At 61.1% G+C, this 57,671-nt stretch carries 51 protein-coding genes and 2 tRNA genes (2 of these 53 running past the window's edge); 22 read left to right on the forward strand and 31 right to left on the reverse strand.

Annotated features, from left to right (window positions below; genetic code table 11):
* Positions 1-496 carry the final stretch of an urease subunit alpha gene (gene ureC, locus V3W27_RS20800; protein WP_330207423.1) on the forward strand. 1,205 nt of this gene lie to the left of the window's left edge, so only the last 496 of its 1,701 coding nucleotides appear in the window; the start codon falls outside the window, past its left edge; it ends in the stop codon at positions 494-496.
* A gap of 146 nt (positions 497-642) precedes the next feature.
* Positions 643-1,770 carry a sensor histidine kinase gene (locus tag V3W27_RS20805; RefSeq protein WP_330207424.1) on the forward strand — a complete coding sequence of 376 codons (1,128 nt, stop codon included), beginning with the start codon at positions 643-645 and terminating at the stop codon, positions 1,768-1,770.
* Between the two features lie 124 nt (positions 1,771-1,894).
* Here V3W27_RS20805 and V3W27_RS20810 read toward each other — a convergent pair whose 3' ends face one another.
* Together V3W27_RS20810 and V3W27_RS20815 are read right to left on the reverse strand one after the other, a co-directional pair.
* Positions 1,895-2,200, reverse strand: a complete 306-nt coding sequence (locus V3W27_RS20810) for a chaperone modulator CbpM (RefSeq protein WP_027613554.1) — start codon at positions 2,198-2,200, stop codon at positions 1,895-1,897.
* A gap of 23 nt (positions 2,201-2,223) precedes the next feature.
* Positions 2,224-3,171, reverse strand: coding sequence for a DnaJ C-terminal domain-containing protein (locus V3W27_RS20815; RefSeq protein ID WP_027613553.1), 948 nt, complete (start codon positions 3,169-3,171; stop codon positions 2,224-2,226).
* Positions 3,172-3,462: 291 nt separating this feature from the next.
* Here V3W27_RS20815 and V3W27_RS20820 point away from each other — a divergent pair, with 291 nt between their 5' ends.
* Complete coding sequence (locus tag V3W27_RS20820; RefSeq protein WP_047600627.1) at positions 3,463-4,737, forward strand: Hsp70 family protein; 1,275 nt, start codon at positions 3,463-3,465, stop codon at positions 4,735-4,737.
* A 114-nt stretch (positions 4,738-4,851) separates the two neighbouring features.
* Here V3W27_RS20820 and V3W27_RS20825 read toward each other — a convergent pair whose 3' ends face one another.
* From V3W27_RS20825 to V3W27_RS20835, 3 genes are all read right to left on the reverse strand, one after another.
* Positions 4,852-5,865, reverse strand: a complete 1,014-nt coding sequence (locus V3W27_RS20825; protein WP_027613551.1) for an AI-2E family transporter — start codon at positions 5,863-5,865, stop codon at positions 4,852-4,854.
* A 197-nt stretch (positions 5,866-6,062) separates the two neighbouring features.
* Positions 6,063-6,368, reverse strand: coding sequence for a PsiF family protein (locus V3W27_RS20830; RefSeq protein WP_007966973.1), 306 nt, complete (start codon positions 6,366-6,368; stop codon positions 6,063-6,065).
* A 63-nt stretch (positions 6,369-6,431) separates the two neighbouring features.
* Positions 6,432-7,226 (reverse strand): AraC family transcriptional regulator, encoded by a 795-nt coding sequence (locus V3W27_RS20835; RefSeq protein ID WP_115988319.1) that lies wholly within the window; start codon positions 7,224-7,226, stop codon positions 6,432-6,434.
* A 97-nt stretch (positions 7,227-7,323) separates the two neighbouring features.
* On the opposite strand from V3W27_RS20835, the gene V3W27_RS20840 reads away from it, so the two are divergent.
* Entirely contained in the window at positions 7,324-8,211 is an 888-nt protein-coding gene (locus tag V3W27_RS20840; protein WP_247268706.1) for a DMT family transporter, read from the forward strand.
* A gap of 118 nt (positions 8,212-8,329) precedes the next feature.
* On the opposite strand, the gene V3W27_RS20845 is transcribed toward V3W27_RS20840, so the two are convergent.
* The 3 genes from V3W27_RS20845 to V3W27_RS20855 all read right to left on the reverse strand — a co-directional run bounded on the left by V3W27_RS20845 (position 8,330) and on the right by V3W27_RS20855 (position 10,253).
* Positions 8,330-9,220: an esterase/lipase family protein gene (locus V3W27_RS20845; RefSeq protein WP_247268705.1), complete on the reverse strand. Its 891-nt coding sequence runs from the start codon at positions 9,218-9,220 to the stop codon at positions 8,330-8,332.
* Positions 9,221-9,311: 91 nt separating this feature from the next.
* Positions 9,312-9,617, reverse strand: a complete 306-nt coding sequence (locus tag V3W27_RS20850; RefSeq protein ID WP_027613547.1) for a DMT family transporter — start codon at positions 9,615-9,617, stop codon at positions 9,312-9,314.
* Positions 9,618-10,253, reverse strand: coding sequence for an FMN-dependent NADH-azoreductase (locus V3W27_RS20855; protein WP_330207425.1), 636 nt, complete (start codon positions 10,251-10,253; stop codon positions 9,618-9,620). It abuts the gene before it with no gap.
* 120 nt (positions 10,254-10,373) lie between these two features.
* Here V3W27_RS20855 and V3W27_RS20860 point away from each other — a divergent pair, with 120 nt between their 5' ends.
* Both V3W27_RS20860 and V3W27_RS20865 read left to right on the forward strand, forming a co-directional pair.
* Positions 10,374-11,291 carry a LysR substrate-binding domain-containing protein gene (locus tag V3W27_RS20860; RefSeq protein WP_150369544.1) on the forward strand — a complete coding sequence of 306 codons (918 nt, stop codon included), beginning with the start codon at positions 10,374-10,376 and terminating at the stop codon, positions 11,289-11,291.
* 90 nt (positions 11,292-11,381) lie between these two features.
* On the forward strand, positions 11,382-11,915 hold the full coding sequence (locus V3W27_RS20865) for a ferritin-like domain-containing protein (RefSeq protein ID WP_027613544.1): 534 nt from the start codon (positions 11,382-11,384) through the stop codon (positions 11,913-11,915).
* A gap of 100 nt (positions 11,916-12,015) precedes the next feature.
* Here V3W27_RS20865 and V3W27_RS20870 read toward each other — a convergent pair whose 3' ends face one another.
* Positions 12,016-14,091, reverse strand: a complete 2,076-nt coding sequence (locus tag V3W27_RS20870; protein WP_097089886.1) for an AsmA family protein — start codon at positions 14,089-14,091, stop codon at positions 12,016-12,018.
* Between the two features lie 386 nt (positions 14,092-14,477).
* Here V3W27_RS20870 and V3W27_RS20875 point away from each other — a divergent pair, with 386 nt between their 5' ends.
* The 7 genes from V3W27_RS20875 to V3W27_RS20905 all read left to right on the forward strand — a co-directional run bounded on the left by V3W27_RS20875 (position 14,478) and on the right by V3W27_RS20905 (position 19,812).
* Entirely contained in the window at positions 14,478-14,984 is a 507-nt protein-coding gene (locus V3W27_RS20875; protein ID WP_247268700.1) for a hypothetical protein, read from the forward strand.
* Positions 14,985-15,157: 173 nt separating this feature from the next.
* A complete protein-coding gene (locus tag V3W27_RS20880; RefSeq protein ID WP_027613541.1) occupies positions 15,158-15,790 on the forward strand; it encodes a TetR family transcriptional regulator in 633 nt (210 codons plus the stop codon).
* Between the two features lie 297 nt (positions 15,791-16,087).
* Complete coding sequence (gene ureE, locus V3W27_RS20885; RefSeq protein ID WP_285375207.1) at positions 16,088-16,588, forward strand: urease accessory protein UreE; 501 nt, start codon at positions 16,088-16,090, stop codon at positions 16,586-16,588.
* Complete coding sequence (locus V3W27_RS20890) at positions 16,585-17,259, forward strand: urease accessory protein UreF (protein ID WP_330207426.1); 675 nt, start codon at positions 16,585-16,587, stop codon at positions 17,257-17,259. The genes ureE and V3W27_RS20890 overlap by 4 nt, the downstream gene beginning before the upstream one ends.
* Positions 17,260-17,282: 23 nt before the next feature.
* Positions 17,283-17,897, forward strand: a complete 615-nt coding sequence (ureG, locus tag V3W27_RS20895) for an urease accessory protein UreG (protein WP_103368037.1) — start codon at positions 17,283-17,285, stop codon at positions 17,895-17,897.
* Between the two features lie 27 nt (positions 17,898-17,924).
* Entirely contained in the window at positions 17,925-18,497 is a 573-nt protein-coding gene (locus V3W27_RS20900) for a HupE/UreJ family protein (protein ID WP_247268699.1), read from the forward strand.
* A gap of 181 nt (positions 18,498-18,678) precedes the next feature.
* Positions 18,679-19,812 carry an AGE family epimerase/isomerase gene (locus tag V3W27_RS20905; protein WP_330207427.1) on the forward strand — a complete coding sequence of 378 codons (1,134 nt, stop codon included), beginning with the start codon at positions 18,679-18,681 and terminating at the stop codon, positions 19,810-19,812.
* Positions 19,813-19,934: 122 nt separating this feature from the next.
* Here the strand turns inward: V3W27_RS20905 and V3W27_RS20910 are convergent, their stop codons facing one another.
* From V3W27_RS20910 to amaB, 9 genes are all read right to left on the reverse strand, one after another.
* On the reverse strand, positions 19,935-20,840 hold the full coding sequence (locus tag V3W27_RS20910; protein ID WP_330207428.1) for a cation diffusion facilitator family transporter: 906 nt from the start codon (positions 20,838-20,840) through the stop codon (positions 19,935-19,937).
* 199 nt (positions 20,841-21,039) lie between these two features.
* Positions 21,040-21,804, reverse strand: a complete 765-nt coding sequence (locus V3W27_RS20915; protein ID WP_027613536.1) for an SDR family oxidoreductase — start codon at positions 21,802-21,804, stop codon at positions 21,040-21,042.
* An 849-nt stretch (positions 21,805-22,653) separates the two neighbouring features.
* Complete coding sequence (locus tag V3W27_RS20920) at positions 22,654-23,370, reverse strand: ABC transporter ATP-binding protein (protein WP_047600666.1); 717 nt, start codon at positions 23,368-23,370, stop codon at positions 22,654-22,656.
* Positions 23,367-24,239 (reverse strand): ABC transporter ATP-binding protein, encoded by an 873-nt coding sequence (locus tag V3W27_RS20925; RefSeq protein WP_027613534.1) that lies wholly within the window; start codon positions 24,237-24,239, stop codon positions 23,367-23,369. The genes V3W27_RS20920 and V3W27_RS20925 overlap by 4 nt, the downstream gene beginning before the upstream one ends.
* Positions 24,236-25,537 (reverse strand): high-affinity branched-chain amino acid ABC transporter permease LivM, encoded by a 1,302-nt coding sequence (gene livM, locus V3W27_RS20930; protein ID WP_330207429.1) that lies wholly within the window; start codon positions 25,535-25,537, stop codon positions 24,236-24,238. The genes V3W27_RS20925 and livM overlap by 4 nt, the downstream gene beginning before the upstream one ends.
* 3 nt (positions 25,538-25,540) lie before the next feature.
* Positions 25,541-26,455 carry an ABC transporter permease subunit gene (locus tag V3W27_RS20935; RefSeq protein ID WP_027613532.1) on the reverse strand — a complete coding sequence of 305 codons (915 nt, stop codon included), beginning with the start codon at positions 26,453-26,455 and terminating at the stop codon, positions 25,541-25,543.
* A gap of 238 nt (positions 26,456-26,693) precedes the next feature.
* Positions 26,694-27,827 carry an ABC transporter substrate-binding protein gene (locus tag V3W27_RS20940; RefSeq protein WP_330207430.1) on the reverse strand — a complete coding sequence of 378 codons (1,134 nt, stop codon included), beginning with the start codon at positions 27,825-27,827 and terminating at the stop codon, positions 26,694-26,696.
* A 368-nt stretch (positions 27,828-28,195) separates the two neighbouring features.
* On the reverse strand, positions 28,196-29,479 hold the full coding sequence (gene amaA, locus V3W27_RS20945; protein WP_330207431.1) for an L-pipecolate oxidase: 1,284 nt from the start codon (positions 29,477-29,479) through the stop codon (positions 28,196-28,198).
* Between the two features lie 154 nt (positions 29,480-29,633).
* Positions 29,634-31,124 carry an L-piperidine-6-carboxylate dehydrogenase gene (gene amaB / locus V3W27_RS20950; RefSeq protein WP_330207432.1) on the reverse strand — a complete coding sequence of 497 codons (1,491 nt, stop codon included), beginning with the start codon at positions 31,122-31,124 and terminating at the stop codon, positions 29,634-29,636.
* Positions 31,125-31,289: 165 nt separating this feature from the next.
* Between amaB and V3W27_RS20955 the strand changes: the two genes are divergently transcribed.
* From V3W27_RS20955 to nadE, 3 genes are all read left to right on the forward strand, one after another.
* Positions 31,290-32,201, forward strand: coding sequence for a LysR family transcriptional regulator (locus V3W27_RS20955; protein WP_098966954.1), 912 nt, complete (start codon positions 31,290-31,292; stop codon positions 32,199-32,201).
* A gap of 214 nt (positions 32,202-32,415) precedes the next feature.
* Positions 32,416-33,639 carry a nicotinate phosphoribosyltransferase gene (gene pncB, locus V3W27_RS20960; RefSeq protein ID WP_003221154.1) on the forward strand — a complete coding sequence of 408 codons (1,224 nt, stop codon included), beginning with the start codon at positions 32,416-32,418 and terminating at the stop codon, positions 33,637-33,639.
* A 4-nt stretch (positions 33,640-33,643) separates the two neighbouring features.
* On the forward strand, positions 33,644-34,471 hold the full coding sequence (gene nadE, locus V3W27_RS20965; protein ID WP_098966951.1) for an ammonia-dependent NAD(+) synthetase: 828 nt from the start codon (positions 33,644-33,646) through the stop codon (positions 34,469-34,471).
* A 172-nt stretch (positions 34,472-34,643) separates the two neighbouring features.
* On the opposite strand, the gene azu is transcribed toward nadE, so the two are convergent.
* Positions 34,644-35,090: an azurin gene (gene azu, locus V3W27_RS20970; protein ID WP_098966950.1), complete on the reverse strand. Its 447-nt coding sequence runs from the start codon at positions 35,088-35,090 to the stop codon at positions 34,644-34,646.
* Between the two features lie 340 nt (positions 35,091-35,430).
* Here azu and V3W27_RS20975 point away from each other — a divergent pair, with 340 nt between their 5' ends.
* Both V3W27_RS20975 and V3W27_RS20980 read left to right on the forward strand, forming a co-directional pair.
* A complete protein-coding gene (locus V3W27_RS20975) occupies positions 35,431-36,018 on the forward strand; it encodes a TIGR00730 family Rossman fold protein (RefSeq protein ID WP_150369536.1) in 588 nt (195 codons plus the stop codon).
* Positions 36,019-36,086: 68 nt separating this feature from the next.
* A complete protein-coding gene (locus V3W27_RS20980; protein ID WP_007967464.1) occupies positions 36,087-36,272 on the forward strand; it encodes a hypothetical protein in 186 nt (61 codons plus the stop codon).
* A gap of 212 nt (positions 36,273-36,484) precedes the next feature.
* On the opposite strand, the gene V3W27_RS20985 is transcribed toward V3W27_RS20980, so the two are convergent.
* From V3W27_RS20985 to rnr, 11 genes are all read right to left on the reverse strand, one after another.
* Positions 36,485-37,375, reverse strand: a complete 891-nt coding sequence (locus tag V3W27_RS20985) for a transglutaminase family protein (protein ID WP_098966948.1) — start codon at positions 37,373-37,375, stop codon at positions 36,485-36,487.
* Complete coding sequence (locus tag V3W27_RS20990) at positions 37,375-39,861, reverse strand: circularly permuted type 2 ATP-grasp protein (RefSeq protein WP_330207433.1); 2,487 nt, start codon at positions 39,859-39,861, stop codon at positions 37,375-37,377. Before V3W27_RS20990 ends, V3W27_RS20985 begins: the two co-directional genes overlap by 1 nt.
* A gap of 88 nt (positions 39,862-39,949) precedes the next feature.
* Positions 39,950-43,225 carry a transglutaminase family protein gene (locus tag V3W27_RS20995; protein WP_330207434.1) on the reverse strand — a complete coding sequence of 1,092 codons (3,276 nt, stop codon included), beginning with the start codon at positions 43,223-43,225 and terminating at the stop codon, positions 39,950-39,952.
* A 337-nt stretch (positions 43,226-43,562) separates the two neighbouring features.
* The gene (locus V3W27_RS21000) at positions 43,563-45,866 is read right to left on the reverse strand and encodes a YgiQ family radical SAM protein (RefSeq protein ID WP_330207435.1); all 2,304 of its coding nucleotides are present in this window, start codon (positions 45,864-45,866) and stop codon (positions 43,563-43,565) included.
* 192 nt (positions 45,867-46,058) lie between these two features.
* On the reverse strand, positions 46,059-47,456 hold the full coding sequence (gene dnaB, locus V3W27_RS21005; RefSeq protein ID WP_003221138.1) for a replicative DNA helicase: 1,398 nt from the start codon (positions 47,454-47,456) through the stop codon (positions 46,059-46,061).
* A 120-nt stretch (positions 47,457-47,576) separates the two neighbouring features.
* Positions 47,577-48,023: a 50S ribosomal protein L9 gene (gene rplI / locus V3W27_RS21010; RefSeq protein ID WP_003221136.1), complete on the reverse strand. Its 447-nt coding sequence runs from the start codon at positions 48,021-48,023 to the stop codon at positions 47,577-47,579.
* Between the two features lie 19 nt (positions 48,024-48,042).
* On the reverse strand, positions 48,043-48,936 hold the full coding sequence (locus V3W27_RS21015) for a hypothetical protein (protein WP_247268689.1): 894 nt from the start codon (positions 48,934-48,936) through the stop codon (positions 48,043-48,045).
* Between the two features lie 36 nt (positions 48,937-48,972).
* Entirely contained in the window at positions 48,973-49,203 is a 231-nt protein-coding gene (gene rpsR / locus V3W27_RS21020) for a 30S ribosomal protein S18 (protein ID WP_002551829.1), read from the reverse strand.
* A 28-nt stretch (positions 49,204-49,231) separates the two neighbouring features.
* A complete protein-coding gene (gene rpsF, locus V3W27_RS21025; RefSeq protein WP_003221133.1) occupies positions 49,232-49,654 on the reverse strand; it encodes a 30S ribosomal protein S6 in 423 nt (140 codons plus the stop codon).
* A 307-nt stretch (positions 49,655-49,961) separates the two neighbouring features.
* Positions 49,962-50,729, reverse strand: coding sequence for a 23S rRNA (guanosine(2251)-2'-O)-methyltransferase RlmB (gene rlmB, locus V3W27_RS21030; RefSeq protein WP_007967448.1), 768 nt, complete (start codon positions 50,727-50,729; stop codon positions 49,962-49,964).
* Positions 50,726-53,359 (reverse strand): ribonuclease R, encoded by a 2,634-nt coding sequence (gene rnr / locus V3W27_RS21035; protein WP_202369990.1) that lies wholly within the window; start codon positions 53,357-53,359, stop codon positions 50,726-50,728. The genes rlmB and rnr overlap by 4 nt, the downstream gene beginning before the upstream one ends.
* Before the next feature lie 225 nt (positions 53,360-53,584).
* Here rnr and V3W27_RS21040 point away from each other — a divergent pair.
* From V3W27_RS21040 to V3W27_RS21055, 4 genes are all read left to right on the forward strand, one after another.
* Positions 53,585-53,671 (forward strand) — tRNA-Leu (locus V3W27_RS21040).
* 180 nt (positions 53,672-53,851) lie between these two features.
* Positions 53,852-53,938 (forward strand) — tRNA-Leu (locus tag V3W27_RS21045).
* Positions 53,939-54,266: 328 nt separating this feature from the next.
* On the forward strand, positions 54,267-55,277 hold the full coding sequence (locus tag V3W27_RS21050) for an iron ABC transporter substrate-binding protein (protein ID WP_003221127.1): 1,011 nt from the start codon (positions 54,267-54,269) through the stop codon (positions 55,275-55,277).
* Complete coding sequence (locus V3W27_RS21055) at positions 55,277-56,842, forward strand: ABC transporter permease (protein WP_330207436.1); 1,566 nt, start codon at positions 55,277-55,279, stop codon at positions 56,840-56,842. Before V3W27_RS21050 ends, V3W27_RS21055 begins: the two co-directional genes overlap by 1 nt.
* A gap of 109 nt (positions 56,843-56,951) precedes the next feature.
* Here the strand turns inward: V3W27_RS21055 and V3W27_RS21060 are convergent, their stop codons facing one another.
* On the reverse strand, positions 56,952-57,671 hold the end of the coding sequence (locus tag V3W27_RS21060) for a methyl-accepting chemotaxis protein (RefSeq protein ID WP_330207437.1). It continues 1,215 nt past the right edge of the window; only the last 720 of its 1,935 coding nucleotides appear in the window; the start codon falls outside the window, past its right edge — the gene reads right to left on this strand; its stop codon occupies positions 56,952-56,954.

A 57,671-nucleotide genomic window follows, 5' to 3' on the forward strand; every position in this document is an offset into this window, starting at 1 on the left:
CATCGCCAAATACACGATCAACCCGGCGATCACCCATGGCATCAGTCATGAAGTGGGTTCGATCGAAGTCGGCAAATGGGCCGACCTGGTGCTCTGGCGTCCGGCGTTTTTCGGTGTGAAACCGACGCTGATCCTCAAGGGCGGCGCCATCGCCGCCAGTCTGATGGGCGACGCCAACGCGTCGATTCCAACCCCGCAACCGGTGCACTACCGCCCGATGTTCGCCAGTTACGGCGGCTCGCTGCACGCCACCAGCCTGACGTTCATCAGTCAGGCCGCGCAGGAGGCCGGGTTGCCCGAGACATTGGGCCTGAAGAAGAAAATCGGCGTGGTCAAAGGCTGCCGCGACGTGCAGAAAACCGACCTGATCCACAACGATTACCTGCCGAACATCGACGTTGACCCGCAGACCTATCAGGTCAAGGCCGACGGCGTGCTGCTGTGGTGTGAACCGGCCGAGACCCTGCCGATGGCCCAGCGTTACTTCCTGTTCTGACGCACGGCAAAAGGCCCCGGTTCGTGTCTTGCGCACGATACCGGGGCCTTTTTCATGTCGCTGGAAAAGCACTGTGCAAACGGTCGTGTATTTCCCGCCAAAGGGGCTAATATTCGATTCGCTCCGCCTTTTTTCAGGAACTGCCCATGCGTCTTTCCGAGTTCATCGTGGCCAATATCGACCCTATCGTCGATGAGTGGGAACAGTTCGCCGCGACCATCACGCCGGCCGCCGACTATCTGGATTCCACTGCGCTGCGCGATCACGCCAGCGAGATTCTGCGGGCCGCCGCCCGCGACATGAACAAGCCGCAAAGCCCCGCCGAACAGGCTGCCAAAGCCAAGGGCGAAGGCCCGGAAAAGACCCCGAGCCTGGACGAGGCCGGCGCCAGCCATGGCGAACTGCGCCACACCGTCGGTTTTGACCTGGTGCAGATGACCAGTGAATTCCGCCATTTGCGTGCCTGCGTGATCCGCCTGTGGGTCAACAGCCTTGACTCGCCGGACATCGCCTACTTCCAGGACATGATCCGCTTCAACGAAGCCATCGACGAGGCACTGGCCGAATCCACCGCGGCCTACGCCGAGCAGGTCAATCGCTCGCGGGACATTTTCCTCGCCATCCTCGGCCATGACCTGCGTGCGCCGCTGCAGGCGGTGAGCATGTCCACCGAACTGCTGCTGCGCAAATCCAGCCTTGAAGGCGATGCCCTGGCCTGCGCCCAGCACATCAAGCGTGGCGCGCGGCACATGGCGACGATGGTCAGCGATCTGCTGGAACTGGTGCGCAGTCGTCTGGGCCGTAGCTTGCCGATCGAGCCTGCACCGATGGATCTGGCCGTTGCGGCGCGAGCGGCGATCGCCGAAGCCTGCGCCGGTCAACCGCAATCCGATCCCAGGCTCACCGTGCACGGTGACACCAGCGGCGTGTGGGACGCCGGACGGATCGACCAGTTACTGCAAAACCTGATCGGCAATGCCTTGCAGCACGGTGCCAACCAGCGCGACGTGACCGTCGATCTGCGTGGCGAGAGCGACCACGTGTGCCTGTCGGTGCACAACTACGGCACACCGATTTCCGAAGAGGCGATCGGTACGATTTTCGACCCGCTGGTGCGCAGCGCCGACGAAGAACTCGGACAGCCGTCAACCAGCCTCGGGTTGGGCTTGTTTATCGTCAAGGAAGTGGTGACCGCCCATGGCGGGACGATCGATGTCAGCTCGAGCGAGGCTGACGGGACGTTGTTCAGTGTGGTGTTGCCGAGAAAGGTTTAAGCAGGCCAACCGCGTAATCGTTCTTCGCGAGCAAGCCCGCTCCCACATTTAGATCGCGATCTCCTGTGGGAGCGGGCTTGCTCGCGAAGGGGCCGGCAAAGACACTCCAGAACCAACGGTAAAACTACTCGACCACCAAACGCCCCAACCGCTGGCGCAGCATGCGATTCTCGGCTCGCAGTTCCTTCACTTCATCCAGCAGATCAAGTGCCAGCGCGACGCCCTCCCACTCAAGCTCCAGCTCGCGCCGCAACTTCGCGGCGCGCTTGGCCAGGCTCAACTCGTAGTCGGTGAACCGCCATTCCCGGGGCTGCGCGCCCTGAGGTTCGAGGATGCCGTGTTCGACGATTTCGATCACGTAGACGTCCGACAGATCGGCCGCCTCACAGAATTCTGCCATGTCCAGTTGAACGATCAGGGGGCTGCTCATGATGGGCTACTCCGTCGTCGGATTCAGAAGTTCTCTCGTGGGTTGAACGCAGCTTTCTTCGCCAGTTCCTGCCACAGCGCCTTGACCTCGTCGTCCGAGGTTTTCGGCATCACGGCCTTGAGCTGCACGAACAGGTAACCGCGCTCACCAGCCTTGTTCTTCAAGCCATGCCCCTTGGCGCGCATGCGCTGACCGTTCTGACTGCCGGCCGGAACCTTGAGGTTGATCTTGCCGGTCAGGGTCGGCACCGCCACTTCAGCGCCCAACGCCAGCTCCCACGGTGCCAATGGCAAGGTGATGATCAGGTTTTCGCCTTCGACATCGAATTTCGGGTGCGGCGCAAAGCGAATGGTCAGGTACAGATCGCCATTGGCCCCGCCACCGATGCCCGGTGCGCCCTGGCCTTTGAGGCGGATGCGCTCGCCGTCGGTGACGCCCGCCGGGATCTTCACGTTCAGGCTCTTGCTGGTATTGCTGACGTGCTGACCGTTGGCGTTGTATTGCGGGACCTGAAAGCTGACCTTCTTCGACTCGTCCGACAAAGTCTCCTCAAGGAAGACCGGCAGTTCCATTTCCACGTCTTGCCCTCGGCGCCCTGCACTGCGTTGTTGCCGACCGTCGCCACCGAAACCGGCGCCGCGATTGCCGAAGATCGAACTGAAGAAGTCCGAAAAGTCGCCGGTGTCGCCACCGCCGCCGCCAAAACCGCCACGGCTCTGCCAGCCCGGCGGTCCCTGGAACGGCTGACCGTGCTGGCCATAACGGCGCAGCTCGTCATATTCGGCGCGTTTGTCGGCGCTTTTCAGCGCTTCATAGGCTTCCGAGGCGTCCTTGAACTTGGCCTCGGCGTCTTTTTCCTTGCTGACATCGGGGTGGTATTTGCGCGCCAGCTTGCGATAGGCAGCCTTGATCGCCTTGTCGTCCGCTGTCGGCTCCACGCCGAGTATCTTGTAATAGTCTTTGAAGTCCATCGAAGGAATCACCATCCGTTATCGATTTCGCGCCGAGGCCAGCATGCGCTCATTCGCGCGTGCCGGGTTGACCGATCTCAACTTTGTGACCGGGTGGCGCAGCAGAAGTTTATCGGCAGTGGACGACGGTTCTTGCGACCGCCGGTATGTCTGCCGGCCCATGCCAGCAAGTTTGGGGCGAAGCTGCGACTTTCAAGAAGCTTAGTCGTGAAATAGCAGATGACCGGCCTTCGAATCTGCCGCGCACTGACATACACTGCGCGGCCGTTTTTTGACCGGAACCCGAAAGACATGAACAACGCCTCTCCAGCCCGTGCCTGCGGTATCGACTTCGGCACCTCCAACTCCACCGTCGGCTGGCTGCGCCCCGGCATGGAAACGATGATCGCGCTGGAAGACGACAAGATCACCCTGCCGTCGGTGGTGTTCTTCAACATCGAAGAGCGCCGTCCGGTTTACGGTCGTCTGGCCCTGCACGAATACCTGGAAGGCTACGAAGGCCGGCTGATGCGCTCGCTCAAGAGCCTGCTCGGTTCCAAACTGATCAAGCACGACACCAGCGTCCTCGGCACGGCGATGCCGTTCAAGGATCTGCTGGGGCTGTTCATCGGCCAGCTCAAGAGCCGTGCCGAAACGGCCGCCGGTCGCGAGTTCGAACAGGTGGTGCTGGGGCGTCCGGTGTTTTTCGTCGATGACGACCCGCTGGCTGACCAGGAAGCCGAAGACACCCTGGTCGAAGTGGCACGCAAGCTTGGTTTCAAGGACGTGTCGTTCCAGTACGAACCGATTGCCGCCGCCTTCGACTACGAGTCGACCATCGAAAAAGAAGAGCTGGTGCTGATCGTCGACATCGGCGGTGGTACCTCGGACTTCTCGCTGGTGCGCCTGTCGCCCGAGCGTCGCGGCATGGACAACCGCCACGATGACATCCTCGCCACCGGCGGCGTGCACATCGGCGGGACCGACTTCGACAAACAGCTGAGCCTGCAAGGCCTGATGCCGCTGTTCGGCTACGGCAGCCGGATGAAGAGCGGCGCCTACATGCCGACCAGTCACCACATGAACCTGGCGACCTGGCACACCATCAACTCGGTGTACTCGCAGAAATCCACCCTGGCGCTGGGCAGCATGCGCTACGACATTGAAGACACCGGCGGTATCGACCGTCTGTTCAAGCTGATCGAACAGCGCGCCGGGCACTGGCTGGCGATGGAAGTCGAAGAAACCAAGATCCAGTTGACCCACGCCGACAGCCGCCACGTACCGCTGGACCGTATTGAGCCGGGCCTGAGCGTGGAACTGAGCCGCGCGCTGTTCGAATCCTCCATCGACGCGCTGCTTGAGCGCGTACGCGGCAGCGTCACGCAGCTGTTGAACGATGCCAACGTGTCGGTGGCGCAGGTCGATACGGTGTTCTTCACCGGCGGTTCTAGCGGCATTCCGGCATTGCGCAACAGCGTTTCGGCGATGCTGCCGAATGCGCGACATGTGGAAGGCAATATCTTTGGCAGCATTGGCAGCGGTCTGGCGATTGAGGCGATGAAGCGCTACGGTTCGATGGTCTGATCCAGAGTCAGCGGCGCGCCCTTCGCGAGCAAGCCCGCTCCCACAGGATCACACTGAACCTGTGGGAGCGGGCTTGCTCGCGAAAGGGCCCTTTCAAACGCTACAAGGCTTGAATCAAACCATCCCGCCCAGCTTCAACTCACTCTTCAGGTACGCGTAATAAATCGGCCCCGCCACCACTCCCGGCAGGCCGAACGCGGCTTCGAACACCAGCATCGCCAGCAGCAACTCCCACGACTTGGCACTGATCTGCCCGCCGACGATGCGCGCGTTGAGGAAGTATTCGAGCTTGTGGATAAAGATCAGATAGCCCAGCGCCGCCACCGCCACCCAGATCGACAGCGACAGGCCGACGATGGTGATCAGCGTGTTCGACATCAGGTTGCCGATCACCGGCAGCAGGCCGAGCAGAAAGGTCAGGACGATCAGGGTCTTGGTCAGCGGCAGCTTGATACCGAACAGCGGCAAGACCACCACGAGGAAAATCGCGGTGAAGAAAGTGTTCAGCAGGGAAATCTTGATCTGCGCGAAGACGATGTTGCGAAAGGCTTGAACCACCAGGTGCAGACGGTCGAACAGGGCGGCGGCCAGCGGTTTGCGCTTGGTCAGATCCGGTACTCGCTGCAGGGCAATGATCGCGCCGAGGACCATGCCGATCAGCAGGGTGACGAACATGTGCGCCGCGTCCTTGCCCACCAGTTGCAGCTCGGACAGGTGCTTGCTCGCCCATTCGCCGATGGCCACGCGAAATTCCGCAGCGCTGGCCGGCAGGTAGGCATCGAGAAACGGCGGCAGTTGCCCGCGCGCGCGATCGACCACGCCCATGAATTTGTCGAGCGAGGCGCCCGGGTTTTCCGCTTCGTGCAGCAGGAAACTGATGGCGCCGGCAAAGATCAGCGCCAGCACACTGACCACCAGGGTGCCCAGCAGCGCCACCGCCAGCCAGCGCGCACGCCGACCTTCGATCAACCGTTGCAGTTGCGGGGTGAGCATGTTGACCAGCTCGAACACCAGCAAACCGGCCAGCAGGCTGGGCAACAAGCGCAGCGGCAACGCCAGCAGCAAGCCGCCGCAGATGATGATGCAACTGACCCAAAACACAACATGACGCTCAGAAAACGTTGGCATACAGCCTCAAAACGAACGGCGTAAAAGGATTGGCAGTCTGCCAGCGATCCGGGGAGAGCACTAGGGATATGCAGGGGCTATTGTCGCGCTCAATAGCCCCTTCGCGAGCAAGCTCGCTCCCACAAGGGGTACGCATTTCAATGTCGGGCGAGCCTGCTCGCGAAGAGGCCGGCCCGCTCACCGCAAATCCTTGCTGATTATTTTTTCTTCAGACAATCACTCATGAAGGTCTTGCGCGCATCGCCGGTCAGCGCCTTGGTTTTCGCGTCGGCGTTGCAGGTTTTCATTTTTTCCTGCTGCGGGGTCAGCACTTTGCCGTCATTGGCGGCCGGTGCAGCCTTGAGGCAGGTGCTCATGAAAGTCTTGCGCTCGTCGCCCTTGAGGCTCTTGGCGGTAGCGTCGGCATTGCAGGTAGTCATTTTGTTCTGTTGCGCCGTGGCGGCGAAACCCTGGGAACACAGGAGCAGACCGATCATCAACAAAGGGACACGCAACATCTTCATGGAGTTTTCTCCTTGTCGCCGCATCGATGGATGCGGCCTCCGCTGAAGTGTAGCCAAATCTTGTTACACCTTCCTGCCTTCCAGGTGGCTACGTCGGTATTGTTCCGGCGTACAGCCGGCCTGACGGGCAAACATGGCAATGAACGCCGAGCCGCTGCTGTAGCCGAGATCGAAAGCGACTTCCTGCACGCTGCGGGTACCTTCAAGCGCCTCGATGGCCGCGAGATAACGCAGGCGCTGACGCCATTCGCCGAAACTCATTCCCAGTTCACGCACGAACTGCCGGGCCAGCGTGCGTTCACTGACGTGTACCTGCGCTGCCCAGTGCGCCAGTGGCTGGTTGTTCCCCGGATCGGCCTGCAAGGCGTCGAGGATCGCCAGCAACCCGGGATTGCTTGCATACGGCAGATAACATTCATGCACCGGCGCCTGTTGCAATTGATCGACCAACACCTGGGCCAGACGCTGGTCGGCATCCAGTTCGGGGATTTTCACGTCGCGGGCGGCGAAGTCCTTGAGAATCGCCTTGAGAATGTCGCTGATTGCCAGCGTGCAGGCGCGCGGCGGCAGATCGGCGCAAACCTTCGGATCGAGGCACACCGCGCGGTAGTTGACCGGTTGATGGCTGTAGAAACTGTGCTCGACCTGCGGCGGCACCCACACCGCGTAGTGCGGCGGCGACATGAAACGGTTGCCGTCGACGTCCATGTGCAGCACGCCGTGGGCCGCGTACTCCAGCGTGCCCCACGGATGGCGGTGCGGCGCCGCGTATTCATGGGTGTTGAAATCGGCGTAGCGGAAGTACACCGCCGACGGCAGTTCGCTGAAATCCAGCAGATCGATATGTTTACTGTTCATGCTGTCCGGTTGCAGAGGCAGGTTGTCCGGTTCGCAGTATAGGCCTGCATCCAGACAGGGGATAATCAGCGCTCATCAACGTACTGGTTTTAACCCCATGCAATACGCGTTTCCGCTGCTGGCGATTTTCATCTGGGCCGGCAATACCGTGATCAACAAACTGGCGGTCGGGGCGATCTTCCCCGCCGAGATCGGTTTCTATCGCTGGCTGCTGGCCGGCCTGCTGTTCACCCCGTTCATGCTCAAAGCGGTGATCGCGCACTGGCCGCAGATCCGCCCGAATCTGGGCAAGATCTTCATCCTCGGCGTGCTGGGTATGGCGGTCTATCAAAGCCTCGCCTACTTCGCCGCGACCCTGACCACGGCGACCAACATGGGAATTATTCTGTCGTTGATGCCGCTGATGTCGCTGGCCATGGCCATCATCAGCCTCGGCCAGCGTCTGACCGCCGGGGCATTGTTCGGCGCAGTGCTGTCGTTCGCCGGGGTGCTGGTGGTGGTGTCGTCAGGCAGCCTCGGTGCACTGCTGCAACACGGAGTTAACCTGGGTGACGCGATGATGCTGATCGCCACCCTGGCCTACGCGATCTACAGCACCTTGCTGAAAAAATGGCAGCTGCGTTTGCCGCCGCTGGTGTTGTTGTACCTGCAAGTGCTGGTGGCGATTGTGGTGCTGTTTCCGCTGTACGCCGCCTCGCCGAAAACCGGCTTCACCGCGCAGAACATTCCGCTGGTGCTGTACGCGTGCCTGCTGGCCTCGATGCTCGCGCCGCTGGCGTGGATGCAGGCGGTACAGCGCCTGGGACCGAGCCGCACGACCTTGTTCTTTAACCTGCTGCCGCTGATTACCGCGCTGATTGCGGCGGTGGTGTTGAAGGAAGAGCTGGCGATGTATCACCTGGTGGGTGGGGTGTTGACGTTGGGCGGGGTGATTCTTTCCGAGCGTTGGACCACCGTGCTAGGCCGCAGAATCAGCGTTGCCTGATCTGGCCCTTTCGCGAGCAAGCCCGCTCCCACATTCGACCGGGTTCCAACAGGTGGAATGCGAACCACTGTGGGAGCGGGCTTGCTCGCGAAGAACGATAACGCGGTGTAACTGACATTCACACGCCGGCGGCCTTTAGCCGCGCCGCATGCTCGACAAACAACCGCACCGGATCCGCGCCCTTCCCCACCAGCCCCAGCGACTGATTGACGATGTCGAAGTGATCCAGCGGATAGTCGTCGCCAATCACCGTGCCGAGGTGCGAGCTGTAACGCCCGACCATCCCGTCACACTGCCCCGGCTCACGCACGAAGGTTTTCGCGAACAAGCGGCAACTGCGGTTGGTGCCGTCGAACAGGTTGCCACCGCGATCAGTTTTGCCCGGTTGCAACGTCCCCGACCACGAGTAATAACGCACGCCATTGACCTCTTCCGGCCCGTGACCGCCCCATGTCTCGGGCAGGCCCTGTGGATAACGCTGATTGAACAGCGCCACGCCTTCGCTGGTCAGCGATTGATGCGAAGCGTGGATGTCCACCGGCAGTTTCGGCCCGTGGTAACCGGTTTCCAGCAACGCCATCAGCCAGCCGACAAAACGCAACAGCACCTCCAGCACGCGGCCCTTGGCGCTGTTCGCTGGGTAGTGTTTCTGCAGATAGTCGGCCAGTTCAGAACCGTGATTGGGCCCGGCCACGGAGGTTACCGAGGCGACCAGATCCGGCCGTTTCGCGGCGGCATAACGTGCGGTCAACGAGCCTTGGCTGTGGCCGAACAGATTGACCCTGGCGGCGCCGGTCTCGCGCAGAATTTCGTCGATGCGCGCCAGCAACTGCTCGCCACGCACCTCGGTGGAATTGAGCGGCGATACCTGCACCGCAATCACCGTCGCCCCGCCACGGCGCAACGCCTTGATGATCCCGTACCAGTACGGATACAGCAGCAGCCGGATGAACCCGAGCATGCCCGGCACCAGCACCAGTGGATAACGTGTCGCCGAACCTTGTGACATGGGCAAACATCCTTGTGGTCGCTGAGTGGATGCCAGACGTGCAAAACGCCCGCCAAGCCTCCTCCCTGATGATGACAACTGCACCATCAGCCTACTTCAGGCCCACCACCCCCGCCACAATCAGCCCCACCGACAGCAGTTTGACCAGGGTCAGGCTCTCGCCGAGCAGGGCAAAACCGAGAAACACCGTGCCCAGCGAGCCGATCGCCGTCCAGATCGGATAGGCGATACTCACCGGCAACTCGCGCATCGCCAACGTCAGGAAGTAAATCCCGCCAATCGCCGCCGCCACCGTGATCAGCGACGGCCACAAGCGGGTGAAGCCTTCGGCGTACTTCATGCCCATGGCGAAAGTCACCTCGAAGCCGGCGGCGATCAGCAGGCACAGCCAGGCCACTTAGAACGTCCGGGCGAGGTCGAGCAAACGCTGCTCGGCCTCGGCCACTGATACCGCGAAGGTGCGCTCGGCCGATTCCTCGCCCTCGGCCGCGACCACGTTGACGTCGTTGATGCCGATAAAGCCCAGCGCGGTGCGCAACCACGGATCGGCATGGTTCAACGCTTCCAGTTCGCCACCGGGGCCGAAGCCGAAACCGCCACGGCTGGTGACAATCAGCGCTTTCTTGCCTTGCAGCAACGGCGTGTACTGGGCCACGCCGTTGTCCAGGGTGTGGTCGAACGTCAGGCCCAACCGTACGATTTGATCGACCCAGGCCTTGAGGCCGCTGGGCACGCTGAAGTTGTACATCGGCGTGGAAATCAGCAGCAAGTCATGCTCGAACAACTCGCCGACCAGTTGATCGCTGAGCGCCAGATCGGCCTGCATCGACAACGGACGCGCTTCGGGTTCAGGGTGAAACGCGGCGGCGACAAAGGCTTCGTTGACTGGAGGGATCAGCGCCCGTCCGACTTCCCGGCGGGTGACCTGAGCCTGTGGATGGCGCACCTGCCAGGCGCTGAGAAAACTTTCTGCCAAACGCCGTGAGTGCGAACGACCGCGCGGGCTGGCATGGATCGCAAGAATCTTGCTCATCTGAAACTCCTTGGGATTAGACTTGAGTGGCTAAGTGGCGCCAGATTGGCGCCGACCCGCCGCTGTCTCAAATGAGCAAAAGTCATTCGGGATGAATCTGTTTCATCCATGGAGTATTGAATGTTCGCCTCGTTGCCGCTGACCGCCCTGCGCGCCTTCGAATCCGCTTCGCGGCTGTTGAGCTTCAAGGCCGCTGCTGAAGAGCTGTCAGTCACACCGACGGCGATTTCCCATCAGATCCGAGCGCTGGAAGACTGGCTCGGCGTGGCGCTGTTCGAGCGTTTGCCGCGTCAGGTGCGCCTGACCGAAGGGGGCGAGCGACTGTTTCGCAGCCTGCACGGCGCGCTGCTGGAAGTCGCGCAAAGCGTCGACACCCTGCGTCCGCAACGCAGCGGCAGCAACCTGACACTGTCGACCACCGCCGCGTTTGCCGCGCTGTGGCTGGTGCCGCGCCTCGGAAGGTTTTATGCGCAACACCCGAACATCAACGTGCGCCTCGATACCCACTGCGAAGTCATCGACCTGCATCAGGACGCCAGCGTCGATCTGGTGCTGCGCTATAGCCTCGACGATTACCCCAACCTTTACGGCTTGTGCCTGTTCGATGAGACCTTCGGCGTGTATGGCTCGCCGGAACAGGTGGCGCTGGCCGCCCGGCGCACGCCGGCGCTGATCAGCGTGCGCTGGCACAACTCGAAGCTGTATGCCCATGGCTGGGAAGCGTGGTGCGCTGGCTCCGGCGAGTCGTGGCTGAACCAGCATCCGGCGATCCGTGAATACGATGAGGAGCATTACGCTCTGCAAGCGGCGATTGCCGGGCAAGGTCTGGTGCTGGCGAGCAATATTCTGGTCTCGCAGAGCGTCGCCAGTGGGTTGCTGGTGCCGTACAAGGGGCAGGTGCAAGTCGATGGTGCCGGGTACAGCGCGCTGTGTGTGCCGGGACGGGAGCGGCATCCGCCGGTGCGGGCGTTTTTTGCCTGGTTGCGCGAAGAAGCGCAGTTGTCCGGGCTGGTACCAAGGTCGCCGGAAATCTCATAAAACTTTTTGCGTCGCTCAGGACTCACAACTTGGGTAACCGATCACGCCTGTAGAGCGTGGCGCCATTGGATTAGCCTCCTGGAGATCAACATGAGCGACGACCTGCACTTGTCAGATGTCAAAACCCTGCGCGAACGTGCGCGACAACACGTCGAGAACGGCGCGGTAACCGAGAGCTACAGCGCCGACCGTGACGAGGTGCTGCGCTTGCTCAACGAGTCGCTGGCCACCGAGCTGGTCTGCGTGCTGCGTTACAAGCGTCATTACTTCATGGCCAACGGCGTCAAAGCCCACGTGGCCGCGGAAGAATTCCTCGAACACGCGACCCAGGAAGCGCAACATGCCGACCGTCTGGCCGAGCGCATCGTGCAACTGGGTGGCGAACCGGAGTTCAATCCGGACCTGCTGTCGAAAATGTCCCATGCCCAATACGTGGCCGGGAACACCTTGAAGGAAATGGTCTACGAAGACCTGGTGGCCGAACGGATCGCCATCGACAGCTACCGCGAGATCATCCAGTACATCGGCGAAAAAGACCCGACCACCCGGCGCATCTTCGAAGACATCCTCGCGCAGGAAGAAGAGCATGCCGATGACATGGCCGATATCCTGAAGGACCTGTAAGCCCTTCTAAACCGCCTTCGCGAGCAAGCCCGCTCCCACAGTTTTTTCACTAAACCTGTGGGAGCGGGCTTGCTCGCGAAGGGGCCCTGTCAGTCACCGATCATTTTGTTGGCTTGACGGTCACTGGCGCCTTGCCCGCCTTCATCTGCTCAAGCAGAGGCGCGCACTGGTTCGGCTCCCCGCCACTCGGCGCCACCAGCGCCAACAACCCCGCAGCCGGTGCGGCAATCACGCCCAGTGCCACCATCCCCGCGCCACGCAACATCAACGGCACGGCCTTGACCCCGGCGTCCGGCTTGATGAACTTGCCGCGCACGTACAACGGTGAACGCAGCGAAATCAGACGCCAGCCCTTGGACTCCGGTGTCACCGTCAGGTCCAATTGCTCGGTGGCCATGTTCGCGGTGCCGTCGATGTAGATGATCGCGTTCTCGGTATCGAACACAAACAGCCGTGTGGTCGCCAGGCCAGTCTTGATGTCGAAGTCCGCCGCCGCGCAGTTGATCTTCACTTCCTTGTCGCCAAAAATCTTGCCGACCACGTAGTTACCGACGTTGAGACCGGCCAGCTCCATCAGTTCACGGCTGATCGCGCCGTCGTTGATCAGCATCTTCAACTGGCCATTGGCGCCGCCGAGCAGCTTGGCCACCGAGTTGCCGCGACCGCTGATATCAGCATCACCGTTGAGCTCACCGAAGCTGGTTTTCATCGGTTCGAAAGTCGGGAACAACTGCTTGAGCTTGAAGCCGCGCGCAGTCAGTTTGGCCCGGCCTTCCAGCGGTTCGGTGCGACCATTGAGGCGGATCTGCGCGTCCAGATTGCCGCCGGCCACGCCGAAGCGCAGCGGTTCGAGGCTGAGTTCGCCGTCGTTGAGTTTCAGGTGGGTATAGAGGTCGGTGAACGGCAGCTTTTCACTGTGGACGATGCGCTTGCCGGTGAACTCGACGTCGGCATCCATCGCGCGCCAGCGGTCGGTCTTGAATTCTTCCACCGGCAGCACTTTGTCGGTCGGCTGCTTGCTCTCGCCGCCGCGGGCCTTTTGCTTGTCATTCGAGTCGGCGCCGATCAGCGGCGCGAGGTCGGCGAACAGCAATTGATTGGACAGCAACGCGCCGCTGAGCTTGGGCCGTGGCTGGCTGGCGACGTAGGTCAGATCGCCGTGAATGTCACTGCCGCCGATCTTGCCGTTGAACTGTTCATAAGTGAATTTCGCACCGGCGGCATCATGCAGCTTGGCAATCAGATGGCCGTCGGTGGAGTACGGCGGCGTGTCCGGCAGGGTCACGCCGGTCAGTGGATAGAGGTTGCCGAGGCTGGCGCCGGCCAGTTTCAGACGCAGATCGAGGGCGCCGAGGTTGAGCGGGTCGGTCAAGGTGCCAGCGAGTTCGATGCTGGTGGCGCCGATCTTCGCCTGAGCCTGCAGCGGGAATGGCTTGTTCGCGTCCTGCAACGCCAGCAGCCCGCCGATCTTGCCCTGGCCGGTGAGGTTCTGGCCGTGGTATTGGCCTTTGACCTTCAGCGCGAACGCATAGTCCTGCGGCGCGGCGCCCTTGTCCTGCGCGGTTTTCGCGGCTTTGGCGCCGACGATATCGCTGAACGGAATCGGTTTGCCCAGCGGATCGATCAACACGTCGAGATTAGTCTTGAGTGTCTGGTCATCCAGGGTGACGTGGCCCTTGTCGAAACCAATCGCACCGATGTCCACCACCCAGTTCGACGGTTCGGCATTCGGGTCTTTCGGGTCGAACTTGAAGGTCCAGTTGGCGCGGCCATCGGCCAGGCGTTGCAGTTGCGCGTTGGGTTCGGTCAGGTCGATGCGCGGGATCGTCACCCGTTGCGCCAGCAGTGCCAGCGGCGAGATGCGTAGTTCCACACGTTTGAGCGTAACCATCTGCGGCTGCTTCGACCAATCCGGGTTGCCCAGCGTCAGGTCCTCAGCCACCACGTGCGGCCACGGCACCCAGGCCCGCCAGCCGCCCTCGTCCGGCTCGCGCTGCCAGATCACCGCGAGGTTGCCATTGATGGCGAACGGACGATGCAATTCTTCCGAGACTTTGGCGTTGAGCGGCGGTTTGATCCGGTTCCAGTCGAAGAACACGATGATCAGAACCAGTACCGCCAGCAGCAGTACGAGAGTGGCGAAGGTCCAACTGAAGATTTTTCCGGTGCGCGTCATGCACAAAACTCCTGATGACGACCGCACGCCGATTTCGCGACGCACAGCTGAAACGGCGGGCCAAAGCGGCCCTCATGAATTCTACGACTGGCAAACAGTGCGCAGGTTTAATCGGAATATAGATTGCGCGGCAAAAAATCGCCCCGAATGCTGACCGATTGGTCGAACAGCGTTACCGCTGCCCGCACATTTGCGAGGCGCGAGTGAGTCGAAAATACCCACTGCGGTGCAAAACCACCGCCCGCAAACGCCCGAGCTAGAGCGCCTCGGCAGAACAATCAATTCTGTTGATTATTACCATTGCGTTTATGAACTTTTATATCGACTTATCGAGAGTAGCATTGGCTTCGTACCCACTTTATCGCCCTCCCAAGGAGCAACCCATCATGAAACGCCAATTACTGCTCAGCCTTACCCTGTCGATGCTAGCCAGCACTGCTTTCGCCCTGCCCGCTGCCGATCAGGCTACCCCACAAGTGAAAGCCAGCCACTCTGTGTTCAGCCAGACAGTGGCTGCTGACGGCGGCGACCGCACGCCACAAGGTCAGACTCTGGCTGAAAACGGTCGTCATCGTCTGGAAGAAAAAGGCCTGGTACAAGATGGCTACGACAAGACTCCACAAGGTCAAGCTGTAGCAGAAGGCGGCCGTGATCGTCTGGAAGAGAAAGGTCTGGTGCAAGACGGCTATGACAAGACTCCACAAGGTCAGACCCTGGCTTCCGATGGCGGCGACCGCACTCCACAAGGGCAAACCCTCGCTGAAGGTGGCGGCGACCGTACTCCACAAGGCCAGACCCTGGCTGAAGACGGTTTCGACAAAACCCCACTGGGCCAAGCCGTTGCCGAAGGCGGTGGTGACCGTGTGATCGAACGCAACAGCGCTTTGAGCTAAGCCCATGGCGGCCTGGAAAAAAAGCCCAATCACCGGATTGGGCTTTTGACTTTTTCAGTACCGACAATCTGCGAAACCTTTTTTCCTGCTGACTTTTCCCCCTGCCGTTCGACGCCAGCAAAGCCGATTTGCTAGAGTGCGGCGCTTGTCCCGCTCAAGAAAACGCCTTTGCGATGCTGCCCCGCGCCGAACAGAAACAACAGACCCGCAACGCCCTGATGGACGCTGCCCGCCATTTGATGGAAAGCGGCCGAGGTTTCGGCAGCCTGAGCCTGCGCGAAGTGACCAAGACCGCCGGCATTGTGCCCACCGGTTTCTATCGGCATTTTGCCGACATGGACGAGTTGGGTCTGGTGCTGGTCAGTGAAGTCGGTCAGACCTTCCGCGAAACCATCCGACTGGTGCGCCACAACGAATTCGTCATGGGCGGCATCATCGATGCGTCGGTGCGGATTTTCCTCGACGTGGTCAGCGCCAACCGTTCGCAGTTCCTGTTTCTCGCTCGTGAGCAATACGGCGGCTCGCAGCCGGTGCGTCAGGCGATCGGTCGTCTGCGCGAGAACATCAGCGCCGACCTTGCGGCCGATCTGACGCTGATGCCCAAGCTGCAACATCTGGATGCAGCCGGGCTGAGCGTGATCGCCGACCTGATCGTCAAATCGGTATTCGCCACTCTGCCGGACATCATTGACCCGCCCGCCGAGGCCCTGCCGGAGCATCTGACGCCGCAGGCGAAGATCACCCAGCAATTGCGCTTCATCTTTATCGGCCTCAAGCACTGGCAAGGGTTGGGCAGTACCGAGTAATTCCCTTTCCCAAAACCTCACAAATCCCCTGTAGGAGTGAGCCTGCTCGCGATAGCGTCCGTTCAGTCAGCCGAGAATTGACTGGAAGACCGCTATCGCGAGCAGGCTCACTCCTACATTGCTTTGTGTGACAGCCACAAATTGGTGCATGTAAAAATCTTCACGCACCAAAACCTTCCAAAATTCTGCAACATCTTGAAACATCCTCTACGCTCCGACAGGGATTTCCTACATCTCGTCCGGTTGGCAAGCCCCTTGCTCTAGCCCTCCTACAAGTCCACTGCTGGAAGCTTTCCGATGCTGGTGATTCATCGCAGAATCGACCCTCAACCTGTCTGGTCCGCCGAGTTGCACCTGACCTTCGAAGCGCGGAGCAAAAGCCGTCTGCGCTGTTTCAGTGCCGATGGCGAAGACGTCGGGTTGTTTCTGGAGCGCGGTCAGGCACCGTTATATGACGGCGAATGCCTGCAGGCCGAGGACGGCCGCATCGTTCGCGTCTGCGCCCGCCCCGAGCAACTGCTGCACGTCACCTGCGCCAATGCCTTCGAACTGACCCGCGCCGCCTATCATCTGGGCAATCGCCACGTCGCCTTGCAAGTCGGCGATGGCTGGCTGCGTCTGCTCGACGATTACGTGCTCAAGGCCATGCTCGAACAGCTCGGCGCGAAGGTCGAAGCGATTGAAGCGCCGTTCCAGCCGGAACACGGGGCCTACGGCGGCGGCCATCATCATTCGCGACACGGCGACGAAGACTTCAACTACGCGCCCAAACTCCATCAGTTCGGCGTACGTCTGTGAACCCGGCCTGGGCGCTGTTGCGCCTGGCCAGTCCGCAACTGCCGATTGGCGGCTACAGCTATTCGCAAGGCCTGGAAATGGCGGTGGATAACGGCCGCGTGAACAACCCGGACAGCGCCCGCCGCTGGATCAGCGATCAACTACTGCTCAACCTCGCCCGTTTCGAGGCGCCACTGCTGCTTGCTCATTGTCAGGCCGCGGCCGAGGAAAACTGGCCCGAGTTGCTGCGCCTCTGCGAAACCCACCGCGCCAGCCGCGAGACCCGTGAGTTACATCTGGAGAGCCGGCAGATGGGTTACTCGCTGCAGCAATTGCTCAACGGTTTGCCGGAACTCGACGCGCCGGCCCGCCGCTTTCTTGAGCAATGCGCAGAACCGCACTTGGCCCTCGGCTGGGCACTCGCCGCGCGCGCCTGGGGCATCAGCCCGCAAGACGCCCTCGCCGCGTGGTTATGGAGCTGGCTGGAAAACCAGCTCGCGGTACTGATGAAAACCCTGCCGCTGGGCCAGCAAGCCGCCCAGCGCCTGACCAGCGAACTGTTGCCGTTGCTGCAACAGGCGCAGCAGGACGCCACCCGCATCAATCCCGAACACATTGGCAGCGCCGCGTTCGGCCTGTCCCTGGCGTGCATGGCGCATGAGCGCCAGTACAGCCGTCTGTTTCGCTCTTAGGGCCTGTCATCTTGGAGAAGCACATGAACACACAACCCCTGCGCGTCGGCATCGGCGGCCCGGTCGGTTCCGGCAAGACTGCATTGACCCTGGCCCTGTGCCTGGCGCTGCGCGACCGCTACAACCTGGCCGTCGTCACCAACGACATCTACACCCGCGAAGACGCCGACTTTCTGGTGCGCAACCAAGCGCTGGCGCCGGAGCGGATCATCGGCGTGGAAACCGGTGGCTGCCCGCACACGGCAATCCGCGAAGACGCTTCGATCAACCTCGAAGCCGTCGATCAACTGAACCGGCGCTTTCCGGGGCTGGACCTGATTCTGGTGGAATCCGGTGGCGACAACCTGTCGGCAACCTTCAGCCCGGAGCTGTCAGACCTGACCATCTACGTGATCGACGTCTCCGCCGGCGACAAGCTGCCGCGCAAGGGCGGCCCGGGGATCTGCAAGTCCGATCTGCTGGTGATCAACAAGATCGACCTGGCGCCGCTGGTCGGTGCTTCGCTGGAGATGATGGATAGCGACACCCAGCGCATGCGCAACGGCAAGCCATTCGTCTTCAGCAACCAGAAAACCGGCCAGGGCCTGGAAGAGATCATCGCTTTCATCGAACGCCAGGGCCTGCTGAACGCCGCCTGACTTATTGACCAACAAGGAAGCTTATCCATGACACTCAAACGCATTCTCGGCGCTGTGGCGCTGCTGCTGACCCCGGCCCTGGCCTTCGCCCACCCGGGCCACGGCGACAGCGGTCTGGTCGCCGGCATCAGCCACCCGATCGGTGGCCTCGACCATTTGCTGGCGATGGTCGCGGTCGGCCTATGGGCCGCGCAGCAACAAGGCGCGGCACGCTGGGCGCTACCGTGCACGTTTGTCGGCACCATGCTGATCGGCGGCATGCTCGGCTTTGAAGGGCTGGAGCTGCCGGCGCTGGAAAGCGGGATCGCCGCTTCGGTGCTGGCGCTGGGTCTGGCAGTGGCACTGACGGTGCGTCCACCGCTGGTGATGGCGGTGGCGGCAACGGCGTTGTTTGCGCTGTTCCATGGCGTGGCGCATGGCCTGGAGCTGCCGGACATGAGCAGCCCTTGGGCGTATGCCGCCGGTTTTGTCGCGGCGACGGCGGCGCTGCATGCGGCGGGTTATGGCCTGGTGCGCGTGTTGCCTCAGGCTGCTGCGCCATTGGTACGAGTGGCAGGGGCTGCTTCGGCGGTGACAGGCGCCTGGTTGCTGGCCGGCTGATCTCTATCGCCTGAACCGGCCTCTTCGCGAGCAAGCCCGCTCCCACCCTGGATTTGCGGTGTACACAAAACCTGTGGGAGCGGGCTTGCTCGCGAAAGCGGTCTGACAGACACCGCGTCTCTAAAGGACGCCGCTCTGCTACCATGTCGCGCAATCGCCCCAGCCGTGACGACGTCCGCCAATGCCCCATGCTTGCCGCTCCACCTTCCTGCCCGAATTGACCGCCCTGTTCAGCAACGTGCAACAGCACTTTCTGAACGTGATCGTGCCGCTTTGGCAAGGCCCGGGCTGGAACGCCGACATGGCGCTGCCCTACGAGGCACTCGACGCGGCGCATCAACCTTTGCCACCGCAACGCTATCGGGCGATGGCCTGCGCACGGCAGCTGTACCTGTTTTCCAGCCTGATCGGGGTTGTGGATAACGCCGAGGTGCGCGCCGCGGCGCTGTTCCGCTCGCTGCAACGGCATTTCCACGATGCCGAGCACGGTGGCTGGTTCTACAGCATCGACGCGCAAGGCAAGCCGCTGGATCAGCGCAAAGACCTCTACACCCACGCTTTCATCCTGTTCGCCTGCGCCCATTACTGGGCCAAGTCCCGGGAGCCGCTGGTGGAATCCACGCTGAACGCCGCACTGGAAATCATCGGTCGGCGCTTCGCCACCGGTGATGGCCTGTACGAAGCCTGTCTGGACCGCGACTGGATCACCCTGCAAACCGGGCCACTGCAAAACCCGCTGATGCACCTGGCCGAAGCGTTCCTCGCCACCTTGGCGGTGCGTGAAGACGCGGCGACGCAGAAAGCGCTGGTGGAGTTATGCACAGCCATGCACACGCAGTTCGTCGATCCGCAGCACGGAGTGTTGATGGAAAAACCACTGGGGGCTGTGGATAACTGGTACGAGCCAGGGCATCAGTTCGAATGGTATTTCCTGCTCGAGTCTTCAGCCCTGCTGCGTGGTTCGAAACTGCATGCAGCGCTGGACCGGGCATTCGCTTTCACCGAGCAATTCGGCGTTGAACAACCTTCAGGTGCGGTGCGCGCGATGCTCGATCTGCAACTGGACGGTCGCCCGAAAGATTCGACTCAGCGCATCTGGGCGCAGGCGGAATACCTGCGCGCCCTGACCTTGCGCCCGGACAGCGAAGCCACCGTGCTGCGCCAGTTGCAGGCGCTGCAGCAGCGTTTTCTGCACGCGGGCGGGTGGCATGAATGCCGAGATGAGCTGGGAGAGGTCAGCCGCAAGGACATGCCTTCAACGACGCCTTATCACTTGGCGACGTGCTACAGCGGGCTGGCTGAATACCTGCGTTGATTGAAAGATAGCTTTCGCGAGCAAGCCCGCTCCCACATGGGAATTTCGGCGAACACATAATCTGTGAACAGCCTGGATCCCTGTGGGAGCGGGCTTGCTCGCGAATAGCCGTTACACGGTCTCTAGGCAATCCACTTCTTGTCACCGGTAAAGCTGATCGTCAACCAGCGTGCCGCATCCGGCTCGCCGAGCTGCGCCGAAATTTCCTCACGTAACGCATCCAGTTGCCCCACGCTTTGCAGCCGGTAATCCGCCGGCAACACCACATGAATCTCGATAAACCGCGCCCGCCCGTGCTTCTGCACGTAGGTCACGTAATCATCGAAACCATGCTCGACCTTCGCCGCTTCCATGACCTGACGCACCTGATCATCCAGGGTGTCCGGGGCAATACCCAGTACATCACGCAGTGCCGGGCCGAGGATCTTGAGCGCCGGTGGCAACATGGTCAGCGCCAGCACGATCAGGATCAGCGGGTCGACAAACTTCGCCCACTCGTCAAAGCCCTGGGCCTTGAGCAGCAACGCGGCGAGAAAACTGATCAACAGGCCGACCGAAAGCATCGCGTCCACCAGCCAGCTGATGTTGTCGAACTGGATCAGGCTGGACTTGAGCTTGCGATTGCGCCGACGCACGTAGAAGAAGTAGGCGAACTCGACGACGGTGAACACCGCCGCATAAATGATCACCAAGCCCAGCTCGATCTCGCGGCCGCCGTTGATGATGCCGAACACACCGTTGAGAAACGCATAGATCGCGATCAACAGCAGGAAGCTGCCTTCGATCAGCAGCACCATCGGCTCCAGATGCCAGAAACCGAACTGGAAGCGGTGATTGCTTTCTTTGGCGATCAGCCTGGCTGTGATCAGCATCAGCACTTTGATGAACGTTGCGATCAGCGAGAAAAAACCATCGAAAAGGATGGATTGCGAACCTGAAACAAAACCGGTGACGATCCCGGCAATCGACACCGCGAACATCAGGATGGTCGATTGTTTGAGCAGTGACTGCTCACATCGGTTACTCACTTTAACTCCTCGAAAACCTTAAAAACCGCAGGGTGCGGTGGGGTTATTGGGGGATGAGTTTACCTTATCGCCGGTTATGCCCGGTTTTGTGGCGAGGGAGCTTGCTCCCGCTGGGGTGCGGAGCGCCCCCCGCTCTTCAGTTCAAAAAAGCGGGCCTGCTGCGCAGTCCAGCGGGAGCAAGCTCCCTCGCCACAGGGTCTTACGCCTTGTTACGCTCGATCGCAAACCCCGCCCAGGTCTGGCTCACCGGCATCAGCTCCAGGCTGTTGATGTTGATGTGCGCCGGGGCGTTGAGCACCCAGAAGATGGTCTCGGCGATGTCCTGCGGCTGGATCGGCTCGGCACCGGCGTAAGTGGCGTTGTAGCGTTCCTGGTCACCGGCAAAGCGCACCAGCGAGAACTCGCTTTCGCACAGACCCGGCTCGATGTTGCTGACACGCACGCCGGTGCCCTGCAGGTCGCAACGCAGGTTCAGCGAGAATTGCTTAACGAACGCCTTGGTGGCGCCATACACGTGGCTGCCCGGGTACGGGTAGTTGCCGGCGATGGAGCCGAGGTTGACGATGCCGGCGCCACGGCCGTGAGCGATCAAACGCGGCAGCAGCAGACGAGTGCTGTACATCAGGCCCTTGACGTTGGTGTCGACCATGGTGTCCCAGTCGTCGAGGTCGCATTTGGGTGCCGGATCGACGCCCAGCGCCAGCCCGGCGTTGTTGATCAGTCCACGCAGCTTGGCGAACGACGGCGGCAGATTGGCAATTGCCTCTTCCATCGCCTTGCGGTCACGCACGTCGAGCACCAGGCCATGCACTTCAGTCTGCTTCGACAACTCGGCGCACAGCGCGTCGAGACGTTCTGCACGACGGCCGGTCAACACCAGTTTCCAGCCAGCCTCGGCGAAACGACGGGCACAGGCTTCACCAAAACCGGAGGTTGCGCCGGTAATAAACAGGGTGTTGGACATCGTGTTCTCCTTGCGTCGGCCGCCAGCGCAGCCATTGGAATAGAAAATCAGCAGCCAGCATGCCCGGCCCGGCATTTACGAGCAACACCCCGACTGGGACATCTTCCGATCAAAATTTGATCAATCGCCGCTACACCTTATATGGCTTGGCCTGTAGCCATGTGCACGCACGTTATCCACAGTCCCTTCCACAGTTTCCGGGGGCAAGTGGAAACGCGCAAAGCCGCGCCATACAAGGCTTTGCGCGGGAAACAGAAAGTTTTTTGCTTGACCCTGAAGCCGCTGTTGTGCCGGAGATGGCATTTTGCACGACCGACCGGTCAACGCAGTGATTGCGCGAGGCCAGTAATTACGGCCCTCAGCGGAGTCTTTCCAGAGTTTAGTCACAGACTTATCCACAGGCTGCTCACACGTAATTGTCTCTACAGAACAGCCTAGAAAAAGGTTGACAACAGCGTCTTCAGCTCCAGCAAAAACGCCTGATCAAAAATCAATCACCAGCCCGCAGACCACGTTTCACAAGGGCTGCAGCCAGCTACTCCCACGTTATTCACAGCCAGCTCCACAGCAAACGGGGACAAGTCAAAACTGTGGAAAAACAGCCATTTGCAGCGTCTATATGTCGCGCTTTGGCAGCTATGGGAATTTGTTTTCCACAATTCTGAAGTCTGGCGCAGATCAACTGTGGGAGCGGGCTTGCTCGCGAAGAGGATGTGTCATAAAACACGGCGTTATCTGACACACCCTCTTCGCGGGCAAGCCCGCTCCCACAAGGGATTTGTGCTGGACTTGGGATGTAAAAAGCCCCGAGACTTTCGTCGCGGGGCTTTGTGGACAACTCAAGCAGAATCAGTGCCCGCCCAGATAAGCGTTACGCACCTCCTCATTCACCAACAACTCCTTACCGGTACCGGTCAGACGAATCTCGCCGTTGACCATCACGTACGCCCGATCCGACAGCTTCAACGCATGGTTGGCGTTCTGCTCGACGAGGAAAATGGTCATGCCGGTTTTCGCCAGTTCCCGCAGGGTGGCGAAGATCTGTTTCACCACGATCGGCGCCAAGCCCAGGCTCGGTTCATCAAGCAATAACAGCTTCGGCCGACTCATCAAGGCGCGGGCAATGGCGAGCATTTGCTGCTCGCCGCCGGACATGGTCATTGCCCGCTGAGTGCGGCGCTCTTCGAGCCGCGGGAACAGCTCGAACATGCGCTGCATATCCTCCTTGGCATATTTGTCGCCGATCGGGATGGTGCCCATCAGCAGGTTCTCCTCGACGGTCATGTCGGGGAACACCCGCCGTCCTTCCGGCGACTGCGCGATGCCGTTGGAGGCGATGTAGTGCGAGGACTTGTGGGTGATGTCGACGCCTTGATAGAGGATCTGCCCACCCGCCGCGCGCGGCTGGCCGAAGATCGACATCAGCAGCGTCGATTTACCCGCGCCGTTGGAGCCGATCAGGCTGACGGTCTCGCCTTCGTTGATCTGCAGCGACACGCCCTTGAGGGCCTGGATCGGGCCGTAGAACACGTCCAGGTCTTTCAGTTCGAGGATCGGTTTGCTCATACCAGCTCCTCTTCGTCGGCGCCCAGGTAGGCGGCAATCACTTTCGGATCGTTGCGAATGGCTTCAGGCCCGCCTTCGGCGATGACCACGCCGTGATCCAGCACCACGATGTGGTCGGAAATGCTCATGACCATGCCCATGTCGTGTTCGATCAGCACCACGGTCAGATCGTGCTCGTCGCGCAGCAGCCGGATCATCGCGCTCAGTGCTTCGGTTTCCTGAGGGTTGAGGCCGGCGGCCGGTTCGTCGAGGCAGATGATCTGCGGCCGCGTGCACATGGCCCGGGCGATTTCCAGACGGCGTTGCTGGCCGTAGGACAGTTCACCGGCCAGACGGTTGGCGCAGTCCACCAGATCCACCACTTCCAGCCAGTAGAACGCGCAGTCCAGCGCATCACTTTCGGCCTTGCGGTAGCCCTTGGTGTTGAGGATGCCGGCGAGCATGTTGCGGTTGACCCACATGTGCTGCGCCACCAGCAGGTTCTCCAGCACCGACATTTCCTTGAACAGGCGAATGTTCTGGAAGGTCCGGGCCAGGCCGGCGCGGTTCACCAAGTGGGTGCCGCCGAACATCTTGTAGTACAGGCGACTGAGGAAGCTTTTCGGCGACACGAAGTCGGTCGGTTTGAACGACTCGCCCAGCAACTGGATGACGTTGGTCTGCTTGCCGCGCACGTTGAGTTCGATCTTGCCGCCGGAGGCCTTGTAGAACCCGGTCAGACAGTTGAACACCGTGGTCTTGCCGGCACCGTTCGGCCCGATCAGGGCGAAGATCGAGTTGCGTTTGACCTTGAGGCTGACATCGCTCAGGGCCTTGATGCCACCGAAGTGCATCATCAGTTTTTCCACAGAGAGTACGACTTCACTCATGGCGCAGTCCTCTCATAGTGAATGGCACCTTTGCGTGGAGTGACCCCGGTACGGCTGATGCGAATCAGCCCGCGTGGTCGCCAGATCATCATCAACACCATCAGGATGCCGAACAGCAGCACGCGGTATTCAGCGAAGCCGCGCAGCAGCTCCGGGGCAACCGTCAGCACGAACGCTGCAATCACCACGCCGATGGTCGAGCCCATGCCGCCGAGCACGACGATGGCGAGGATCAGCGCCGATTCGAAGAAGGTGAACGAGGTCGGGTTGACGAAGCCTTGATAGGTGGCGAAAAACACCCCGGCCAGACCCGCGGTCGATGCACCGATGGTGAACGCCGACAGTTTGACCAGCACATGGTTGAGGCCCATCGAGCGGCAGGCGATTTCATCTTCGCGCAGGGCTTCCCAAGCGCGACCCACCGGCATTTTCACCAGACGATGCTTGATGTACAGCACGGCCAGTACCACCAGGAACAACACCGTGTAGATGAAGTAATACTTCACGTCCGGATTGTAGGCGATGCCGAAGAACTCATGGAACGGCACCCCGCCATCCTTGGCCCGCTTGCCGAATTCCAGACCGAAGAACGTCGGCAGTGGCGCCGGCATGCCGTTCGGCCCGCCGGTCAGCGACAGCCAATTGTTGAGGATCAGGCGAATGATTTCACCGAAGCCCAGGGTCACGATCGCCAGATAGTCGCCGTGCAGACGCAGCACCGGAAAACCGAGGATGCAGCCGGCCAAACCGGCAGTGATTGCCGCCAGTGGCAATACGGTCCAGAAGCCCAGCCCGAGATATTGATAACCGAGCGCGAGACCGTAGGCGCCGATGGCGTAGAACGCCACGTAACCGAGATCGAGCAGACCGGCCAGCCCGACCACAATGTTCAGCCCCAGGCCCAGCAGCACGTAGATCAGCCCGAGGATGACCACGCCCAGCAGGTACGAGTTGGAGACAAACGGCACAATCACCGCCAGCACAATCAACAGCGGAATGATCCAGCGCAGGCGTGATTTGTGATCGGCAGGCAGCACATGCACACCGGAGCCGGTGCTCTCGAATCCGTCGAGAATCTTCAGGCCCTTGGGCGTCTGCAGAAACAGACTCAAGGCAAAGCGGCCGATCATGACAATGCCGATGATCCACGCAACGCGGGTTGGTTCGAGGTTGAAGCTGTAGCCTTCGAGCACGACGCCGACAATCGGGCCGAACACGATCAGGGCAATCAGGCCGGCCAGAATCGCCTCAACCAGGCTTTTTTTCATATCGATATTTTTTTGAGTGGTTGAAGACATCGCTTACACCTTCGACACAAGAGGACGGCCCAACAGGCCCTGAGGCCGGAAGACCAGAACAAGTACGAGCAGCGAGAAGCTGAACACGTCTTTGTAGTCGGAGTTGACCAGGCCCGAGAACAGCGACTCGGAGATCCCGAGAATGATCCCGCCGAGCATCGCGCCGGGCAGTGAGCCGATCCCGCCAAGCACGGCGGCGGTAAACGCCTTGATGCCGATGACGAAGCCGGCGTAGAAGTCGAACGTGCCGTAGTTCATGGTGATCAGCACGCCGGCCAGAGCCGCCATCGCTGCACCGATGATGAACACGTAGGAAATCACCCGGTCGGTGTTGATCCCGAGGATCGAGGCCATCTTGCGGTCTTGCTGGGTGGCGCGGCACATGCGGCCGAGCTTGGTGTACTTGATCACGTAGGTCAGCAGGCCCATGCCGACAAATGCGGCGACCAGAATGAAGATCTTGGTGTAGGTCAGTTGGACGAAACCGCTGCCGACGTCGATGCGCCAGGCACCGGTGAGCAGCGTCGGAACACCCTGTTGACGGGCGCCCTGGCTGATCTGGGCGTAGTTCTGCAGGATCAGCGAGATACCGATAGCACTGATCAGCGGTGCCAGTCGAGTGGAGTTGCGCAGAGGTTTGTAAGCGACGCGTTCGATTACCCAGCCATAAACGCCGGTGACGACGATAGTGAAAACCAGCGTGCCAAGCATCAACAGCGGGAAGGATTCGATACCGAAGTAAGCCAGCAGAGCCAGACTGATTGCCGCGAGGTACGCGGAAATCATGTAAACCTCGCCGTGGGCGAAGTTGATCATGCCGATGATGCCGTAGACCATTGTGTAGCCGATGGCGATCAGGCCATAGACCGACCCGAGGGTCAGGCCGTTGACCAGTTGCTGCAGGAAAATACCATCCATAACGCAATCTCACGCAATGAGAACCTGCCCACCGGAGCGGGCGGCTCTTCTAGGAAAAATACAGATTTACGTCGGAGCAATGCAGACACGTTCCCCCGGAACACCATCGCCTCCTGTGGGAGCGGGCTTGCTCGCGAAAGCGGTGTATCAGCTACCGTTGATGGCGACTGACATCCCGCATTCGCGAGCAAGCCCGCTCCCACAGGGGTTCATGGTGTTCGGATGATCACGTCAGCCCTTACTTCTGTTTTTCCAGCTGATGGTATTTGCCTTCCTTGTCCCACTGGTAAACCACGTAGTCAGAGACTTTCAGGTCGCCCTTCTTGTCCCAGGCTTTCTCGCCCATGACGGTTTTCACCGGGTTGGCCTTGAGCCACTCGGCGGCTTTTTCGCCACTGTTGGACTTGGCGCCGTTGAAGGCGGCCGCCAGGGTCTGAACCGACGCGTAGGCGTACAGGGTGTAGCCTTCAGGTTCGGTGCCGGCCTTGCGGAACGCGTCCACTACCGTCTTGCTGTCTGGCAGCAGGCGAGGGTCGGCGCCGAAGGTCATCAGCACGCCGTCAACGTATTGCGGGCCACCGGCGGTGGTCACCAGTTCGTCGGTGACGATGCCATCGTCAGACATGAACTTGACGTCTTTCAGGCCTTCGGTACGCAGTTGCTTGACCAGCGGGCCGGCTTCCGGGTGCAGGCCGCCGAAGTAGACCACGTCGGCACCGGCTGCACGAATCTTGGTGACCACGGCGCTGAAGTCTTTCTCGCCGCGGGTCAGGCCTTCATACAGCACCGGCTTCACGCCACGTTTTTCCAGTTGAGCCTTGGTAGCATCGGCCAGGCCCTGACCGTAGGTGTCCTTGTCGTGCAGCACGGCGACCTTCTTGCCCTTGAGCACGTCGACGATGTAGTCGCCCGCGACGATGCCTTGCTGGTCGTCACGCCCGCACATACGGAACATGGCGCTCAGGCCGCGCTCGGTCACTTGCGGGTTGGTGGAACCCGGGGTGATCGCGATAACGCCGGCTTCGTCGTAGATTTCCGAGGCGGGGATGGTGGAAGAGGAGCAGAAGTGACCGACCACGCCGGCTACCTTCTGGTTGACCAGATCCTTGGCGACTGTCACTGCCTGTTTCGGTTCGCAGGCGTCATCGCCCTTGACCAGTACGATTTTCTCGCCGTTGACGCCGCCTGCCGCGTTGACTGCGTCCGCCGCTGCCTGTGCACCCTTCATGTACTGCTCGCCAAATGCCGCGTTGGCGCCAGTCATCGGACCCGCTACACCGATTTTCACATCAGCTTGAGCAAACGCAGAAACACCCAGCGCAGTAGCTACTGCGAGGGCCAGAAAGCCTTTCTTGTAAAACGTCTGGGACATGAGGTGGTGCTCCAAGGTTTTTTTTAGTTGGCACTGCGACTTCACTTCACTGAATGCTCTGAGCAAGCGCCGTGCCATCGGTTTTTTATTCTTCAAAAAGTCGCTGCTTTCTTGTTATTTCGACTGTTTCGTTCCCATTTTCATTGGGCGTGCAACCGTCTAAACCGCGGAAGGTGAAACCTTTTTAAATCTTAGGCGCAACCCGCTTGCGCCATCATTGCAACCGCGGCACCAAACGACGTGCAACCAGCCTGTAACAGCTCGCGTCACCGAACTGCACACTGCTGGTGCGGGACTGCTACAACCCGCACCATTAGAGGCTAGTCGCTACGCCGAAAAGCGCCGCTTCCGGCAACATATTTCAACACTCAAATGACGATGCGCAGGCACTGGCCCGCGTGATACAGCGAGAAGCCGGCCTCGTACAGGCAACTGCGCAGGCCGACGCCGGCCAGGGGCTGCATCGGTGCGAAGGGGATCGGCAAGGCTTGAGGATTTCCGTCACACAGGTAGTCGGCGAAGGCTTTGCCGACCACGGTGCCGGTGGTCACGCCACGACCGTTGTAACCGGTGACGGCCACCAGTCCCGGCGCCGGTTCGAACAGGCGCATCAGGTGATCGGGGGTGAAGGCGATGCGCCCGGTCCAGGTGCATTCCCATTCCACCGGTTTCAGGTTGGGGAAGTAGTGTTGCTGCACCCGGTCGGCCCAGGCCTTGAGGAACCACGTCGGCTTCTGATTGCCGTTGCCCAGACTGCCGAGCAACAACCGGCCGTCCTTGTCGCGACGGATGCTGCTCAACACTTGCCGCGTGTCCCATGAGCCCTGACCGCCGGGGAGAATGTCATGGGCGGCGTCTTCGGTCAGCGGCACCGAAGCGACCTGATAGTAGTAACCGGGGAAGAAGTTGCGCTTGAGTTCGGTCCAGTCGCCCTCGGTGTAGGCGTTGGAGGCGATCACCACTTGCTCGGCGAGTACCGAACCTAGCTCGGTCTGCACCGACCATAGCTGGCCCACGCGTTCGAGACGGGTCACTGGCGAGTGATCGAACATCTGCCCGCCCAGGCCCTTCACCGCGTTGGCCAGGCCGGTGACATAGGCCATCGGGTTGAGCGTACCGGCGCGGCGATCGAGCAGTGCGGCGGCAATCTTCTGCGTGCCGGTGGCTTGCTCGCAGGCCTTGCCGGTGAGCAACTCGACCGGCGCCCCGCGGCGCTTCCATTGTTGCTCGCGACTGCGCAGATCCGCTTCGCCCTTGGCGTTGTGCGCCATGTGCAGGGTGCCTTCGCGGCGCAACTGGCAATCGATGTTGTATTTATCCACAAGGCTGAACACCAGCGCCGGCGCCGCCCCGAGCATGCGGTTGAGCTGACTGCCGACCGCTTCGCCGAACCCGGCTTCGATCTCGTCCGGCGGGATCCACATGCCGGCGTTGACCAGCCCGACATTGCGTCCGGAGCCGCCATGCCCGGCACGATGCGCTTCGAGCACGCAGACGCGTTTGCCTTTTTCCAACAGATGCAGCGCCGCCGACAACCCGGTAAACCCGGCGCCGATCACGCAGACATCGACTTTGACCTCACTCTTGAGCGCGGTGTTATCCGGGCGCTGCGGCGTGAGTTTTTCCCACAGACATTCTTCGCGTAACGGCATTGCCAGACTCCAACAGAAACCTGCCAAACACACTGTTGATCCTGTGGGAGCGGGCTTGCTCGCGAAAGCGGTGTTTCAGCCAACATCTGTGTCGACTGACCCACCGCTTTCGCGAGCAAGCCCGCTCCCACAGGGGATCTGCTTCGTTCCAAACTCAGTCGAAGGTAATGCCCTGCGCCAGCGGCAACTCCAGCGAGTAGTTCACGGTGTTGGTCTGGCGGCGCATGTACGCGCGCCAGGCGTCGGAGCCCGACTCACGACCGCCGCCGGTCTCCTTCTCGCCACCAAACGCGCCGCCGATTTCCGCGCCGCTCGGGCCGATGTTGACGTTGGCGATGCCGCAGTCGCTGCCGACCGCCGACATGAACTGCTCAGCCTCGCGCACGTCGGTGGTGAAGATGCACGACGACAGGCCTTGCGGCACCGCATTGTTCAGGCGCAGCGCTTCCTGGAGGTCGCTGTAGCCGACCACGTAAAGGATCGGGGCGAAGGTTTCGCTGCAGACCACATCACTCTGCTCTGGCATTTCGACAATGGCCGGCGACACGTAGTAGGCGTTGGGGAACTGCTCTTCGAGCTGACGCTTGCCGCCGAACACCCGACCGCCCTCGCTCAGCGCCTGCTCCAGCGCGTCCTGCATATTTTCGTAGCTGTGTTTGTCGATCAGCGGGCCGACCAGATTGCCTTCCAGCGGATGACCGATGCGCACTTTGGCGTACGCGGCTTTGAGGCGGGTGACGATTTCTTCCTTCACCGATTCATGGGCAATCAGCCGACGCAGGGTGGTGCAACGCTGCCCGGCGGTGCCGACCGCACTGAACAGGATGGCGCGCACGGCCATGTCCAGATCGGCGCTCGGGCCGAGGATCATCGCGTTGTTGCCGCCCAGTTCGAGAATGCTGCGGGCGAAACGTGCGGCGACTTTCGGCGCCACTTCGCGGCCCATGCGGGTGCTGCCGGTGGCGCTGATCAGCGCAACACGCGGGTCATCCACCAGCGCTTCGCCAGCGTCACGGCCACCGATGATCACTTGGCACAGGTGCGCCGGCGCATCGCTGAAATTCTTCACCACACGGTCGAACAGCGCCTGACAGGCCAGTGCGGTCAGCGGGGTTTTCTCCGACGGCTTCCACACCACCGGGTTACCGCAGACCAGCGCCAACGTGGTGTTCCACGCCCACACCGCGACCGGGAAGTTGAACGCGCTGATCACGCCGACCACGCCCAGCGGATGCCAGGTTTCACGCATGTGGTGGCCCGGGCGCTCGGAGGCGATGGTCAAACCGTACAACTGACGCGACAGGCCGACGGCGAAGTCGCAGATGTCGATCATCTCCTGCACTTCACCGAGGCCTTCCTGAGTGATCTTGCCCGCCTCCCACGACACCAGTTCGCCGAGGTCAGCCTTGTACTCACGCAGCACTTCGCCGAACTGACGCACCAGTTCGCCGCGACGCGGGGCCGGCACCTTGCGCCACTGCTCGAAAGCATGATCTGCGCGACTGATGTGCTGCTCGACTTCAGCCGGGCCTTCCCAGTTCACGGCGGCGATGCGGCTGCCGTCGATGGGCGAATGCACCGGCACTTTGCCGTTCTGATACAGGGCCGGGTTCACACCAAGACGATCAAGCAATGCGGCAACCATGGGTCACTCCTCAAGCGAAAAACAGAATGTGTGCGGCCGAATGCAAACGACCGGGCAGGCCTTTAGTTGTAGCTTCCCGAGGGCAAGGCAACAAACGACCTTTACGCGAGATATCATTCCGTTTATTCATGCTGCGCAGAGAAAGACAAGAAAAAGGGATCACCCATGCTGAATAAACGCCACCTGCCATCGATCACCGCGTTGCAGTGCTTCGAGGCCGTGACCCGGCACCTGAGCTTCACCCGGGCCGCCGAAGAGCTGAACCTGACCCAGAGTGCCGTCAGCAAACAGGTCGCGCAGCTTGAGGAATTGTTGCAGCACTTGTTGTTCCGTCGGGTGCGTCGTCGCTTGCAGATGACCCCGGCCGGGGATTTGTACTTGGTGGAAGTCCGAAAAATCCTCACCCAGGTGGAAATGTCCACGCATTACCTGCGTTCCTACGGCGGCGAGACCGAAGTCCTGCGCGTCTCTACACCCTCGACCTTCGGCGCGCGCTGGCTGGTACCGCGTCTGAAGGGCTGGCGTCTGCGCCATCCGTCGATCCATCTCGACTTGTGCAACGAGCAGGAGGCCGACGATTTGCTACAGGGGCGCAGCGATCTGGCGTTCTATTTCGGTCAGGGCTCACGCCCCGGCACCGAATGCCTGAAGCTGTTCGGCGAAGAGCTGGTACCGGTCTGTGCGCCCGGCAGCCTGCCGGATCAGCCCTTCACCGACCCGACGCAACTGACCGATCTGGTGCTGCTGCAAAATGCCTCGCGCCCACAGGCCTGGCATGACTGGTTCGACAGTCAGGGTTACCACACCGAACACAGCTATCACGGGCCGCGTTTCGAAACCTTTTATATGTGCATCCGCGCCGCCCAGGTCGGCTGCGGTGTGGCGCTGCTGCCACGGTTTCTGGTGGAAGAGGAATTGGCCGACGGCAAACTGGTCATTCCCTGGCAGCATGCAATGCCCAGTTCCGACGCCTATTACCTGGCCTACCCGGAACATGCGGCGGAAGTGCCGAAGGTGCGGGATTTTGTGAAGTGGATGCTGGAGCAGATCGACAGCCCGGACCTGACGCCGATATAGAGTTTTCAACAACCCTGTGGGAGCGGGCTTGCTCGCGAATGCGGTGGGTCAGTCAATTCAAATGGGACTGATGCACCGCATTCGCGAGCAAGCCCGCTCCCACAGGTGACCTCGACGCTCTTAAAAAATGCTGGCAATCCCCACCGCTGATATGCGCCACTAGCGTCATTGATTGATCCCGCGCAACCGCGCGGTGCACCTGGAGACCCCGTTTATGAGCGAGAGTGTGTTTGCCGATCGCATCGTGCAGAACCTGCTCGACACCGACTTCTACAAACTGACGATGATGCAGGCGGTGCTGCACAACTACCCCAACGTCGAAGTCGAATGGGAGTTTCGTTGCCGTAACAGCGAGGATCTGCGGCCGTATCTGGCCGAGATTCGCTACCAGATCGAGCGCCTGGCCGAGCTGAGCCTGAGTGCCGACCAGTTGAGTTTTCTCGAGCGCATCACCTTCCTCAAACCGGATTTCCTGCGCTTTCTCGGCCTGTTCCGCTTCAACCTGCGCTACCTGCACACCGGCATCGAGAACGGCGAACTGTTCATCCGTCTGCGTGGCCCGTGGCTGCATGTGATCCTCTACGAAGTGCCGCTGCTGGCGATCGTCAGCGAAGTGCGCAACCGCTATCGCTACCGGGAAATCGAACTGGTGCAGGCGCGGGAACAGCTGTATCGCAAGTTCGACTGGCTCAGCGCCAACGCCTCGGCTGACGAACTGGCGCAATTGCAGGTCGCCGACTTCGGCACCCGCCGGCGCTTTTCGTACCGCGTGCAGGAAGAAGTGGTCAACGTGCTCAAGCACGATTTCCCCGGGCGCTTCGTCGGCACCAGCAACGTGCACCTGTCCCGCGAGCTGGACATGAAACCGCTGGGCACCATGGCCCATGAATGGATCATGGCCCACCAGCAACTCGGCCCACGGCTGATCGATAGCCAGATCGCCGCCCTCGACTGCTGGGTGCGCGAGTACCGTGGTCTGCTCGGGATTGCGCTCACCGATTGCATCACCACCGACGCGTTCCTCGGCGACTTCGATCTGTTCTTCGCCAAGCTCTTCGATGGTTTGCGCCATGATTCCGGGGATCCAGTGCAGTGGGGCGAAAAATGCATCGCCCACTACCACAAGCTCGGCATCGACCCGATGAGCAAGACCCTGGTGTTCTCCGACAGCCTGACCCTGCCGAAGTCGCTGGAGATCTTCCGCGCGCTGCACGGGCGGATCAACGTCAGCTTTGGCATCGGCACCAACCTGACCTGTGACATTCCGGGTGTCGAACCGATGAGCATCGTGCTTAAAATGACCGCCTGCAACGGCCAGCCGGTGGCGAAGATCTCCGACGAGCCCGGCAAGACCCACTGCAAAGACCCGAATTTCGTCGCCTATTTGCGACATGTGTTCCAGGTTCCTGCCGATTCCAGTCTATCTAGCAAGGAGTGAATTCATGCAAGCCGTACAGCGTGAGATTGCTGAACAGCTCAAGGTGCAACCGCCATTCGCCGGGCATCAGGCCCTCGAAGCGGAAGTCGCCCGGCGCATCACCTTTATCCAGGATTGCCTGGTCAATTCCGGCCTCAAGACCTTGGTGCTGGGCATCAGCGGCGGCGTCGACTCGCTGACCGCCGGCCTGCTGGCCCAGCGCGCCATGCGTGAACTGCGCGAGCGCACCGGCGACGACGCCTACAAGTTCATTGCCGTGCGCCTGCCGTACGAAACCCAGTTCGACGAGCACGACGCCCAGGCGTCGGTGGATTTCATCGCCCCGGACGAACGCCACACCGTGAACATCGGCCCGGCGGTCAAATCCCTGGCCAAGGAAGTCGCGGCGTTCGAAGGCAAACATGCGGTGTCGGTGGATTTCGTGCTCGGCAACACCAAGGCGCGGATGCGCATGGTCGCCCAGTACACCATCGCCGGCGCGGCCCACGGTCTGGTGATCGGCACCGACCACGCGGCGGAAGCGGTGATGGGCTTCTTCACCAAGTTCGGTGACGGCGCCTGCGACCTGGCCCCGCTCAGCGGTCTGGTGAAAAACCAGGTCCGGGCGATCGCCCGCAGCTTTGGCGCACCGGAATCGCTGGTGGAAAAAGTGCCGACTGCGGATCTGGAAGACCTGTCGCCGGGCAAACCTGACGAAGCCTCCCACGGCGTGACCTACGCCGAGATCGACGCCTTCCTGCACGGCGAGCCGGTGCGTCAGGAAGCGTTCGACATCATCGTCAGCACCTACAACAAGACCCATCACAAGCGGGTCATGCCGTTCGCGCCTTGATCGGCGACCGAATGAAAAAGCCCGCTGAGGAGCGATCCTCAGCGGGCTTTTCTTTGGCCAGTTCACCTGTCGATGCTCATGGCCTCTTCGCGAGCAGGCTCGCTCCCACATTGACGGCGCGAACCTGTGGGAGCGAGCCTGCTCGCGAAGAACGATAAAGCGGTGAACCTGCTTACTTCACAGCAATGGTGCCTTTCATCATCGAGATGTGGCCCGGGAAGGAGCAGAAGAAGCCGTAATCGGTACCGGCAGTCAGCTTCGATACATCAATGGTCAGCGTGTCTTTCTCGCCGGCACCGATGATCTTGGTGTGAGCGATAACGCGCTCGTCGCCGTCTTTCAGGTAGTTCTTGTCGATGCCAGCGGCCAGGCCGTCGGTGGCGATCGGCTGCATGTCAGCGGTTTTGCTGACCACCAGGTTATGACCCATGACGTTCTTCGGCAGGCTGCCGGAGTGGGTCAGTTCAACGGTGAAGGTCTTGCAGCTCTTGTCGATCACGATTTCCTTGGTGTTGAAGGACATCTGGTCGGTGGAATCAACGGTGGTTTTGCACTCGGCAGCCATCAATTGGCTGCTGGCCAGCGCCAGCAGGGATACCGCAACAACTTTGGAAAACATGGTGAATCTCCAAGGCAGGGTTAACAAAAACACTAATGGTGGAAAGACTGCCTGAAATCTTCGCAAGTTCCTATGACTTGAGTCAAAAATTGTATACAACTTTCAGGCTATGACACTCATCGAAACAATCTACCGGCGATAATCCCGGGCCGGGCCTATGATCGGCGCATCTACTGAAACGGAGTACCGATCATGTTCTTTAACGGCCTGTTGTGCAGTTTGCTCGCCGCCTACGCCTGTGGCGCCAGCGGTACCTTTGAATCGCCAGAACGCGAAGCTTAGTCCTTGGATCAAGGCGTGCCAGCCATTACCCTGTGACGGATTGACCCAGGAGGAAGGCATGTCTCTCACATCCGTTTGTGTATTTTGCGGTGCCAACGCCGGCACTGATCCGGCTTACACCGAAGCCGCCCAAGCCCTTGGCCGGGCACTCGCCGAGCGCCAACTGACGCTGGTTTACGGTGGTGGTGCCGTGGGTCTGATGGGCCTGGTGGCGGACGCCGCGCTGGCCGCCGGCGGCGAAGTGATCGGGATCATTCCGCAAAGCCTGATGGACAAGGAGATCGGCCACAAAAACCTGACGCGCCTCGAAGTCGTCGATGGCATGCACGCGCGCAAGGCACGCATGGCCGAGCTGAGCGATGCGTTCATCGCGTTGCCCGGCGGTCTCGGCACGCTGGAAGAGCTGTTCGAAGTCTGGACCTGGGGCCAGCTCGGTTACCACGGCAAACCGCTGGGGCTGCTTGAGGTGAACGGTTTTTACAGCAAACTCACGGCTTTTCTTGACCATATCGTCGGCGAAGGCTTCGTTCGCGCCCCACACCGTGACATGCTGCAAGTGAGCGAATCAGCACAATCGCTGCTCGACGCCCTGGATAACTGGAAGCCGACCGTCACGCCCAAGTGGGTCGACCAAAAACCCGGCTAACCGCCGGGCACCGATACAGGGCAGAATACGCGCCGCTCAACCTCACCTTCGACCCCAGAGGATCGCCCATGGCCAAACCCAATTACTCCTTCGCCAAACGTCAACGAGACCTGGAAAAGGAAAAGAAGAAAGAGGAAAAGCTTCAGCGCAAGAAACAGCAGGCTGAAGAAGCGGCACTGAACCCTGACGGTGAAGTGGCGACTGATGACGATGTTGATGTTGATGCACCGAAAGACCAGGCGCCCGACGCCTGAGCCCCACCGGGTTTGATGATCGAGTCAGACCCTGCGGATTTGTGACGGGGCTGGCGGCTCAGCCGCTGGCTCTCACAGCCCTCCCCGTTTTCCGAACACGATACGACCTCCTGTGGGAGCGGGCTTGCTCGCGAAGGCGTCTTCACCTTCAACATTGATGTAACTGACACACCGCCTTCGCGAGCAAGCCCGCTCCCACATGGGGTGCTGTGTTATTCCAATGGCATCACCGTGACGCGGACCTCCGGGTCGTGACTGCCGCCCCCCAGAATCACCCCGCGCAACGGCGACACATCGGAAAAATCCCGACCCCACGCCAGGGTGATGTGCTCCAGCGCCGGCTGCACATTGTTGGTCGGATCGAAATCCACCCACCCGAGTACCGGACAGAACACCGACACCCAGGCATGCGACGCGTCGGCGCCGATCAGCCGTGGCTGTCCCGGCGGCGGCTGGGTCAGCAGATAACCACTGATGTAGCGCGCTGCCAGCCCTCGCGAGCGCACGCAAGCGAGCATCAGATGCGCGAAGTCCTGACACACGCCACGCCGGCGCTCCAGCACCTCGACCAGCGGCGTCGCCACTTGCGTGGCCTCGGCATCGAAGGTGAATTCGCTGAAAATCTTCTGCATCAAGGCCTGCACGCCCAGCAACAAGGGCCTTCCCGGTGGAAAACAGCTTTCGGAAAATTCGACGAAACTGCGTTTCAAATGCACGTAGGGTGACTGAAACCGATAGCGACAAGCCTCCAGCATTTCGGCGGACAATGGCTGGCTGCTGTAGGTCAGCGCGTTGCGCGTCTGCTCCCACGCTGGGGACAGACTGAAATCCGCCAGTGGCCGCGCCAGCACCTCAACCGTGAGCCGGGCGTTGACCTGCAACTCGTCATGCGGGCGCTCGAAGGCCAGTCGGGTCAGCGGATTGCCGAACACATCCAGCTCATCCCGCCGCGTGGTCGGGTCCGGGCTGATCAGCAATTGCTGCTCGGTGCAGCGTTGCCACGTGCACTCACGCGGCCACAGGTGCGCGAGTTGCTGTGCCAGCGAAACCGGGCTGTCGTAGTGGTAACAGGTGTCGTGAAAGATCTGGTAGTGCGCGCTCATCAGACGGACACCGTGCGCTGGCTGACATCATCGACATGGGCAAAATGGCGCAGCGCCAGCCGATCGGACACCTGACCGCTGGCTTCGGCAATCTCTTGCAGCAGATCCGCCAGACCACCGAGCGCGGCACGCACGCTGTTTTCCCCGAACAGCGGGTTCTCCAGACAGCCCAGATCGAACCGAGCCAGACGCTCGACCAATTGCGGCAATCCGGCCTCGCGAGGTACACCGAAATCATCGTTCAAGCGTTTCAAAGTGCGGGTCACCAGTTTCAACTGGAACAACACCGCGTGCGGGTTCTGCTCATCCAGCAGCAACAGATCGAGCACCGGAATCAACTGCGCCACCGCCAGATACCGCGAACGGTAGGTGATGCTGCTGTTGCCCAGTTCCAGCAGCCATTCCAGCCCCGCCTGATCGAACGCCCCGGCGCCGCGCAGAAACGCCGCCAGACTGCTGCTGAGAAACTGCAACCGCTCGATGCGCCGGCCGATCATCAGAAAGCGCCAGCCTTCGTCGCGAGTCATGTCGTCAAGCGCGAAACCCGAGAGCGCCGCCAGCGACATCACCAGTCGATTGAGGAAATCCAGCAACTCGCCGAAGTCCGGCTCTTCGGTGTCCAGTTCCAGCGCCTCGCGCTGCAACTCGACCAACGCCTGCCAGTTTTCCCGTGAAAGCTTGCCGCGCACCTGCGAGGCCGCCCACTGCAAGCGCTGCAGGTTGGAGCGCAGGCTGAACGACCAGTCCTCGCCGAGCAGCGCCGCCAGCAGCCGCTCCGGCAGCTCACCCTCCTCCGGCAGCAACATCAGGCGCTCGCCCAGCTCCACGGCCGCCTGCAAGGCTTGCGGATCATCGCCATCGACATACCGCGCGAGCATGATCCGCAGCAGGCGCGCACTGTCGTCGCAACGCTCGCAGTAGCGGCCGAACCAGAACAGGTTTTCCACCACCCGCGAGGGCAGGTACGGATCGCGGCGCACCAGATCGTGTACGCCAACGTTGCGCTGGGTTTTCCATTGTTCGCCACTCGGCGCACGCTCGCCCAACACCCAGGTGTCCTTGCTCGCCCCGCCGCGCTGCATCGACACCACTTCGGCATCGGCCTCGGCAGCGACGCGGGTCAGTCCGCCGGGCAATACGCGATAACCGTCACCACTGGCCACCGCGTATACGCGCATGCCGATCGCTCGCGGTTGCAACTGGCCGTCCTCGGCTTGCCAGATCGGCGCCTGCGACAACTGCGCCAGCTCTTGCGCGACATAGGCATAGGGCCAGGCCTGCATGCGCTCGGCGAGCGCCTGACGCTGTTGTTCGCTCAGATCGCGGCCGAATACCGGGGCGAAGCTCTGCGAGGGGAATGCCGGTTTGATCAGCAGCTCGGGAAGCTTTTCCAACGCCTGCGCCAGCACCGGCGCCTCGCCGCACCACCAGGTGGCGATGGACGGCAACAGCAGTTCTTCGCCGAACAGGTACTGATTGATCTTCGGCAAAAATCCGAGCAATCCCGGAGACTCCAGCACGCCGCTGCCCAAGGCATTGGCCACCAGCACCCGACCCTGACGCACCGCTTCCAGCAGGCCAGGCACACCAAGTGCCGAATCGGTGCGCAGCTCCAGCGGATCGCAGAAGTCATCGTCGAGCCGGCGCATGATCGCGTGCACCCGGCGCAGACCACTGAGGGTTTTCAGGTACACCGTGGCATCGCGCACGGTGAGGTCGCCGCCCTCCACCAGCGGATAACCGAGCTGACGCGCCAGATAAAGATGTTCGAAGTAGCTTTCGTTGAAGCGCCCTGGCGTGAGCAACACCACCAGCGGCGCGTCGTCAGCACACGGCGCCTGACGCGCGAGGGTTTCCTGCAGGGTGCGGAAGAACCCAGCCAGATGCTGCACTTTCAGATCGCGGTACAACTCGGGAAAGGCGCGCGACACAATGGTGCGATTTTCCAGCGCATAGCCCGCGCCCGACGGCGCCTGAGTACGATCCGCCGTGACCCACCAGCGCCCGTCCGGTGTGCGCGCCAGATCCACGGCGTATAGATGCAGAAAGGCATCTTCCGGTGGCGCGATGCCCTGACACGGCCAGAGAAAATTGTTGTGGCCGAACACCAGCTCCGCCGGTAACAACCCTTCGCTGATCAGCCGCTGCGGCCCGTACAGATCGGCCAGTACCGCATTGAGCAGGCGTGCTCGCTGGGCAATCCCCGTCGACAGTTGCTGCCACTCGTCAGCAGCGATCACGTGCGGCAGCAGGTCCAGCTCCCACGGGCGGTCAGCGCCCTTGGGATCGGCATAGACGTTGTAGGTCACGCCGTTTTCCTGAATCTGCCGGGCCAGCAACGCCTGCCGCTGCACCAGTTGCGCCGGGGTGCTGCGCTGCAATTGATCGAACAGCCGCCGCCAGTGCGGGCGCACTTCCCCGCTGTCATTCAGCAGTTCGTGATAAGTGCCCGCGGTCAGCGGGTAGCGGTCTAGCAGGTCAGGCATGGAAAGCTCGGCAGACAGCAAGGAACGGTCAGACTAACGCAGGCACATGACGTGCGGATATACGAAAAATCCGCATGTCGTGCAGGACTTAGAAACGTCGTAAATCGAGCGTCATCGGCAACTCGTCGGAGATTGTCAGGTTCGGTATCGGAAGTTTCCCCGGCGTGTGTCCGATGCGGAAAAACCGCGCCATGCGCCGGCTCTCAGCTTCGTTGGCATTGACCGGTAACGTCTCGTAATTGCGCCCGCCCGGGTGCGCCACGTGGTACTGGCAACCGCCCAGCGAACGCTGCATCCAGGTGTCGAGCAGGTCGAACACCAGCGGCGCGTGCACCGGGATGGTCGGTTGCAGGCAGTTGGCCGGTTGCCAGGCCCGAAAGCGCACGCCGGCGACGAACTCACCGATGCGCCCGGTCGGTTGCAGCGGCAGCGGAATGCCGTTACAGGTCAGCAGATAGCGCTGCGGCGGCAAGCCGCTGAGCTTGATCTGCAAACGCTCCAGCGACGAATCGACATAACGCACCGTGCCGCCCGCCGTCCCCTCCTCGCCCAGCACGTGCCAAGGTTCCAGCGCCTGGCGCAGCTCCATCTCGATGCCGTTGACCGCGTAATCGCCGACTTTGGGAAAACGGAATTCCAGATGCGCCGCGAACCATTCGGCGCGCAATGGATAACCGGCGTTGTTCAGTTCGACGATGACGTCAGCGAAATCCTGCGCGATAAAATGCGGCAGCATGAAGCGGTCGTGCAGCTCGGTGCCCCAGCGCGCCAGTTTCGGCGGCGCATAGGGCTCGCGCCAGAATCGCGCAACCAGCGCACGCAGCAACAACTGCTGAGCCAGGCTCATCCGCGCATGCGGCGGCATTTCGAAGGCGCGCAGCTCCAGCAGGCCCAGACGCCCGGTAGCGCCATCCGGCGAATACAGTTTGTCGATGCAGAACTCGGCGCGGTGAGTGTTGCCGGTGACGTCGATCAGCAAATTGCGCAGCAGGCGATCCACCAGCCACGGCGCGCACGCTTCGCCCGGTTCAGGCATCTGCGCGAAGGCGATTTCCAGTTCGTACAGGGCGTCGTTGCGCGCTTCATCGACCCGCGGCGCCTGCGAGGTCGGGCCGATGAACAGACCGGAAAACAGGTAGGACAGTGACGGATGGTTGTGCCAGTAGCTGATCAGGCTGCGTAGCAGATCCGGGCGGCGCAGGAATGGTGAGTCTGCCGGGGTCGCGCCGCCGAGGACGAAATGGTTGCCGCCGCCGGTGCCGGTATGGCGCCCGTCGATCATGAATTTTTCGGTGGTCAGGCGGGTTTGCCGCGCCTGTTCATAGAGAAACTCGGTGCGTTCGACCAGTTCGTCCCAAGTCGCGGACGGCTGCACGTTGACCTCGATCACGCCCGGATCCGGGGTGATGCGGAAGTTGCTCAGGCGCGGATCGCTCGGCGGCTCGTAACCTTCCAGCAGCACCGGGCAATGCAGCTCTTCGGCGGTGGCTTCGATGGCCGCCACCAGTTCCAGATAGTCCTCGACCCGCTCCAGCGGCGGCATGAACAGATACAGACGCCCTTCGCGGGCCTCGGCACAGAAGGCGGTGCGGGTCAGCCAGTCGGCGGACTCGTCGATTTTCGGCGCGCGTTCGGCGGCCGTGGCGGGTTCGGCATGACTGTTGAGCTGCGCGGTGTCCGGCAGCTCGGGGAAGTCCTGATTCGGATCGTTGGGATGAATGAACGGATACTCGGCGGCCTTCACCCACGGCTGTGAACCGAGTGGCAAGCGATAACCCAACGGCGAATCCCCCGGTACCAGTCGGCAATGCTCGTCGCGCAGATACCAGCGCCCGCTCTGCCATTGATCACCCTTGGCGGTGCGGGCCAGCGGCAGCACCTGGCCGATCACTTTATCCAGGCCCTGCGCGAAAACCTTGCGCAGACGCGCACGCTCCAGCGGTTCTTCAAGACGCGAGTCTTCAGCGTTGACGTTGCTCGGCAATGCGCCCTCACGCCAAAGGTAATAAAAATTGTCTTCGTAGGCCGGGAACACGAAACGTGCCGGCAGTTTCAGGCGTTCGGCAACACTCGCCAGAAAACGCCCGGCCAGCTCGCCATCGGCGCCGTAGTCCTGCTGCTCATCGGCGATCAGCGCGCTGTTGTGCCAGATCGGCACGCCGTCGCGGCGCCAATAGCAGTTGAGCGACCAGCGCGGCAATTGCTCGCCCGGGTACCACTTGCCCTGACCGAAGTGCACCAGACCTTTCGGCGCATAGTGCTGGCGCATGCGCTGGAACAGTTCGGCGGAGAGGCGGCGCTTGTCCGGGCCCAGCGCGGCGGTGTTCCACTCGGCGCCGTCCGGGTCGTCGATGGAGACGAAGGTCGGCTCGCCGCCCATGGTCAGGCGCACATCGCCTTCCAGCAGGTCGGCATCGATCTGCCGGCCCAGCGCCTGAATCGCCAGCCACTGCTCATCGGTATAGGGCTTGGTCACCCGTGGCGCTTCCCAGATGCGCTCCACCGACATTTCGTGGCTGAACTGGCATTCGCACGGCTCGACCAGACCACTGATCGGCGCGGCTGAGGATGGATCAGGGCTGCAGGCCAGCGGGATATGTCCTTCACCGGCGAACAACCCGGACGTGGCATCCAGACCGATCCAGCCAGCGCCCGGCAAGTACACCTCGCACCACGCGTGCAGATCAGTGAAGTCCACTTCGGTACCGGACGGACCGTCGAGGCTCTTCACGTCGGCGGTCAGTTGAATCAGATAACCGGAGACGAACCGCGCGGCCAGCCCGAGGTTGCGCAGCAGTTGCACCAGCAGCCACGCCGAGTCGCGGCAGGAGCCGGACGCATGTTCGAGGGTGTGTTCCGGGGTCTGCACGCCCGGTTCCATGCGGATCAGGTAGCGGATGTCTTCGCTGAGGCGCTGGTTGAGCATCACCAGGAAATCCACAGCAGGCAGCGGCGTACGGTCGATCCCGTCCAGATAGGCTTTGAATGCCGGAGTCAGCGGCAGGGTTTCGAGGTACGGTGCCAGCTCTTTGCGCTCATCGGCCGCGTAAGTGAAGGGGATTTTCTCGGCGTAGGGTTCGAGGAAGAAGTCGAACGGATTGAACACCGCCATCTCGGCCAGCAGGTCGACCTCGATGCGCAACTCGTCGGTTTTCTCGGGGAACACCAGACGCGCGAGGTAGTTACCCTGCGGGTCTTGCTGCCAGTTGATGAAATGCCGCTCGGGCGAGACCTTCAGCGCATACGAAAGAATCCGCGTGCGGCTGTGGGCGGCCGGACGCAGGCGTACGATCTGCGGGCCGAGTTCGACAGCGCGGTCGTAGCGGTAATGCGTGACGTGATGCAATGCGACATGAATCGACACGGCGTGCCTCCTGCGAGCCTAAGCGTATTCGAAAGCGCGCAAGACTTATGCCATGCAGAGGCTTGGGCGCTTTCCCGGAATGCTCAGGGCAGTACAGCACCAAAATCGGGCGATGCGGGGAAATGGTTCGAGGAAGTTGCGCCTAAATGTGGCGGCAGTGGTAGATGCGGCGCCTGAGATGAAGCCTTCGCGAGCAAGCCCGCTCCCACAGGTGTACGTATTCCAATGTGGGAGCGGGCTTGCTCGCGAAAGGGCCAGTCGTTTCAGCACACTTCTTGAGCCCTGAAATGCAAAACGCCAACCCGAAGGTTGGCGTTCTGTTGAAACAAAAAGCGACTTAGCGCGGAACGACCGGCTTGCGAGCCGGTTTCGGCCCCTTGCCCTTGGCCGCTTCCTTGCGTTCCTTGGCCGCCTGCTGGTTGCGGGCGAACGCCGCAGCCTTGGCTTGTTCACGCTTGTCCCACGGATTGCCACCGTCGCTGGCACGCGGCGGCAGGCCGTTGTGCTGGGTGAGAATCCTGGTGGTCTTCTCTTTCGCGACCTTGTGGCTGCCGGCCGGTGTCGAGTTCTTGCGACGGGCGCTCTGGTAGCTGTCGGTAGCCGGTTGATGCAGCGGAATCAACTGATCCTTGCCCGGACCGATCAGATCACCACGGCCCATGCGAATCAACGCTTCGCGCAGCATCGGCCAGCCTTTCGGATCGTGATAACGCAAGAACGCCTTGTGCAGGCGGCGCTGCTCTTCGCTCTTGACGATGGTCACGCCGTCGCTCTTGTAGGTGACCTTGCGCAGCGGGTTCTTGCCCGAGTGGTACATCGCGGTCGCAGTGGCCATCGGCGACGGATAGAACGCCTGCACCTGGTCGGCACGGAAACCGTTGCCCTTGAGCCACAGCGCCAGGTTCATCATGTCTTCGTCGGTGGTGCCCGGGTGCGCGGCGATGAAGTACGGGATCAGGTACTGCTCTTTGCCTGCTTCCTTGGTGTACTTCTCGAACATGCGCTTGAACTTGTCATAGCTGCCAATGCCCGGTTTCATCATCTGGTTGAGCGGACCTTCCTCGGTGTGTTCCGGGGCGATCTTCAGGTAACCGCCAACGTGGTGGGTCACCAGCTCTTTGACGTACTCCGGCGACTCGACCGCGAGGTCGTAACGCAGGCCGGAGGCGATCAGGATCTTCTTCACACCCGGCAGGGCACGGGCGCTGCGGTACAGCTGAATCAGCGACGAGTGGTCGGTGTTCAGGTTCGGACAGATGCCCGGGAACACGCAGGACGGCTTGCGACACGCGGATTCGATTTCCGGGCTCTTGCAGGCGATGCGGTACATGTTCGCGGTCGGGCCGCCGAGGTCGGAGATGACGCCGGTGAAGCCCGGGACCTTGTCGCGGATCTCTTCGATTTCGCGAATGATCGACTCTTCGGAACGGTTCTGGATGATCCGGCCTTCGTGCTCGGTGATCGAGCAGAAGGTGCAGCCGCCGAAGCAGCCACGCATGATGTTCACCGAGAAACGGATCATGTCGTAGGCCGGAATCTTCTCCTTGCCGTACGCCGGGTGCGGAACCCGTGCGTAAGGCATGCCGAACACGTAGTCCATTTCTTCAGTGGTCATCGGAATCGGCGGCGGGTTGAACCAGACGTCGATCTCGCCATGTTTCTGCACCAGCGCGCGGGCGTTGCCCGGGTTGGTTTCCAGGTGCAGCACGCGGTTGGCGTGGGCGTACAGGACCGGGTCGTTACGCACCTTTTCCATCGACGGCAGGCGGATTACGGTCTTGTCGCGGGTCATGCGCGGGCTGGCCAGGATCTGTACGACCTTGGCTTCCTCGGGATCATCCACCGGGCCCTTCTCTTGCTCGATGGCGCAGGCCTGGGTGTCCTGGGTGTTGACGTACGGGTTGATGATCTTGTCGACCTTGCCCGGACGGTCGATGCGCGTGGAATCGACTTCGTACCAGCCCTGCGGCGTGTCACGACGGATGAACGCGGTGCCGCGCACGTCGGTGATGTCTTCGATCTTGTGCCCGTAGGACAGACGCTGGGCCACTTCGACGATGGCGCGCTCGGCGTTGCCGTACAGCAGAATGTCGGCGCTGGCGTCGATCAGGATCGAGTTGCGTACACGATCCTGCCAGTAGTCGTAGTGGGCGATGCGGCGCAGGGAAGCTTCGATGCCGCCCAGGACGATCGGCACATGTTTGTAGGCTTCCTTGCAGCGCTGGCTGTAGACCAGGCTCGCGCGATCCGGACGTTTGCCCGCCATGCCACCCGGGGTGTAGGCGTCGTCGGAACGGATTTTCTTGTCCGCGGTGTAGCGGTTGATCATCGAGTCCATGTTGCCGGCCGCGACGCCGAAGAACAGGTTCGGCTCGCCGAGCTTCATGAAGTCGTCTTTGGATTGCCAGTTCGGCTGGGCAATGATCCCGACGCGGAAGCCCTGGGACTCCAGCAACCGGCCGATGATCGCCATGCCGAACGACGGGTGATCGACGTAGGCATCACCGGTGACGATGATGATGTCGCAGGAATCCCAGCCGAGCTGATCCATCTCCTCCCTGCTCATCGGCAGGAACGGCGCTGGCCCGAAACATTCGGCCCAGTACTTTGGATAGTCAAATAACGGCTTGGCTGCTTGCATGTCGATAACCGGTGTTGGCTTTCATTGAATTTCGCGGGCGCGGAATATAGCACAAATTTTGACCAATTCCGACGGCTGTGGTCGGAAATTGCGCCACGCCCATTCGCGAGCAAGCCCGCTCCCACATTTGAATGCATTCCAGGTGTGGGAGCGGGCTTGCTCGCGAAGGCGTCAGCTCAAACGATGAAGCATTTACTCGTCGTCGTCGAAGTTGTAACTGCCCGGCGCGAGGTTTTCGAAGCGGGTGTACTTACCGATAAAGGCCAGGCGGATAAAGCCGATCGGGCCGTTCCGCTGCTTGCCGATGATGATTTCGGCGATGCCCTTGTGCTCGGTTTCCGGGTGATACACCTCGTCCCGGTACACGAACATGATGACGTCGGCGTCCTGCTCGATCGCTCCGGATTCCCGCAAGTCGGAGTTCACCGGGCGCTTGTTGGGACGTTGTTCCAGGGAACGGTTGAGCTGCGACAGCGCCACCACCGGGCAGTTGAATTCCTTGGCCAGGGCTTTCAGGGATCGGGAGATCTCGGAAATCTCGTTGGTCCGGTTGTCACCGCTCGAACCCGGAATCTGCATCAACTGCAGATAGTCGATCATGATCAGACCGATGTCGCCGTGCTCGCGCACCAGCCGCCGGGTCCGCGCACGCATTTCCGACGGGCTGATGCCGGCGGTGTCGTCGATGAACAGCTTGCGATCGTTGAGCAGGTTGACCGCTGAGGTCAGGCGCGGCCAGTCGTCGTCTTCGAGTTGGCCGGAACGCACCTTGGTCTGATCGATACGACCGAGGGACGAGAGCATACGCATGATCAGCGATTCACCTGGCATCTCGAGGGAGTACACCAGCACCGCCTTGTCGCTGCGCAGTACGGCGTTTTCCACCAGGTTCATGGCGAAGGTGGTTTTACCCATCGACGGACGGCCGGCGACGATGATCAGGTCGGACGGCTGAAGGCCACTGGTCTTCTCGTCGAGGTCGGTATAACCGGTGGACAGACCGGTGATTGCGTCGGCGGTGTTGAACAAGGTGTCAATGCGATCGATGGCCTTGGTCAACAGCTCGTTTACGCCCACCGGGCCGCCGGTCTTCGGCCGCGCCTCGGCGATCTGGAAGATCTGCCGTTCGGCTTCGTCGAGGATCTCTTCGGCTGTACGGCCTTCAGGGTTGAAGGCGGCGTCGGCAATTTCGGTGCTGATACCGATCAGCTGGCGCAACGTCGCACGCTGGCGAACGATTTGCGCATAGGCTTTGATGTTGGCGACGGACGGCGTGTTTTTCGCCAGCTCGCCGAGGTAACCGAGGCCGCCGACCTGGGACGTCTGACCTTCCTTGTCCAGTTGCTCGGCAAGGGTCACGACGTCGATCGGCATGTTCTGATCGGCCAGTTTGGCGATCGCACGGAAGATCAGACGGTGGTCATGTCGGTAGAAATCGCCGTCGGAGACTTGATCGAGCACGCGTTCCCAGGCGTTGTTGTCCAGCATCAGACCACCGAGTACGGCCTGTTCGGCCTCGATGGAATGCGGCGGCACCTTCAGGGCAGCGGTTTGCAGATCGTATTGCTCGGGAGCGGTGATTTCGTTCATGGCCACTTGGAGTCAGGTTTGAAAACGGGAGTACCAGAAAGACAAAGGGCACGACCTGTAAACAGGATCGTGCCCGATGTTACCGGCAAGCACCCGAGGGTGCCAGCCGACAAGTATTGCTTAAGCTGCTACCACGACAACGCGTACGGTGGCTTCAACTTCGGCGTGCAGGTGCACAGCCACGTCGAATTCACCCACGTTGCGGATGGTGCCGTTCGGCAGACGAACTTCGCTCTTCTGCACTTCAACGCCGGAAGCGGTCAGTGCGTCAGCGATGTCGTGAGTACCGATCGAACCGAACAGCTTGCCTTCGTCGCCAGCGGTGGCAGTGATGGTCACTTCCAGCTCGGCCAGTTGGGCAGCACGGCTTTCAGCCGATGCTTTACGGTCTGCGGCAGCTTTTTCCAGCTCGGCACGACGCTCTTCGAACGCAGCCAGGTTGGCAGCGGTCGCAGCGGTAGCCTTGCCGAAAGGCAGCAGGTAGTTACGGCCGTAACCGGCCTTAACGTTTACTTTGTCGCCCAGGTTGCCCAGGTTGGCGATTTTTTCCAGAAGGATCAGTTGCATGTGGAAATCCTCTTAACTTTTAACCTTCACCGTTCGCGTTATCGGTGTCTTTCGACACGTGACGACCGCGAAAATCAATCAGGCTGTCGACAATGGCCAGAACCACGAGCAACGGATAGAGCAGCTGCATGAACAACAGCAGCGTGACGTACAACCCCACCAGCCAGAAACCGGCCAGTCGCTTCTGCCCGACCAGCCCGTGAATCAGGGCGAGTCCGGCGAACACCAGCGGTACACTGCACAACGGCGTCAACATGGCCATCTGTGCACCGAGATTCGGGCCCAGAAGCATCAACGCCAGCAGCAACATCGCCGGCCCCAGCGGGATCCGGATGGCGCGAAACTCGCGACCAAAACCACCCGGGTTGTACAACAACGCCTGCCAATGCCGCCCGACAATCAGGCTCAGCACGCTGACGATCTGCAACAAAGCCGCAATCAGTCCGGTCAGGACTGGTGCAATCAGGGACGCGAAGCGCGCTTGCTCATCGACCGACAATTGCTTGTAGGTTTCACCAAGAAGCGCCGGCATGACCTTTATCAAGGCCTGCGCGAGCATCTCGATCTGGGCCGCAAACGCTGCCCCGAGCACAACTGAAAACACCACTCCAATCACTACGCTGACCAGCAGCGTGCGAACCCAGGATTCGCTTGCGCGCAACACCAACGCAAGCCCCGAAGACCCCAGCAGCACCAGAAGTGCCCGTGGATCATCGGCATACAGCCACCAGATCAATGCCGGCAGCAGCCCTAGGGACAGGACGCCAATGGCGTCCGTCAGTCCGCGCCGCAGAAGCACCAGGCTCCCGGCGGCAGCACCCAACCAATACAACAACGGCAATGTTGCACATCCGGCCACCACGAGAGTGGCCTGCATACGGCCTCGCATGATGAACTCAGCTAAGGCACGCATGCATTCAATCCTTTGCTACTTGTCGACTGCCCGGTCTCAGCGGCCGTGGCTGTCGGTGTAGGCCAGCAGGGCCAGGAAGCGGGCGCGCTTGATAGCGGTGGCCAGCTGACGCTGATAACGAGCTTTGGTACCGGTGATGCGGCTTGGAACGATTTTGCCGGTCTCGGATACGTAGGCTTTCAGAGTGTTGAGATCTTTGTAATCGATCTCTTTCACGTCTTCAGCGGTGAAGCGGCAGAATTTACGACGACGGAAGAAACGTGCCATTTGATAGGCTCCTTAAAAGGTCCGTGGATTACTCGTCAGCGTTATCGCTGTTGTCGCTGTCATCACCCTCAACGCCATCAGCGTCGGAGTGCTCAGGACGGTCGCGACGCTCACGGCGCTCACTGCGGTTTTCTTCAGCCTTGAGCATCTCGGACTGGCCGGTAACGGCTTCGTCGCGACGGATGACCAGGTTACGGATCACAGCATCGTTGTAGCGGAAGTTGTCTTCCAGCTCGGCCAGGGCCTTGCCAGTGCACTCAACGTTCAGCATCACGTAGTGAGCCTTGTGAACATTGTTGATTGCGTAGGCCAGTTGACGACGGCCCCAGTCTTCCAGACGGTGGATTTTGCCGCCGTCTTCTTCGATCAGCTTGGTGTAACGCTCAACCATGCCGCCGACTTGCTCGCTCTGGTCAGGGTGGACCAGAAAGATGATTTCGTAATGACGCATGAATGCTCCTTACGGGTTGTAGCCTGCCGCTCAAAAACGGTCAGACAAGGAGTGAATGACACTTATGGACTTGCTGGCGCGGGGCACATGCGTGCCTGCCGTCACAGCAAGGGGCGCAATTGTAGAGAAGGGGCTGCGCAGGTGCAAGGCAATTGGTGATTATTTGAACAATCACCGGATACAGGCCACACCACAAAACAATGTAGGAGTGAGCCTGCTCGCGATGAGGGCGCAACATTCAACTTTGATGCTGAATGTAACTCCGCTATCGCGAGCAGGCTCACTCCTACAGGGGATTTGCAACAGGTCAGGCTTTCTTGGCAGCAGCCTTGGCCTTGGCGCCGCGTTGACGCTGTGCTTCGAACAGGCACACACCGGTGGCCACGGACACGTTGAGACTGCTGACGCTGCCGGCCATCGGCAGGTTCACCAGATAGTCGCAGTGCTCGCGAGTCAGGCGACGCATGCCTTTGCCTTCGGCGCCCATGATCAGGATGGTCGGGCCGGTCAGGTCCTGGTCATAAATGCTGACCTCGGCCTCACCCGCCGTGCCGACCACCCACAGACCGCGCTGCTGAAGCTTTTCCAGAGTGCGCGCCAGGTTGGTCACCGCCACCAGCGGAATCACTTCCGCCGCGCCGCAGGCCACTTTACGCACCACCGGCGTCAGGGTTGCCGACTTGTCCTTGGGCACGATCACCGCCAGCGCGCCGGCAGCATCCGCCGAACGCAGGCAGGCGCCGAGGTTGTGCGGGTCGGTCACGCCGTCGAGCACCAGCAACAGCGGTGCGCCTTCGGTGCGGTCGAGCAGCTCGTCGAGCATCGCCTCGCCCCAGACCTGGCTCGGACTGACGTCCGCCACCACGCCCTGGTGTACGCCTTCAACCCAGGCGTCCATTTCGCGGCGCTCGGCCTGACCGATCTGCACACGATTTTCGTTGGCCAGCTCGATCAGGGTCTGCACGCGCGGATCGTTGCGGCTTTCGGCCAGCCAGATCTGCTTGACGCGTTTCGGGTGGTGACGCAGCAACGCTTCTACCGCGTGAACGCCGTAGATTTTTTCCAACTGACTCATGACTTCGCCTTCGGTTTACGCGACCCGCCACTTTTGGCTGGAGCCGAACCCGCTTTTGGCGGGCCTTTACGGTGTTTGCTCGGTTTGGCTGGCTTGCCGCCGGCGGCCTTATCAGGCGCCGACCGTCCGGTCTTTCCCCCAGACGCCGCTTTACCACCGCTTTTGGCTTCGGCCAGCAAGGCCTTCTTCAATTCACGGCTTTTGCGCAGCTCGGCGTTTTTCGCCACAGCATCGCTCGGGCGATAAGCCTCGACGGCTTTCTCTTTGGCTGGACGACGGCTGGCGGTTTTCGCCGGAGCCTTGTCTTCCACAGCCTTGGTCGCTGCCGGAGCAGTGCTTTCGCTGCCGCGCTTCTTGCGGCCAATCGGTGCGCTGATGGTTTTTTCGGCCATCTCGAAGTCGATCTTGCGCTCGTCGAGGTCGACGCGCATCACGCGCACTTCAACGGTATCGCCGAGACGGAAGCTGCGACCGGTGCGCTCGCCCGCCAAGCGGTGATGCACAGGGTCGAAGTGGTAGTAGTCGCCCGGCAGCGCGGTGACATGCACCAGGCCTTCGACGTAGATATCAGTCAGCTCGACGAACAGGCCAAAACCGGTCACGGCGGTGATAACGCCCGGGAACGATTCGCCCACACGATCTTTCATGAACTCGCACTTGAGCCAGTTCACCACGTCGCGGGTGGCTTCGTCGGCACGGCGCTCGCTCATCGAGCACTGCTCGCCGAGTTGCTCCAGCGCCGCTTCGTCGTAGGGATAGATGCGCGCCTTCGGAATGGTCATCGCCCCGGCACGACGAACGTGCGGAGTGTCCTGTTTCGAATGGATCACGCTGCGGATGGCGCGGTGCGTGAGCAGGTCCGGGTAACGACGGATCGGCGAGGTAAAGTGGGTATAGGCCTCGTAATTCAGGCCGAAGTGGCCTTCGTTCTGGGCGCTGTACACCGCCTGACTCAGGGAGCGCAGCATCACGGTCTGGATCAGATGGAAATCCGGACGGTCCTTGATGCTCGCCAACAGGGCCTGATAGTCCTTTGGCGACGGGCCGTCCTTGCCTTTGTGCAGGGACAGGCCGAGCTCGCCGAGGAAGGCGCGCAGTTTTTCCAGACGCTCCGGTGGCGGGCCGTCGTGGACACGGTACAGCGCAGGGATTTCGTGTTTCTTGAGGAATTCGGCGGTGGCCACGTTGGCCGCCAGCATGCATTCCTCGATCAGCTTGTGCGCATCGTTGCGGGTGGTCGGACGGATTTCGGCAATCTTGCGCTCGGAACCGAAGATGATCCGGGTTTCCTGGGTTTCGAAATCGATCGCGCCACGCACGTGACGGGCAGCCAGCAACACTTTGTACAGCGCATAGAGCTGCTTGAGGTGCGGCACCACGTCGGTGTATTCGCCGCGAAGCTTGCGCGCTTCGGTGGCTTTCGGGGTTTCCAGCATCGCGCTGACCTTGTTGTAGGTCAGACGGGCGTGGGAATGGATCACCGCTTCATAGAAGCAGTAGTCGGTCATTTCGCCGGACTTGGAGATGGTCATCTCGCAAACCATGGCCAGACGATCGACGTGCGGGTTCAGCGAGCACAGGCCGTTGGAGAGCTGCTCAGGCAGCATCGGCACCACGCGCTCGGGGAAATACACCGAGTTGCCGCGTACCTGGGCTTCGTTGTCCAGGGCCGAACCGATCTTCACGTAGCTGGAAACATCGGCAATCGCCACGTACAACTTCCAGCCGCCGGAGAACAGGCGCAACTTGCCTGGCTTGGCTTCGCAGTAGACCGCGTCGTCGAAGTCGCGGGCATCTTCGCCGTCGATGGTGACGAACGGCAGATGGCGCAGGTCGACACGCTTCTCTTTGTCTTTTTCTTCGACTTCCGGCTTGAGCTTGGCGGCTTCTTTGAGCACCGCTTCAGGCCAGACGTGCGGAATGTCGTAGGTACGCAGCGCGACATCGATTTCCATGCCCGGCGCCATGTAGTTGCCGACCACTTCGACCACATCGCCTTGCGGCTGGAAGCGCGGCGTCGGCCAGTGGGTGATTTTCACCTCGACGAACTGACCGATCTGCGCGTTGGCGTTGCGGCCTGGCGTAACCAGCACTTCCTGCTGGATCTTCGGGTTGTCGGCAACGACGAAACCGATACCGCCCTCTTCGAAGTAGCGACCGACGATCGTTTCGTGGGCACGGGACACCACTTCGACGATCACGCCTTCACGGCGACCACGACGGTCGAGACCCGAAACGCGGGCCAGCGCACGATCGCCATCGAACACCAGACGCATCTGCGCCGGGCTCATGAACAGGTCATCACTACCGTCGTCCGGCACCAGGAAGCCGAAACCGTCACGGTGACCGCTGATGCGGCCGAGGATCAGGTCGAGCTTGTCCACCGGCGCATAGGTGCCACGGCGGGTGTAGATCAATTGAGCGTCGCGCTCCATGGCGCGCAGGCGGCGGCGCAGGGCTTCGATCTGGTCTTCTGTGGTCAGACCAAACTCTTCGACCAGTTGCTCGCGGGCAGCAGGCGAACCCCGATCGGCGAGATGCGCCAGGATCAGTTCGCGGCTGGGAATAGGGTTTTCATATTTTTCCGCTTCACGAGCGGCCTCGGGATCGAGGGACTGCCAATCGGCCATTAGAGAGTTTTCACCTTGTCTATATGCGGGTTAGTTTGGCATAGGCGCCATCAAACGGGAAATTTCCGACTATATAAGGCCCTTCTGGAGCCTTGTATCGACGCCTGAAAGCCCTTTTGAACACCGCTGGTAAAAAAATTCATTTTTTTTGCTGACAGGGGTTTACAGTTAAAAAGGCGCTCCGTATAGTGCGCGCCATCGACGACGTACACACGTTGACGAGATGCCCAGGTGGTGAAATTGGTAGACACGCCAGCTTCAGGTGCTGGTGACCTTACGGTCGTGGAAGTTCGAGTCTTCTCCTGGGCACCAATTTCGAGCTTGAGACTAGATCAGTTTCAAGGCTCACACAAAACCCGCGAAGGCGGGTTTTTTGCATTCTAAGCAACGGATTTGTTAAAACTGATTAATTAAAATTAAATCAGGGGTTTACAGATCAAAAAGCGCTCCGTATAGTGCGCCACATCAACAGCGGCAACGCTCGCGATGAATGCCCAGATGGTGAAATTGGTAGACACGCCAGCTTCAGGTGCTGGTGACCTTACGGTCGTGGAAGTTCGAGTCTTCTTCTGGGCACCAATTCAAACTCAAGGTTACGACGTTGAGTTTCCCGAAAACCCGCGAAAGCGGGTTTTTGCGTTTCTGGCGTTTGAAAACCTGCAAGCCTCTGTGGCGAGGGAGCTTGCTCCCGCTGGGATGCGCAGCATTCCTCGCTTTTACATCAGTCATGCCCTCTCTCAGGATTAACGACTGCTATGCAGCCGAGCGGGAGCAAGCTCCCTCGCCACAAATGATCACCAGATCATGCTCTAGCAAACCTCCGCCCTCCTCGCAAGGCGCACTTGAGAAACAATATCGTTTATCATTGTTGCAAGTTTTTGCAATGCGACAGTGAGGAACCCTGCGAATGATGTTTCGAAATACCCTGCGCCGCGGCTTGACCTTCACCCTGCTCGGCCTGGCACTCGCCACTCCCCTCACCCAGGCAGCCGATGCGGTTTCCCTGACGCTCTACAACGGTCAACACAAGGAAGTCGGCGATGCGATCGCCAAGGCTTTCGAGGCCAAGACCGGCATTCACGTCAACGTACGCAAGGGCAGCAGCAACCAGCTCGCCAGCCAGGTCATCGAAGAAGGCGACCGTTCCCCCGCCGACGTGATCTACACCGAAGAATCTCCGCCGCTGAACAACCTCGGCGAGCAAGGCCTGCTGGCCAAGACCGACGACGCCACGCTGGCGGTGCTGCCCAAGCAATACGTCGCCGGCAACGGCACCTGGATCGGTGTCACCGCGCGGGTTCGCGTGGTTGCGTACAACCCGAAACTGGTCGATGAAAAAGACTTGCCGAAGTCGGTGATGGAATTCTCCGATCCGAAGTGGCAAGGCAAAGTCGGTTTCGTCCCGACCAGCGGTGCATTTCAGGAACAGGCCGTGGCGATCATCAAGATGCACGGTCGCGACGCCGCCGAAGAATGGCTGACCGGTCTGCGCGCTTTCGGCAAGACCTACAGCAACAACATGGTCGCGCTCAAAGCTGTGGAAAACGGCGAAGTCGCCACCGTGCTGGTGAACAACTACTACTGGTTCGCCCTGCAGCGTGAGAAAGGCAAACTCGACTCGAAACTGCATTACTTCACCGGCGGCGACGTCGGCGGACTGATCACCGTGTCCAGTGCTGCCGTGTTGAAATCCAGCAAACATCCAAAAGAAGCCCAGCAATTCCTTGCCTACATGGCCAGTGAGGAAGGCCAGCGCGTGATCACTCAGACCACCGCCGAATACCCGCTGCACAAAGGTATGGAATCGGATCGCGGGCTCAAGCCGTTCAGCGAACTGCAAGCGCCAAACGTGACCCCGGCCGATCTGGGCAACGCCGAAGAAGCCTTGGACCTGGAACGTGAAGTTGGCCTGAACTGATGGCCACATCGTTATCCGCCCCCGCCGCGCGCGGGGGTTACGTGCCACGGCGCAAACGACCGTCGATCTGGCTGGTGCTGCCGGTGTTATTGCTGGTGGTCATGAGCCTGTTGCCACTGGCCTATGTCGGCCTGAAAGCCTGGCAGGCCGGCTGGGCCGAAGCGCTGCACCTGTTGTGGCGCCCTTACGTATTCGGTCTGCTGCGCAACACCCTGGCGTTGATGGTCGGCGTAACGCTGACTTGCGGCGTGATCGGCTTGTCACTGGCGTGGCTGCTGGAGCGCAGCAATCTGCCGGGACGACGCCTGTGGGGGGTGATTCTGTGCCTGCCGTTTGCGGTGCCGGCGTTTGTCAGCAGCTTCACCTGGGTATCGTTGAGCGCGCAGTTCGAAGGCCTCGGCGGGGCGATTCTGGTGATGAGCCTGTCGAAGTATCCGCTGATCTTTCTGCCGGTCGCGGCGACCCTGCGCAACCTCGATCCGTCCCTTGAAGAATCCGCCCGCACCTTGGGACAGAATCGCTGGGGCGTGTTCTTCCGCGTCATCCTGCCGCTGCTCTGGCCATCGCTGCTGGCCGGCTCGCTGCTGATTGCCCTGCACATGCTGGTCGAGTTCGGCGCACTGTCGATCATCGGCCTGCAAACTTTCACCACCGCGATCTACCAGCAATTCGAACTGGAATTCAGCAACGCCAATGCGGCAATGCTCTCGGCGGTGCTGCTCGCGCTGTGTCTGATGCTGTTGTGGCTGGAGCTGCGGGTGCGCGGTAAAGGGCGCCATGTGCGCACCGGCCAGGGCGCAGCGCGGCAGGCTGAACAAGTACGCCTGGGGCGGTGGGCGGTTGCCGGTCAGTTGTATTGCCTGTTGCTGGCGATTGTCGGCAGCGGGATCCCGTTGGGCATGCTCGCGTACTGGCTGGCGGTCGGCTCTTCGGCAGCGTTCCCGGTCGCGGCGATCACCGAAGCCCTGCTGTCTTCGCTGGCCTTGTCGCTGGGTGGCGCAGCGCTGTGCCTGCTGCTGGCGGTGCCGGTCGGGCTGCTGGTGGTGCGTTACAAGGGGCGACTGGCGATCTGGGCCGAGCGCTTGCCGTATCTGCTCCACGCCTTGCCGGGCCTGGTAATCGCGCTGACGCTGGTGTATTTCGCCCTGCACTACGTGCCGGCGCTGTACCAGACCTCGGCATTGCTGCTGATCGCTTATGCGCTGCTGTTCCTGCCATTGGCACAGGCGCCGATTCGCACGGCACTGAACAAGGCTGCGCCGCAGCTGGAGGAAGCGGCACGCACGTTGGGGGCATCGTCATTCACCGCGTTTTGCCGGGTGACCCTGCCGATCATCTTCCCGGCACTGGGTGCGGCGTTTGCGCTGGTGTTTCTGGATGCGATGAAGGAATTGACGGCGACGCTGTTGCTCAGTCCGACCGGGCTGAACACGCTGGCGACCGAGGTTTGGGCGCATACGGCAAATGTCGAGTTCGCGGCGGCAGCGCCTTATGCGGCGTTGTTGATTGTGGTGTCGGGGTTGCCGGTGTATCTGCTGACGACGCGGATGTATCTGAGCCGCTGAAATCGCCTTCGCGAGCAAACCCGCTCCCACAGTTTGACCGAGCTCCCACCTGGGAATGCGATCGAATGTGGGAGCGGGCTTGCTCGCGAAGAGGTCCGCCCGGACACCTTTAAGCCCTGAACTGCCCCAGGCTGGCTTTCAACTGCGCCGCCAGCCCATCCAGTACCTTGCCACTGGCCGTGGTTTCCACCACCGCTTGCGCCGCTTTCTCGGCCTGGGCATGAATCGTTTCGACCCGCCCACGCACTGCCTGCGCGCCCTGCGCCTGATGCGCCGCTGCCTGCGTTGCCAGACCGATCGCCGCATGCACCTGCTCGACCGAGGCCTGCACTGACTGCTGCAACCGTGCGCTGTCGCGTAACACCAGCAAACCTTCGCTGGCCTGACGCCCCGCCTGACCGATCGCTTCTACCGCTTCACGCGCGCCCTGCTGCAACGCGACGATGTGCGCCTGAATGTCGCCGGTCGAGCTTTGCGTCTTGCTCGCCAACGCGCGCACTTCATCCGCGACCACGGCAAAACCGCGCCCGGTCTCACCGGCCCGCGCCGCTTCGATCGCCGCATTCAAGGCCAGCAGGTTAGTTTGCTCGGCGATGCCGTGAATCACCGTCAGCACCACTTCGATCTGTTCGCTCTGCTGCGCCAGTCGCTCGATGACTTTCGCCCCGGTATCAACCTGCCCTGCCAGCGCCTCGATCAGGCTGCCGACTTTCGCCGAGGTACGAGTGTTTTCATCGGTGGCCTGACGAATATCCACCACCTGCTTCAATGCAGCCTGCATGGCATGGCTTTCCGACTGCGCCTCATCAGCCATTTGCGACAGCGCGCG

The sequence above is a fragment of the Pseudomonas sp. AM14(2022) genome (assembly GCF_036346455.1).
GTDB classification, from domain to species: Bacteria; Pseudomonadota; Gammaproteobacteria; order Pseudomonadales; family Pseudomonadaceae; genus Aquipseudomonas; species Aquipseudomonas putida_A.

Bases quoted from the DNA above. Each gene is read 5' to 3' on its own strand.
- V3W27_RS20805 (WP_330207424.1), top strand. From the start codon at position 643: ATGCGTCTTTCCGAGTTCATCGTGGCCAATATCGACCCTATCGTCGAT.
- V3W27_RS20810 (WP_027613554.1), bottom strand. From the start codon at position 2,200: ATGAGCAGCCCCCTGATCGTTCAACTGGACATGGCAGAATTCTGTGAG.
- V3W27_RS20815 (WP_027613553.1), bottom strand. From the start codon at position 3,171: ATGGACTTCAAAGACTATTACAAGATACTCGGCGTGGAGCCGACAGCG.
- V3W27_RS20820 (WP_047600627.1), top strand. From the start codon at position 3,463: ATGAACAACGCCTCTCCAGCCCGTGCCTGCGGTATCGACTTCGGCACC.
- V3W27_RS20825 (WP_027613551.1), bottom strand. From the start codon at position 5,865: ATGCCAACGTTTTCTGAGCGTCATGTTGTGTTTTGGGTCAGTTGCATC.
- V3W27_RS20830 (WP_007966973.1), bottom strand. From the start codon at position 6,368: ATGAAGATGTTGCGTGTCCCTTTGTTGATGATCGGTCTGCTCCTGTGT.
- V3W27_RS20835 (WP_115988319.1), bottom strand. From the start codon at position 7,226: ATGAACAGTAAACATATCGATCTGCTGGATTTCAGCGAACTGCCGTCG.
- V3W27_RS20840 (WP_247268706.1), top strand. From the start codon at position 7,324: ATGCAATACGCGTTTCCGCTGCTGGCGATTTTCATCTGGGCCGGCAAT.
- V3W27_RS20845 (WP_247268705.1), bottom strand. From the start codon at position 9,220: ATGTCACAAGGTTCGGCGACACGTTATCCACTGGTGCTGGTGCCGGGC.
- V3W27_RS20855 (WP_330207425.1), bottom strand. From the start codon at position 10,253: ATGAGCAAGATTCTTGCGATCCATGCCAGCCCGCGCGGTCGTTCGCAC.
- V3W27_RS20860 (WP_150369544.1), top strand. From the start codon at position 10,374: ATGTTCGCCTCGTTGCCGCTGACCGCCCTGCGCGCCTTCGAATCCGCT.
- V3W27_RS20865 (WP_027613544.1), top strand. From the start codon at position 11,382: ATGAGCGACGACCTGCACTTGTCAGATGTCAAAACCCTGCGCGAACGT.
- V3W27_RS20870 (WP_097089886.1), bottom strand. From the start codon at position 14,091: ATGACGCGCACCGGAAAAATCTTCAGTTGGACCTTCGCCACTCTCGTA.
- V3W27_RS20875 (WP_247268700.1), top strand. From the start codon at position 14,478: ATGAAACGCCAATTACTGCTCAGCCTTACCCTGTCGATGCTAGCCAGC.
- V3W27_RS20880 (WP_027613541.1), top strand. From the start codon at position 15,158: ATGCTGCCCCGCGCCGAACAGAAACAACAGACCCGCAACGCCCTGATG.
- ureE (WP_285375207.1), top strand. From the start codon at position 16,088: ATGCTGGTGATTCATCGCAGAATCGACCCTCAACCTGTCTGGTCCGCC.
- ureG (WP_103368037.1), top strand. From the start codon at position 17,283: ATGAACACACAACCCCTGCGCGTCGGCATCGGCGGCCCGGTCGGTTCC.
- V3W27_RS20900 (WP_247268699.1), top strand. From the start codon at position 17,925: ATGACACTCAAACGCATTCTCGGCGCTGTGGCGCTGCTGCTGACCCCG.
- V3W27_RS20905 (WP_330207427.1), top strand. From the start codon at position 18,679: ATGCCCCATGCTTGCCGCTCCACCTTCCTGCCCGAATTGACCGCCCTG.
- V3W27_RS20915 (WP_027613536.1), bottom strand. From the start codon at position 21,804: ATGTCCAACACCCTGTTTATTACCGGCGCAACCTCCGGTTTTGGTGAA.
- V3W27_RS20920 (WP_047600666.1), bottom strand. From the start codon at position 23,370: ATGAGCAAACCGATCCTCGAACTGAAAGACCTGGACGTGTTCTACGGC.
- V3W27_RS20925 (WP_027613534.1), bottom strand. From the start codon at position 24,239: ATGAGTGAAGTCGTACTCTCTGTGGAAAAACTGATGATGCACTTCGGT.
- livM (WP_330207429.1), bottom strand. From the start codon at position 25,537: ATGTCTTCAACCACTCAAAAAAATATCGATATGAAAAAAAGCCTGGTT.
- V3W27_RS20935 (WP_027613532.1), bottom strand. From the start codon at position 26,455: ATGGATGGTATTTTCCTGCAGCAACTGGTCAACGGCCTGACCCTCGGG.
- V3W27_RS20940 (WP_330207430.1), bottom strand. From the start codon at position 27,827: ATGTCCCAGACGTTTTACAAGAAAGGCTTTCTGGCCCTCGCAGTAGCT.
- amaA (WP_330207431.1), bottom strand. From the start codon at position 29,479: ATGCCGTTACGCGAAGAATGTCTGTGGGAAAAACTCACGCCGCAGCGC.
- amaB (WP_330207432.1), bottom strand. From the start codon at position 31,124: ATGGTTGCCGCATTGCTTGATCGTCTTGGTGTGAACCCGGCCCTGTAT.
- V3W27_RS20955 (WP_098966954.1), top strand. From the start codon at position 31,290: ATGCTGAATAAACGCCACCTGCCATCGATCACCGCGTTGCAGTGCTTC.
- pncB (WP_003221154.1), top strand. From the start codon at position 32,416: ATGAGCGAGAGTGTGTTTGCCGATCGCATCGTGCAGAACCTGCTCGAC.
- nadE (WP_098966951.1), top strand. From the start codon at position 33,644: ATGCAAGCCGTACAGCGTGAGATTGCTGAACAGCTCAAGGTGCAACCG.
- azu (WP_098966950.1), bottom strand. From the start codon at position 35,090: ATGTTTTCCAAAGTTGTTGCGGTATCCCTGCTGGCGCTGGCCAGCAGC.
- V3W27_RS20975 (WP_150369536.1), top strand. From the start codon at position 35,431: ATGTCTCTCACATCCGTTTGTGTATTTTGCGGTGCCAACGCCGGCACT.
- V3W27_RS20980 (WP_007967464.1), top strand. From the start codon at position 36,087: ATGGCCAAACCCAATTACTCCTTCGCCAAACGTCAACGAGACCTGGAA.
- V3W27_RS20985 (WP_098966948.1), bottom strand. From the start codon at position 37,375: ATGAGCGCGCACTACCAGATCTTTCACGACACCTGTTACCACTACGAC.
- V3W27_RS20990 (WP_330207433.1), bottom strand. From the start codon at position 39,861: ATGCCTGACCTGCTAGACCGCTACCCGCTGACCGCGGGCACTTATCAC.
- V3W27_RS21000 (WP_330207435.1), bottom strand. From the start codon at position 45,866: ATGCAAGCAGCCAAGCCGTTATTTGACTATCCAAAGTACTGGGCCGAA.
- dnaB (WP_003221138.1), bottom strand. From the start codon at position 47,456: ATGAACGAAATCACCGCTCCCGAGCAATACGATCTGCAAACCGCTGCC.
- rplI (WP_003221136.1), bottom strand. From the start codon at position 48,023: ATGCAACTGATCCTTCTGGAAAAAATCGCCAACCTGGGCAACCTGGGC.
- V3W27_RS21015 (WP_247268689.1), bottom strand. From the start codon at position 48,936: ATGCGTGCCTTAGCTGAGTTCATCATGCGAGGCCGTATGCAGGCCACT.
- rpsR (WP_002551829.1), bottom strand. From the start codon at position 49,203: ATGGCACGTTTCTTCCGTCGTCGTAAATTCTGCCGCTTCACCGCTGAA.
- rpsF (WP_003221133.1), bottom strand. From the start codon at position 49,654: ATGCGTCATTACGAAATCATCTTTCTGGTCCACCCTGACCAGAGCGAG.
- rlmB (WP_007967448.1), bottom strand. From the start codon at position 50,729: ATGAGTCAGTTGGAAAAAATCTACGGCGTTCACGCGGTAGAAGCGTTG.
- rnr (WP_202369990.1), bottom strand. From the start codon at position 53,359: ATGGCCGATTGGCAGTCCCTCGATCCCGAGGCCGCTCGTGAAGCGGAA.
- V3W27_RS21050 (WP_003221127.1), top strand. From the start codon at position 54,267: ATGATGTTTCGAAATACCCTGCGCCGCGGCTTGACCTTCACCCTGCTC.
- V3W27_RS21055 (WP_330207436.1), top strand. From the start codon at position 55,277: ATGGCCACATCGTTATCCGCCCCCGCCGCGCGCGGGGGTTACGTGCCA.